At 70.8% G+C, this 56,798-nt stretch carries 51 protein-coding genes, 5 tRNA genes and 1 pseudogene (1 of these 57 only partly in view); 45 read left to right on the forward strand and 12 right to left on the reverse strand.

Translation table 11 applies throughout. The features are described from left to right. Positions 1-176 precede the first annotated feature (176 nt). Entirely contained in the window at positions 177-599 is a 423-nt protein-coding gene (locus tag ABIA32_RS22800; protein WP_370098486.1) for a roadblock/LC7 domain-containing protein, read from the reverse strand. A gap of 5 nt (positions 600-604) precedes the next feature. After that, complete coding sequence (locus ABIA32_RS22805; protein WP_370098488.1) at positions 605-4,117, reverse strand: nitrate- and nitrite sensing domain-containing protein; 3,513 nt, start codon at positions 4,115-4,117, stop codon at positions 605-607. A 522-nt stretch (positions 4,118-4,639) separates the two neighbouring features. Between ABIA32_RS22805 and ABIA32_RS22810 the strand changes: the two genes are divergently transcribed. The 7 genes from ABIA32_RS22810 (at position 4,640) to ABIA32_RS22840 (ending at position 6,294) form a co-directional block, all read left to right on the forward strand. Next, positions 4,640-4,831 (forward strand): hypothetical protein, encoded by a 192-nt coding sequence (locus ABIA32_RS22810; RefSeq protein WP_370098491.1) that lies wholly within the window; start codon positions 4,640-4,642, stop codon positions 4,829-4,831. 127 nt (positions 4,832-4,958) lie between these two features. Beyond that, positions 4,959-5,726, forward strand: coding sequence for a fumarylacetoacetate hydrolase family protein (locus ABIA32_RS22815; protein WP_370098494.1), 768 nt, complete (start codon positions 4,959-4,961; stop codon positions 5,724-5,726). Positions 5,727-5,870: 144 nt separating this feature from the next. Then, a tRNA-Gln gene (locus tag ABIA32_RS22820) sits at positions 5,871-5,945 on the forward strand. 14 nt (positions 5,946-5,959) lie between these two features. Beyond that, positions 5,960-6,032: transfer RNA gene (locus tag ABIA32_RS22825), tRNA-Glu, on the forward strand. 20 nt (positions 6,033-6,052) lie between these two features. Next, positions 6,053-6,125, forward strand: a tRNA-Glu gene (locus tag ABIA32_RS22830). A gap of 20 nt (positions 6,126-6,145) precedes the next feature. Then, a tRNA-Glu gene (locus ABIA32_RS22835) sits at positions 6,146-6,218 on the forward strand. A 4-nt stretch (positions 6,219-6,222) separates the two neighbouring features. Beyond that, a tRNA-Gln gene (locus ABIA32_RS22840) sits at positions 6,223-6,294 on the forward strand. A gap of 120 nt (positions 6,295-6,414) precedes the next feature. On the opposite strand, the gene ABIA32_RS22845 is transcribed toward ABIA32_RS22840, so the two are convergent. Then, entirely contained in the window at positions 6,415-7,128 is a 714-nt protein-coding gene (locus ABIA32_RS22845; RefSeq protein ID WP_370098497.1) for an IclR family transcriptional regulator, read from the reverse strand. A 122-nt stretch (positions 7,129-7,250) separates the two neighbouring features. Here ABIA32_RS22845 and leuC point away from each other — a divergent pair, with 122 nt between their 5' ends. The 4 genes from leuC to ABIA32_RS22865 all read left to right on the forward strand — a co-directional run bounded on the left by leuC (position 7,251) and on the right by ABIA32_RS22865 (position 10,541). After that, positions 7,251-8,675 (forward strand): 3-isopropylmalate dehydratase large subunit, encoded by a 1,425-nt coding sequence (leuC, locus tag ABIA32_RS22850; RefSeq protein ID WP_370098499.1) that lies wholly within the window; start codon positions 7,251-7,253, stop codon positions 8,673-8,675. A 6-nt stretch (positions 8,676-8,681) separates the two neighbouring features. Further along, positions 8,682-9,278, forward strand: a complete 597-nt coding sequence (gene leuD, locus ABIA32_RS22855; protein ID WP_370098502.1) for a 3-isopropylmalate dehydratase small subunit — start codon at positions 8,682-8,684, stop codon at positions 9,276-9,278. A gap of 136 nt (positions 9,279-9,414) precedes the next feature. Then, complete coding sequence (locus tag ABIA32_RS22860; protein ID WP_370098505.1) at positions 9,415-9,693, forward strand: hypothetical protein; 279 nt, start codon at positions 9,415-9,417, stop codon at positions 9,691-9,693. A 125-nt stretch (positions 9,694-9,818) separates the two neighbouring features. Then, complete coding sequence (locus tag ABIA32_RS22865; RefSeq protein ID WP_370098508.1) at positions 9,819-10,541, forward strand: HU family DNA-binding protein; 723 nt, start codon at positions 9,819-9,821, stop codon at positions 10,539-10,541. A gap of 414 nt (positions 10,542-10,955) precedes the next feature. Here ABIA32_RS22865 and cofC read toward each other — a convergent pair. After that, positions 10,956-11,591, reverse strand: a pseudogene (cofC, locus tag ABIA32_RS22870) (2-phospho-L-lactate guanylyltransferase); the annotation flags it as partial. A 137-nt stretch (positions 11,592-11,728) separates the two neighbouring features. Here cofC and ABIA32_RS22875 point away from each other — a divergent pair. From ABIA32_RS22875 to ABIA32_RS22885, 3 genes are all read left to right on the forward strand, one after another. Further along, positions 11,729-12,514, forward strand: coding sequence for a lysophospholipid acyltransferase family protein (locus ABIA32_RS22875; protein ID WP_370098511.1), 786 nt, complete (start codon positions 11,729-11,731; stop codon positions 12,512-12,514). Beyond that, a complete protein-coding gene (locus ABIA32_RS22880; protein ID WP_370098513.1) occupies positions 12,511-13,515 on the forward strand; it encodes an NAD(P)H-dependent glycerol-3-phosphate dehydrogenase in 1,005 nt (334 codons plus the stop codon). Before ABIA32_RS22875 ends, ABIA32_RS22880 begins: the two co-directional genes overlap by 4 nt. A gap of 245 nt (positions 13,516-13,760) precedes the next feature. Then, positions 13,761-14,909, forward strand: a complete 1,149-nt coding sequence (locus ABIA32_RS22885) for a D-alanine--D-alanine ligase family protein (RefSeq protein WP_370098515.1) — start codon at positions 13,761-13,763, stop codon at positions 14,907-14,909. Here ABIA32_RS22885 and ABIA32_RS22890 read toward each other — a convergent pair. Both ABIA32_RS22890 and ABIA32_RS22895 read right to left on the reverse strand, forming a co-directional pair. Beyond that, on the reverse strand, positions 14,906-15,430 hold the full coding sequence (locus tag ABIA32_RS22890; protein ID WP_370098518.1) for a DUF3515 family protein: 525 nt from the start codon (positions 15,428-15,430) through the stop codon (positions 14,906-14,908). The two genes, ABIA32_RS22885 and ABIA32_RS22890, sit on opposite strands and share 4 nt — an antisense overlap. A 19-nt stretch (positions 15,431-15,449) precedes the next feature. Continuing rightward, on the reverse strand, positions 15,450-15,683 hold the full coding sequence (locus tag ABIA32_RS22895; RefSeq protein WP_370098520.1) for an Lrp/AsnC family transcriptional regulator: 234 nt from the start codon (positions 15,681-15,683) through the stop codon (positions 15,450-15,452). 219 nt (positions 15,684-15,902) lie between these two features. Here ABIA32_RS22895 and ABIA32_RS22900 point away from each other — a divergent pair, with 219 nt between their 5' ends. The 3 genes from ABIA32_RS22900 (at position 15,903) to thiD (ending at position 18,954) form a co-directional block, all read left to right on the forward strand. Continuing rightward, positions 15,903-16,868: a thiamine-phosphate kinase gene (locus ABIA32_RS22900; protein WP_370098523.1), complete on the forward strand. Its 966-nt coding sequence runs from the start codon at positions 15,903-15,905 to the stop codon at positions 16,866-16,868. A gap of 64 nt (positions 16,869-16,932) precedes the next feature. Then, positions 16,933-17,958 (forward strand): ATP-dependent 6-phosphofructokinase, encoded by a 1,026-nt coding sequence (locus ABIA32_RS22905; protein WP_370098526.1) that lies wholly within the window; start codon positions 16,933-16,935, stop codon positions 17,956-17,958. 195 nt (positions 17,959-18,153) lie between these two features. After that, positions 18,154-18,954 (forward strand): bifunctional hydroxymethylpyrimidine kinase/phosphomethylpyrimidine kinase, encoded by an 801-nt coding sequence (gene thiD, locus ABIA32_RS22910; RefSeq protein WP_370098529.1) that lies wholly within the window; start codon positions 18,154-18,156, stop codon positions 18,952-18,954. A 79-nt stretch (positions 18,955-19,033) separates the two neighbouring features. Here the strand turns inward: thiD and rpmB are convergent, their stop codons facing one another. After that, complete coding sequence (rpmB, locus tag ABIA32_RS22915) at positions 19,034-19,219, reverse strand: 50S ribosomal protein L28 (RefSeq protein ID WP_014138233.1); 186 nt, start codon at positions 19,217-19,219, stop codon at positions 19,034-19,036. A 263-nt stretch (positions 19,220-19,482) separates the two neighbouring features. On the opposite strand from rpmB, the gene ABIA32_RS22920 reads away from it, so the two are divergent. From ABIA32_RS22920 to ABIA32_RS22975, 12 genes are all read left to right on the forward strand, one after another. Beyond that, positions 19,483-21,120, forward strand: coding sequence for a DAK2 domain-containing protein (locus ABIA32_RS22920; RefSeq protein ID WP_370098532.1), 1,638 nt, complete (start codon positions 19,483-19,485; stop codon positions 21,118-21,120). Positions 21,121-21,157: 37 nt separating this feature from the next. Next, positions 21,158-23,365, forward strand: coding sequence for an ATP-dependent DNA helicase RecG (recG, locus tag ABIA32_RS22925; RefSeq protein WP_370098535.1), 2,208 nt, complete (start codon positions 21,158-21,160; stop codon positions 23,363-23,365). A 340-nt stretch (positions 23,366-23,705) separates the two neighbouring features. Then, positions 23,706-24,287: a 16S rRNA (guanine(966)-N(2))-methyltransferase RsmD gene (rsmD, locus tag ABIA32_RS22930; protein WP_370098537.1), complete on the forward strand. Its 582-nt coding sequence runs from the start codon at positions 23,706-23,708 to the stop codon at positions 24,285-24,287. A 14-nt stretch (positions 24,288-24,301) separates the two neighbouring features. Beyond that, on the forward strand, positions 24,302-24,802 hold the full coding sequence (gene coaD, locus ABIA32_RS22935; protein ID WP_370098715.1) for a pantetheine-phosphate adenylyltransferase: 501 nt from the start codon (positions 24,302-24,304) through the stop codon (positions 24,800-24,802). A gap of 14 nt (positions 24,803-24,816) precedes the next feature. Then, on the forward strand, positions 24,817-25,905 hold the full coding sequence (locus tag ABIA32_RS22940; protein WP_370098540.1) for a cell division initiation protein: 1,089 nt from the start codon (positions 24,817-24,819) through the stop codon (positions 25,903-25,905). Between the two features lie 164 nt (positions 25,906-26,069). Then, positions 26,070-26,666: a DUF177 domain-containing protein gene (locus ABIA32_RS22945; RefSeq protein ID WP_370098543.1), complete on the forward strand. Its 597-nt coding sequence runs from the start codon at positions 26,070-26,072 to the stop codon at positions 26,664-26,666. A gap of 2 nt (positions 26,667-26,668) precedes the next feature. Continuing rightward, positions 26,669-26,842 (forward strand): 50S ribosomal protein L32, encoded by a 174-nt coding sequence (gene rpmF, locus ABIA32_RS22950; RefSeq protein WP_037607617.1) that lies wholly within the window; start codon positions 26,669-26,671, stop codon positions 26,840-26,842. A gap of 18 nt (positions 26,843-26,860) precedes the next feature. Further along, positions 26,861-27,589, forward strand: coding sequence for a ribonuclease III (gene rnc, locus ABIA32_RS22955; protein WP_370098546.1), 729 nt, complete (start codon positions 26,861-26,863; stop codon positions 27,587-27,589). Between the two features lie 60 nt (positions 27,590-27,649). Continuing rightward, positions 27,650-28,516 carry a bifunctional DNA-formamidopyrimidine glycosylase/DNA-(apurinic or apyrimidinic site) lyase gene (mutM, locus tag ABIA32_RS22960; RefSeq protein WP_370098549.1) on the forward strand — a complete coding sequence of 289 codons (867 nt, stop codon included), beginning with the start codon at positions 27,650-27,652 and terminating at the stop codon, positions 28,514-28,516. Positions 28,517-28,544: 28 nt separating this feature from the next. Further along, entirely contained in the window at positions 28,545-28,853 is a 309-nt protein-coding gene (locus ABIA32_RS22965) for a WXG100 family type VII secretion target (RefSeq protein ID WP_370098552.1), read from the forward strand. A gap of 4 nt (positions 28,854-28,857) precedes the next feature. Continuing rightward, on the forward strand, positions 28,858-29,991 hold the full coding sequence (locus tag ABIA32_RS22970; protein ID WP_370098555.1) for a WXG100 family type VII secretion target: 1,134 nt from the start codon (positions 28,858-28,860) through the stop codon (positions 29,989-29,991). Continuing rightward, positions 29,991-30,695 (forward strand): hypothetical protein, encoded by a 705-nt coding sequence (locus ABIA32_RS22975; protein ID WP_370098558.1) that lies wholly within the window; start codon positions 29,991-29,993, stop codon positions 30,693-30,695. Before ABIA32_RS22970 ends, ABIA32_RS22975 begins: the two co-directional genes overlap by 1 nt. Positions 30,696-30,707: 12 nt before the next feature. On the opposite strand, the gene ABIA32_RS22980 is transcribed toward ABIA32_RS22975, so the two are convergent. Beyond that, the gene (locus ABIA32_RS22980) at positions 30,708-32,264 is read right to left on the reverse strand and encodes a glycosyl hydrolase 53 family protein (protein WP_370098561.1); all 1,557 of its coding nucleotides are present in this window, start codon (positions 32,262-32,264) and stop codon (positions 30,708-30,710) included. A gap of 104 nt (positions 32,265-32,368) precedes the next feature. Beyond that, positions 32,369-34,405 (reverse strand): beta-galactosidase, encoded by a 2,037-nt coding sequence (locus ABIA32_RS22985; RefSeq protein WP_370098564.1) that lies wholly within the window; start codon positions 34,403-34,405, stop codon positions 32,369-32,371. Positions 34,406-34,660: 255 nt separating this feature from the next. On the opposite strand from ABIA32_RS22985, the gene ABIA32_RS22990 reads away from it, so the two are divergent. From ABIA32_RS22990 to ABIA32_RS23010, 5 genes are all read left to right on the forward strand, one after another. Beyond that, positions 34,661-35,998, forward strand: a complete 1,338-nt coding sequence (locus ABIA32_RS22990) for an ABC transporter substrate-binding protein (RefSeq protein WP_370098567.1) — start codon at positions 34,661-34,663, stop codon at positions 35,996-35,998. Between the two features lie 89 nt (positions 35,999-36,087). Beyond that, on the forward strand, positions 36,088-36,993 hold the full coding sequence (locus ABIA32_RS22995) for a carbohydrate ABC transporter permease (protein WP_370098570.1): 906 nt from the start codon (positions 36,088-36,090) through the stop codon (positions 36,991-36,993). Positions 36,994-37,076: 83 nt separating this feature from the next. Beyond that, the gene (locus ABIA32_RS23000; protein ID WP_370098718.1) at positions 37,077-37,889 is read left to right on the forward strand and encodes a carbohydrate ABC transporter permease; all 813 of its coding nucleotides are present in this window, start codon (positions 37,077-37,079) and stop codon (positions 37,887-37,889) included. 44 nt (positions 37,890-37,933) lie between these two features. After that, positions 37,934-38,965, forward strand: a complete 1,032-nt coding sequence (locus tag ABIA32_RS23005) for a LacI family DNA-binding transcriptional regulator (RefSeq protein WP_370098573.1) — start codon at positions 37,934-37,936, stop codon at positions 38,963-38,965. Positions 38,966-39,075: 110 nt separating this feature from the next. Next, on the forward strand, positions 39,076-39,663 hold the full coding sequence (locus ABIA32_RS23010) for a Uma2 family endonuclease (RefSeq protein ID WP_370098720.1): 588 nt from the start codon (positions 39,076-39,078) through the stop codon (positions 39,661-39,663). 31 nt (positions 39,664-39,694) lie between these two features. Here the strand turns inward: ABIA32_RS23010 and ABIA32_RS23015 are convergent, their stop codons facing one another. Continuing rightward, the gene (locus tag ABIA32_RS23015; protein WP_370098576.1) at positions 39,695-40,396 is read right to left on the reverse strand and encodes a CAP domain-containing protein; all 702 of its coding nucleotides are present in this window, start codon (positions 40,394-40,396) and stop codon (positions 39,695-39,697) included. 255 nt (positions 40,397-40,651) lie between these two features. Here ABIA32_RS23015 and ABIA32_RS23020 point away from each other — a divergent pair, with 255 nt between their 5' ends. The 4 genes from ABIA32_RS23020 (at position 40,652) to ftsY (ending at position 46,833) form a co-directional block, all read left to right on the forward strand. Continuing rightward, a complete protein-coding gene (locus tag ABIA32_RS23020) occupies positions 40,652-40,930 on the forward strand; it encodes an acylphosphatase (RefSeq protein ID WP_370098578.1) in 279 nt (92 codons plus the stop codon). Between the two features lie 354 nt (positions 40,931-41,284). After that, positions 41,285-41,485, forward strand: a complete 201-nt coding sequence (locus ABIA32_RS23025; RefSeq protein ID WP_370098581.1) for a hypothetical protein — start codon at positions 41,285-41,287, stop codon at positions 41,483-41,485. Between the two features lie 219 nt (positions 41,486-41,704). Next, a complete protein-coding gene (locus ABIA32_RS23030) occupies positions 41,705-45,550 on the forward strand; it encodes an AAA family ATPase (RefSeq protein WP_370098584.1) in 3,846 nt (1,281 codons plus the stop codon). A gap of 77 nt (positions 45,551-45,627) precedes the next feature. Further along, the gene (ftsY, locus tag ABIA32_RS23035) at positions 45,628-46,833 is read left to right on the forward strand and encodes a signal recognition particle-docking protein FtsY (protein WP_370098587.1); all 1,206 of its coding nucleotides are present in this window, start codon (positions 45,628-45,630) and stop codon (positions 46,831-46,833) included. A 102-nt stretch (positions 46,834-46,935) separates the two neighbouring features. Here ftsY and ABIA32_RS23040 read toward each other — a convergent pair whose 3' ends face one another. Continuing rightward, positions 46,936-47,451: a hypothetical protein gene (locus tag ABIA32_RS23040; RefSeq protein ID WP_370098590.1), complete on the reverse strand. Its 516-nt coding sequence runs from the start codon at positions 47,449-47,451 to the stop codon at positions 46,936-46,938. A gap of 415 nt (positions 47,452-47,866) precedes the next feature. Here ABIA32_RS23040 and ABIA32_RS23045 point away from each other — a divergent pair, with 415 nt between their 5' ends. The 4 genes from ABIA32_RS23045 to ABIA32_RS23060 all read left to right on the forward strand — a co-directional run bounded on the left by ABIA32_RS23045 (position 47,867) and on the right by ABIA32_RS23060 (position 53,863). After that, on the forward strand, positions 47,867-49,327 hold the full coding sequence (locus ABIA32_RS23045; RefSeq protein ID WP_370098593.1) for a hypothetical protein: 1,461 nt from the start codon (positions 47,867-47,869) through the stop codon (positions 49,325-49,327). A gap of 310 nt (positions 49,328-49,637) precedes the next feature. Beyond that, on the forward strand, positions 49,638-50,972 hold the full coding sequence (locus ABIA32_RS23050) for an ammonium transporter (RefSeq protein ID WP_370098596.1): 1,335 nt from the start codon (positions 49,638-49,640) through the stop codon (positions 50,970-50,972). 1 nt (position 50,973) lies between these two features. Continuing rightward, positions 50,974-51,312 carry a P-II family nitrogen regulator gene (locus ABIA32_RS23055; protein ID WP_370098599.1) on the forward strand — a complete coding sequence of 113 codons (339 nt, stop codon included), beginning with the start codon at positions 50,974-50,976 and terminating at the stop codon, positions 51,310-51,312. Between the two features lie 103 nt (positions 51,313-51,415). Beyond that, positions 51,416-53,863 carry a [protein-PII] uridylyltransferase gene (locus ABIA32_RS23060; protein ID WP_370098602.1) on the forward strand — a complete coding sequence of 816 codons (2,448 nt, stop codon included), beginning with the start codon at positions 51,416-51,418 and terminating at the stop codon, positions 53,861-53,863. Here the strand turns inward: ABIA32_RS23060 and ABIA32_RS23065 are convergent. Further along, a complete protein-coding gene (locus ABIA32_RS23065; RefSeq protein ID WP_370098605.1) occupies positions 53,800-54,321 on the reverse strand; it encodes a hypothetical protein in 522 nt (173 codons plus the stop codon). The two genes, ABIA32_RS23060 and ABIA32_RS23065, sit on opposite strands and share 64 nt — an antisense overlap. A gap of 162 nt (positions 54,322-54,483) precedes the next feature. On the opposite strand from ABIA32_RS23065, the gene ffh reads away from it, so the two are divergent. The 3 genes from ffh to ftsH form a co-directional block, all read left to right on the forward strand. Further along, on the forward strand, positions 54,484-56,037 hold the full coding sequence (ffh, locus tag ABIA32_RS23070; protein WP_370098607.1) for a signal recognition particle protein: 1,554 nt from the start codon (positions 54,484-54,486) through the stop codon (positions 56,035-56,037). A gap of 174 nt (positions 56,038-56,211) precedes the next feature. Then, complete coding sequence (locus ABIA32_RS23075) at positions 56,212-56,748, forward strand: GNAT family N-acetyltransferase (RefSeq protein ID WP_370098609.1); 537 nt, start codon at positions 56,212-56,214, stop codon at positions 56,746-56,748. Between the two features lie 20 nt (positions 56,749-56,768). After that, positions 56,769-56,798: the start of an ATP-dependent zinc metalloprotease FtsH gene (ftsH, locus tag ABIA32_RS23080; RefSeq protein ID WP_370098611.1), read on the forward strand. It continues 1,893 nt past the right edge of the window; the window shows 30 of its 1,923 coding nt (coding positions 1-30); the start codon lies at positions 56,769-56,771; its stop codon lies beyond the right edge, outside the window.

Consider the following 56,798-nt stretch of genomic DNA (forward strand, 5'->3'; position numbering starts at 1 on the left):
GTCCTCCTAGTGCTGCAGCGGCTGTCGTGCCTTTCCGCGGCGAGGGTGGAATGGTGCGTAGTCCGGAGTGGGCTGTCTCAGTGGCGCGAGTGGCACCGGAGTGTACGGGCCCCTCGGCCCGCGAGTCCCGGCGCCGCCAGGATTCGCGGGCCGAGGTGGCCCACGTCTCACTCGACTCAGTGCAGCAGACTGCCCTGGAGCTCGGCCCGCAGCGCCGGGGTGAGCACGTCGCCGGCACGGTCGACGAGCAGGGCCATCTCGTAGCCGACCAGGCCGATGTCGCTGTCCGGGGACGCGAGCACGGCGAGGGACGAACCGTCGGAGACGGCCATGAGGAAGAGGAAGCCGCGCTCCATCTCCACCACGGTCTGGGTGACCTTGCCGCCCTCGAAAATCCGGGACGCGCCCTGGGTCAGCGAGGTCAGCCCGGAGGCGACCGCCGCCAACTGGTCGGCCCGGTCCCGAGGGAAGCCCTCGGACATGGACAGCAGGAGGCCGTCGGCGGAGACCACCACGGTGTGCGACACCCCAGGGGTGTTGTCCACGAAGTTGGTGATCAACCAGTTCAGGTTGCTTGCTGCCTGGCTCATCTGGCTCATCTGGATCAACGCTCCTGGGGGTTGCTGCCGTACGGGCCGTTGCCCTGGTCAGGACCGGACGCCCCCGCGGCACGGCCCTGCTGGATACCACGACGCAGGTTGGTGAGTCGTCCGCGGACCTCTTCCGGCGAACGGGAGACCTGCGGACCTGCCATCGCCGAGGCCTCGGCGGTGCCAGGGACCAGGTTGGCCTTGGGCACGCGTCGGGGCAGACCGGACGGCATGACGCCGCCGGCACTGGGCTCGCGGACCTGCTCGGCCCGGCGCCACGTCTCGTCGTTGCTGGAGTTGCGCCACGGCGCCTGGCCGTCGCTCATGCCGGACGCGGCCGTCGCACCGGCGGGCATGCCCGGCTGGGCCGGACGGCCCTGCTGCGGCTGCTGCGGTTGCTGCTGACGGTTCGGGTCCTGGTTCGCCTCCTGCGCGGAGACCTGGACGCCGCGCATCCGCTCGGCGCGACCGGCGCGGAACCAGGTGGTCTCCATCTGCTCGAAGATCGGCGAGCTGGTGGAGCCGGGGTCCGCGGCGGGAAGCGCCCGGGTGAGCGGGTCCGAACCGAAGTCCGTCTGTCCGCGCTGCGGCATCGGCTGCGTCGGCTGGGCAGGCATGGGCTGCGTGGGCATGGGCTGCATGGGCATGTGCTGCGGCGGCATCGGCTGCGTGGGAGCGGCCGGATGGACCGGCGGCGCGTCGTCGAAGCGCGGGCGGGCGAACTGCGCTGTGCTGTCGACGCCGCCCAGCGGCTGCCCGGCGGGCGAACCGTGCTGCGGCTGCTCCGCCCAGGGCGAAGCCTCGTGCGGCAGGCCGCGACCGTCGGTCCGGTAGCCCTGCTGGCCCTGACCCTGGCCCTGCCCGTAACCGCCGGGCTGCTGGGGCAGGCCCAGGCCGAAGGTGGCGTCCGCGCCGGGCTGGCCGGCGCCCGGGATCGGCATCCCGCGCCCGTCCGTCCGGCTCGGGTCGAAACCGACCGGCTGCTGAGGCGCGCCGCGCTGCGGCAGGCCGTGCTGCGGCGCCTGGCCGGGCTGGCCCTGCTGGGGTCCGCCGCGCTGCGGCAGGCCCTGCTGGCCGAAGCCGGAGTCCGCCGTCGGGACGGGCGACGGCATGCCGCGACCGTCCGTCGGCTGGCCACCGCGCCGGGGGAGACCCCCCTGCGGCGAGCCGACCGGAGCGCCGGAGCCCTGCGGCAGGCCGAGGTGTGACTGCTGCGGCAGTGAGGGGCGAACGCCCGCCCCGCCGGGGCCGCCGGGGCCACCCTGGGCGAGCGGGGTGCGCTGCGGACCTGCCGGTGCGGCCGGACGCTGCGGGCCTGCGGTCGCGGCCGGAGCCTGACCGCCGGCGCGGCGCTCGGCGACGTTGGTGACGTCGACCGGCAGCATGACCAGCGCGGTGGTGCCGCCGGAGTCGCTCGGGCGCAGCTGGATCCGGATGCCGTGACGGAGCGAGAGTCGACCGACCACGAAGAGGCCCATGCGGCGGGAGACAGAGACGTCCACCACCGGCGGGTTCGCCAGGCGCTCGTTGATCTCGGCCAGGTCGTCGGGGGAGAGGCCGATGCCGGTGTCGTGGATCTCGACCAGCACCCGGCCGTCCGGCAGCGCGTGGCCGGTGACCCGGACGCGCGTCTGCGGGCTGGAGAACGAGGTCGCGTTCTCGAGCAGCTCGGCGAGCAGGTGGACGAGGTCGTTGACGACGCGGCCGGCGACGTCGGCCGTCGGCACCGAGGCCAGCTCGATGCGCTCGTACTGCTCGACCTCGGAGGCGGCGGCGCGGAGCACGTCGACCAGCGGGACCGGACGGGTCCAGCGTCGGCCCGGGTCCTCACCGGCGAGGACGAGAAGGTTCTCACCGTTACGGCGCATACGCGTCGCGAGGTGGTCGAGCTTGAACAGCTGGGCCAGCTGGTCCGGGTCCGCCTCGCGGGACTCCAGCTCGGAGATCATCGACAGCTGACGCTGGATCAGACCCTGCGAGCGGCGCGAGAGGTTGGTGAACATCGCGTTGATGTTGCCTCGGAGCAGGGCCTGCTCGGCGGCCAGTCGGACCGCCTGGCTGTGGACCTTGTCGAAGGCGCGGGCCACGTGGCCGATCTCGTCCGTGGAGTCGATGCCGATCGGCGCGATCGAGACGTCCACGTCCTGCGGGTCAGACTCGGAGAGCTTGCGGACCATCTCCGGCAGCGTGTGCTCGGCGACGTCCTCGGCGGTCTCCTGGAGCTTCGCCAGCGTGCGGACCATCGAGCGGGCGACCACTGCGGCGCCGGCGATGGCGACGACGAGGACCAGGGCGATCAGACCGGCGTTGACGTAGGCGTCGGTCTGGGCCTGCGAACGCAGCTGGGCGGCGGTGTTGTTCAGTTCCTGGACCAGGAAGGACTCGTCCGCCTGCATCAGCTGCATCTGCGTGCCGGATTCACCGGCCCAGTCCGCCGCGGGCTGCAGGGTGGTCTGGCTGGTGAAGCCGTCGTTGCTGTTCAGCACCTGCTTGGCGAAGCGGTTGGCGGTGCCGACGTTGGTGTTGTTCTGCCACGAGCCGATCAGGTTGTCGGCCTTGGCACTTCCGTAGAGCGCCGCGAACTCGTGTTGGGCGTTCTGGGCGTCGTTGAACGCGCTCAGTGCGTACTGCCGGTCGCTCGTCGTAATGCTGGGCTTGCCCGTGGTCGGGTCCACCGAGCCGAGGGCCGCGGTCAGCATCGACCGGACGATGGCGAGGTCCTCGTGCCACTGCGTGAACGCCTGCAGCGAGCGGGTCGCCTGGACCAGCTGCACGTTGGAGGAGGCGAGGGCGAGGTCCTGGGTGATCTGCGTGAGCGGCGCGATCAGGCCGTTGAACTGGGCGATGGTCTTCTGCAGGTCCGCGCCCTGGGTCCGGTCGACCTGGAAGGCGGTCTGCTCGATCGAGGGGATGTTGCCCAGCTTCGTCATCACGTTGGTGATGTCGATGCCGTTGCCCGGCAGCTGCGATATCTGCAGCTGGTTGACCAGGTTGCTGAGCTTCTGCTTCTTGGCCTCGGTCTGCTTCTGGTCGTAGAGGAACAGGCCTCCGCGCGGATCCCCGGTGCTGACACCGAGGGCCATGTCGTCGCGCTCTTTCTGGAGCGCGATGGCCAGGTTCGACGCGGCCTGGGCCACGTCACCGAGCTTGGCGACGCTGTCGAGCTGCTGCTGGGTCTGCAGAGAGCCCTGGATACGGAGGCCACCGAGGACGATGGCCGCGATCACAGGCAGCATGAGCAGCGCGGTCAGCCTGGTCCGGATTCGCCAGTTGCTGAGCCGGTAGCGCCGCACCCCGCCGGCCTTCTGCGGGGGGGTGCGCCCTGTTCGGCTCGATCCGCCCTTCTCGCCCTTTCCGGGCTTGCCGGACTTGGAGCCCGGAGCGTCGGGGCCGGTCTGGCTCTGCGTGGGCCCGGGGCGGGAGCCCTCGGCGGCGTGGGGGGCATTCGGCGACGGCTGCTGCTGGCCAGCTGCTCCGCGGTCCGCCGGGTTGCCCGCGCCGCCACCCCTCTTGATACGTCCCTGCACTAGCGTCGCAACCTCTGGACCAGGCGTCCCCCGCTGCGGGCAGCGGTAGGGACGGTGTCGAGTTCTCGGTGGGCGTGGACCCCGGTCGGGTCCCGTCTGCGCCCGTAAGCCGCCGTCGAGTGCGCCCCGGCGCCGTGCTTGTGGCGCTATGGAGGGGCGGCCTCCGGCGGTCCGTGGCATTCCAGCACAGCCCCCGATCTCCAACAAGGGGCGACTCTGGGTAGCCGAGCCGGTGACGATCGGTGGGAGCGTTGTGACGCAGTGTGCGAGTTATGGCAAGGGAAACCGCATCTTTCGGACACACGCGCACCCGAATCGCATCCGTCAAGGTGACGCCGCGTCATGATTTTGTCCGATATGAGCTTTATGCGGTGTTTATAGGTGAGGGCACAATGTCGTAACTGTCGGGTGTACCCAGCTGAAAAGTGACCAAACTCACAGGAGTTGAGGTAGTGCCGGATGACCTTGATGTGGAATGAGATCCTTGATGTGCCACTGAACGATTCCGAGGTGAGGTTCCCGGTGACCTTCAAGACGACCATGAGCTTCCGCCCGACGGCCAACCCCCGTCGGACGACGCTCGCCGCCCTGCCCGAGGACGGCGGCCCCGCGCTGCGCCTGTCCGCTGTCGAGCGAGCGGAGCTGCCGCAGCAGACCGCGAACCCGCGCCGCACCAACCTGATGGTCGCCCCGGAGCCCCGTCCGGCGCAGTAGTTCCACTCGGCTCCACCCAGCTCCACCCATGAGGGCCCCGCCACGGCGGGGCCCTCATGCTGCGCGCGGATAGGCTGGGTGTTGCTTCGACTCCCCGTCGACGACCCAGCAGAGGAGACGTTCCACCGTGCGCATCGCCAGGTTTTCCTTCGAGGGGGCCGTCACCTTCGGCGCGATCGACGCCGAGGCCGAATCCGTCGCGGTGCTCGCGGGCCACCCGTTCGGTGAGCCGCAGCCCACCGGTCAGGTCCTCCCGCTGGCGGACGTGCGGCTGCTGCCGCCGATGCTGCCCAGCAAGATCGTGGCGGTCGGCCGCAACTACGCCGCGCACGCCGCCGAACTGGGCAACGAGGTGCCCGAGGCGCCGCTCACCTTCTTCAAGCCCTCCACCTCGGTGATCGGCCCGACCGAGAACATCGCCTACCCGCCGTTCTCCTCCGACGTGCACTACGAGGCCGAACTGGCCGTCGTCATCGGCCGGCTGTGCCGGGAGGTCCCGCACTCCAGGGTCAACGACGTCATCCTCGGCTACACCTGCGCCAACGACGTCACCGCCCGTGACATCCAGCAGCGCGAGGGGCAGTGGGCCCGCGCCAAGGGCTTCGACACGGCCTGCCCGCTGGGCCCGTGGATCGAGACCGAGCTGGATCCGGCCGACCTCGCCGTCACCTGCACCGTCAACGGCGAACTCCGCCAGGCGGGCCGCACCTCGCAGATGGTTCGCTCGATCGCGGACCTCGTCGTGCACATCTCCGACGCGATGACCCTGCTCCCCGGCGACGTCATCCTCACCGGCACCCCGGCCGGCGTCGGTCCGTTGGCGATCGGCGACGAGGTCTCCGTCACCGTCGAGGGCATCGGGACGCTGACCAACCGGGTCGTCAAGCGGGGTTGAGCCGGACGAGGTGGCCGCGCGGTGCTCCGGCTTATCGATTTTGGAGCGCCGCCCACCATCCGGTAGTGTTCCTCTTGTTGCGCCGCCCGGGAGGGACGGGGGGAGAGCCCAGAAGCTCTCACCAAGATCCTCTGGACAGTGCGATGGGGTATGGTGTAATTGGCAGCACGACTGATTCTGGTTCAGTTAGTCTAGGTTCGAGTCCTGGTACCCCAGCCATAATTCAAAATCTTGCCCCCGTTGTGTAGCGGCCTAGCACGCTGCCCTCTCACGGCAGTAGCGCCGGTTCGAATCCGGTCGGGGGTACTCGATCCGCAAGGATCAACGCCCCCGTTGTGTAGCGGCCTAGCACGCTGCCCTCTCACGGCAGTAGCGCCGGTTCGAATCCGGTCGGGGGTACTCGACTCGCAAGAGTCAACGCCCCCGTTGTGTAGCGGCCTAGCACGCTGCCCTCTCACGGCAGTAGCGCCGGTTCGAATCCGGTCGGGGGTACTTTTGGGGTATGGTGTAATTGGCAGCACGAGTGATTCTGGTTCATTTAGTCTAGGTTCGAGTCCTGGTACCCCAGCTTATTTTTCTGAAGGCCCCACGGGGCCTTTTTTGTATTTCCGGGAGGAAATACAAGAGCGTCGGGTGAACCGCTCTCGCGGTCCACCCGACGTATTGACAGAGAATCAGGGACGGGGAATCAGGCCCGACGCAGGGCGTCCGTGAGACGGGCCGCCGCCTCGACGATGGCCTGGGCGTGCAGGCGGCCCGGGTGGCGGGTCAGCCGCTCGATCGGGCCGGAGACGGAGACCGCCGCCACGACCCGGTTGGAGGGCCCGCGCACCGGCGCGGAGACGGAGGCCACACCGGGCTCCCGCTCGCCGATCGACTGGGCCCAGCCACGCCGCCGGACGCCGGAGAGCGCCGTCGCGGTGAAGCGCGCGCCCTGCAGGCCGCGGTGCAGTCGCTCGGGCTCCTCCCAGGCGAGCAGCACCTGAGCCGCCGATCCTGCCTTCATCGGGAGCGTGCTGCCGACCGGGACGGTGTCCCGCAGGCCGGAGAGCCGCTCGGCCGCCGCCACGCAGATGCGGAGATCGCCTTGCCGTCGGTACAGCTGCGCACTCTCGCCCGTCACGTCGCGCAGGTGGGTGAGCACCGGGCCGGCCGTGGCCAGCAGGCGGTCCTCGCCCGCCGCGGCGGAGAGCTCGGAGAGGCGGGGCCCCAGGATGAAGCGGCCCTGCATGTCACGGGTGACCAAGCGGTGATGCTCCAACGCGACCGCGAGACGGTGCGCCGTGGGGCGCGCCAAGCCGGTGGCCGAGACGAGTCCGGCCAGGGTCGCGGGGCCTGCCTCTAGCGCGCTCAGCACCAGAGCAGCTTTGTCGAGAACGCCGACGCCACTAGAGTTGTCCATGCCCTGATATTGCAGTCTCGGATCGCGAGACGCAAGTTCAATCTTCTGGGATCTGCGCCACTCTGGAGAAACAAGAGCACCGACCAGCTGGACCGGTGACGTTGCCGGTCGGAGGGATAGCGATGGGACGCACACTCGCGGAGAAGGTCTGGGACGACCATGTCGTTCGGCGCGCCGAGGGCGAGCCCGACCTCCTCTACATCGATCTGCACCTGCTGCACGAGGTGACCAGCCCGCAGGCCTTCGACGGCCTGCGTCTGGCCGGACGCAAGGTCCGCCGGACCGATCTCACGATCGCGACCGAGGACCACAACACGCCCACCCTCGACATCGACAAGCCCATCGCCGACCCGGTTTCCAAGGTCCAGCTGGAGACGCTGCGCCGCAACTGCGCCGAGTTCGGGGTACGCCTGCACTCGCTGGGCGACGTCGAGCAGGGCGTCGTCCACGTCGTGGGACCGCAGCTGGGCCTGACCCAGCCCGGCACCACCGTGGTCTGTGGCGATTCCCACACCTCCACGCACGGCGCCTTCGGCGCGCTGGCCTTCGGCATCGGCACCAGCCAGGTCGAGCACGTACTGGCCACCCAGACGCTGCCGATGGACCGCCCGAAGACCATGGCGATCACCGTGGAGGGCGAGCTGCCCGACGGCGTCACCGCGAAGGACCTGATCCTGGCCGTCATCACCAAGATCGGCACCGGCGGCGGCCAGGGCTACGTCCTGGAGTACCGCGGCTCGGCGATCCGCAGCCTCTCCATGGAGGCCCGGATGACCGTCTGCAACATGTCGATCGAGGCCGGTGCGCGGGCGGGCATGATCGCCCCCGACGAGACCACCTTCGCCTACCTGGAGGGCCGCGACCACGCGCCCAAGGGTGAGGACTGGGAGGCCGCGGTGGCCTACTGGAAGACCCTGGCCACCGACGAGGACGCGGTGTTCGACGCCGAGGTCTTCATCGACGCGGCCGAGCTGAGCCCGTTCGTCACCTGGGGCACCAACCCCGGTCAGGGCGCCCCGCTGGGCGCCAACGTGCCCGACCCGGCCTCCTTCGAGGACCCGCAGGCGCGCATCGCCGCCGAGAACGCCCTGACGTACATGGGCCTCACCGCCGGTACCCCGCTGCGCGAGGTCTCCGTGGACGCGGTGTTCGTCGGCTCCTGCACCAACGGCCGGATCGAGGACCTGCGCGCCGCCGCGGCCATCCTGGACGGCCGCCAGGTCGCCGACGGCGTGCGGATGCTGGTCGTCCCCGGCTCGGTGCGCGTCGCCCTGCAGGCGATCGAGGAGGGCCTGGACAAGGTCTTCACCGCGGCCGGAGCCGAATGGCGGCACGCGGGCTGCTCGATGTGTCTGGGCATGAACCCGGACCAGCTGGCCCCGGGCGAGCGCTGCGCGTCGACCTCCAACCGCAACTTCGAGGGCCGCCAGGGCAAGGGCGGCCGCACCCACCTGGTCAGCCCCCAGGTGGCCGCAGCCACCGCGGTGCTGGGCCACTTGGCCTCGCCCGCCGACCTGACCGACGCCCAGCAGCTCGTGGAGGCCTGAGCAGCCATGGAGAAGTTCACTTCGCACACCGGCCGGGCCGTTCCGCTGCGCCGCAGCAACGTCGACACCGACCAGATCATCCCGGCCCACTGGCTCAAGAAGGTCACCCGCAACGGCTTCGAGGACGGCCTCTTCGAGGCGTGGCGCAAGGACGAGTCCTTCGTCCTCAACCTCCCCGAGCGTCAGGGCGCTACGGTCCTGATCGCCGGCCCCGAGTTCGGCACCGGCTCCTCCCGCGAGCACGCGGTCTGGGCGCTGCAGAACTACGGCTTCAAGACCGTCATCTCCTCGCGCTTCGCGGACATCTTCCGTGGCAACTCGCTCAAGAACGGCCTGCTGACGGTGATCCTGCCGCAGGAGACCGTGGAGCAGCTGTGGGCGCTGGTGGAGGCCGACCCGCAGGCGGAGGTGACCGTCGACCTGGAGGCCCGTGAGGTCCGCGCGGCCGACGTCACCGCCTCGTTCGAGCTGGACGAGAACGTCCGTTGGCGTCTGCTGAACGGCCTGGACGACATCAGCATCACCCTCCAGCAGGAAGCGGACATCGCCTCCTACGAGGCGTCCCGACCCGCCTTCAAGCCGACCACCCTGCCCGTCGGCTGAGGCCTCACCAGGCCTGTCTCCGCGTCAGCCCCCCGGTCCTCGCCGGGGGGCTGATTGCTGTTCTCGCGGTGACTGTGTGTAAGGTCAAGGCCAGGCGCAGCGGGGAACAACTGCCCAAAGATGGCAGAATCTCCGCATGAGTCCGAGTGACCGCCCCCTGGGCGACGACGACGCGGAGCTGTACGAGGAGGCCGCGGACGCCGAGCTCTACGAGCTGGTCGCGCAACGACTCAAGGATGCACACGCCCGTGTGCGTGCTCTGGACGTGTCGGATGCGGAGAGGACCGCGTTGACCCGTTCGTTGCTCATTGTGACGGAGGCGGCGAAGCGCGATCTCCCAGCAGCCGCACGGAGGTTGGCGCGTTTCGTGGATGACTTGGACAGCGGCAGACTGCCCGGTCCGACGCAGGGTTGAAACCCGAATCCATTGCGACACAAGGGTGATGCGCCCGTTTGGTTATTGAAATGGCGTATATACATGCCTAACGTGCGAATTGCCCAGAAAGAATCTTCCGGGCAACCGTTTCCGAAGGGGAAGACGTGAACAAGGCGCAGCTTGTTGAAGCGGTGGCCGAGCAGCTGGGTGGCCGTCGCGCCGCCGCAGAGGCAGTTGATGCTGTGCTCGACACCATCGTGCGTGCGGTGACCGCGGGTGACCGCGTGTCCGTGACCGGTTTCGGCACGTTCGAGAAGGTGGACCGCGCCGCGCGGTTCGCCCGTAACCCGCAGACCGGCGACCGGGTCAAGGTCAAGAAGACCGCGGTTCCGCGGTTCCGTCCGGGCCAGGGTTTCAAGGACCTGGTCAGCGGCTCGAAGAAGCTCCCGAAGACGGGTGTCTCGGTCAAGAAGGCCCCCAAGGGCTCGCTGACCCCGGGCAAGAGTGGGATGGCGGCTCCGGCCGGCTCCCCGGCGGCGAAGAAGGCTGCCGCCAAGAAGGCGACCACGGCGAAGAAGACCACGCCCACGGTCAAGAAGGCGGCCGCGAAGAAGGCCACCACGGCCACCGCGGCGAAGAAGGCCACGACGGCGACGGCGGCCAAGAAGACCACCACCGCCGCCGCGAAGAAGACCACCGCCAAGAAGACCACGGCGGCGGTCAAGGCCCCGGCGAAGAAGACGGTCACCGCGAGCGCGACGCGCCCCGCCGCCAAGAGGGCGACGACGGCGAAGAAGACGGTCGCGGCCAAGAAGACCACCACGGCGGCGAAGAAGGCCACCACCGCCAAGAAGGCCCCGGCCCGCAAGGCCGCAGCCAAGAAGTAGTTGCACTATCCAGGGCGCGGGGACACCTGCGCTCGTGGGCAACAAGGCAACACCTCAGGGGCGCGGGGAACTGCGCGAGCAACCGTCTACCCAGGTAGAGGGCTGAGCGCGCAGTTCCCCGCGCCCCTGGGTGGTTGCAAGCTCAGGAAGTGCAAAGCTGCGGCGACGCAGTTGGTTGGCCGTGCAGTTCCTCGCGCCCCTGATGGTGCAACCGGGCCTCTGCTAGAAGGTCTGCAGGGTGATCAGCGTGATGCGGCGGTCGCCGCCGTCGCCCTCGGTTTCGATGCGGACCCGCTGGCCGGGGCGCAGCAACCGCAGGCCGCCGGCGTCGAACGCGGCGGCGTCGAAGCCCAGGGCCGTGCCGTCGTCGAGCAGCACCTGACCGCTGCGGCTGTCGGGGGAGTACGTGAACGCTGTCGCCTGCATACGCCCAAGCGTAGCCAGCGTGCGCGGCCCCGCGCCCAGCGCCAGCGCCACGCGGAGGTCCGCGCCCGTGTCCACGTCGCGCCGCACGCTCGTCACACCGCCCAGCCGCAGCTCCACCGCGCCCGACGCGGCATGCCGCTCCCGCGAAGGTCCGCCGAAAGCCGGCGCCAGCGGCACCCCCGCCGCAGCGGCCAGGAGGGTCGTGCCGACGCCCTGGGTGTCCGCCAGGAACGCCCGCTCGTGCGCGGCCGCCGCGGTCAGGACTCGGTCCAGCTCCGCGGGAACCAGCGCCGGCAGGTCCGCCGACATCGCTGCCACCGCCCCCGCGCCCAGCGCCTGACGCGCGTACCGCGCGCCGTGCGTCAGCGCCGCGTTGAGGCCCGCGCCGGGGTGGTCGGGTATCACCACCGCGCCGGCCACCGCCAGCTCCGCCCCCGCGCGCTCGTCGTCGCAGACCGCCACCACCGCCGCCACCGTGTCGCACTGTCGGGCCGCCAGCACCGTGTCCAGCGCGAAGGCCAGCGCGAGCTCGGGCCGGAGCGCGCCGACCGAGGGGCCCAGTCGGGACTTGGCCGCGGCCAGCGGCTTGAGGGGGATCACCAGGGTGACCGGCGGCGTCGTCATCGTGTGACATTCTGCCCGGCTCGGCCGCGCACCGGCGGGGGTGCCTCGACAGTCAGTCCAGGCAGGGGCGACACTTGTGCGGTTGACGATGGGAATCCGGTGAATCCGGCGAGGATGAAACGCAAGGAGGAGTGCTCGTGCCCGGCTCCAGCACCAGGGCGGCGCGCCGCAGATACGGCTTCTGGTACCGGCTGGCGGCGGCCATCGCGAAGCCGCCGCTGTTCGCGCTCACCAAGCGTGAGTGGGGCGGATACGAGAACTTTCCTGCTCAGGGCGGATTCCTCACCGCGATCAACCACAACTCGTATTTGGACCCGCTCGTCTACGGCCACTATCAGTACGACTCCGGACGTCCCGCACGATTTCTGGCGAAGGCCGGGGTCTTCAACGTTCCCGGGGTCAAGCAGATTCTGACGGGCGCGGGACAGATCCCCGTCTACCGTGGTTCCGCCGACGCCGCGCACGCATTCCGCGCCGCGATCGACGCGGTCAACGCGGGGGAATGCGTCGCCTTCTACATCGAGGGCACGCTGACCCGCGACCCCGACCTGTGGCCGATGACCGGCAAGACGGGCGCCGCCCGCGTCGCGCTGACGACCGGCGCGCCGGTCGTCCCGGTGGCCCAGTGGGGCGCGCACGAGATCATGCCGCGCTACGCCAAGGGCGGTCGGGGCAACCGCCGCTTCAAGCCCTTCCCGCGACACATCGTCAAGGTCGTGGCGGGCCCGCCGGTGGACCTGGACCGCTGGCGCGGCCAGGAGCTCACCGGAACGGTTCTGCGCGAGGCCACCGAGGCCATCATGGACGCCATCACCGCCCAGCTGGAGGAGCTGCGCGGGGAGAAGGCTCCGGCGGAGCGCTTCGACATGGCCAGGGCGCGGAGCACGGCGGACCGCAAGAGCGAGAAGGAGGCGGCGGAGTGACCACCCGTTGCGCCGTGTTCGGCACCGGTTCGTGGGGCACGGCCTTCGCGATGATCCTGGCGGACGCCGGCTGCGAGGTGAAGCTGTGGGGCCGCCGCCAGGAGGTGGTCGACGCCATCAACGGCACCCGGACCAACCCGGACTACCACCCGGGCATCGAGCTTCCGCCCGGCATCACCGCGACGACCGACGCGGCCAAGGCGGCGGCGGACGCGGAGTTCACCGTCCTGACCGTCCCCTCGCAGACGTTGCGCGCGGGCCTCAGCGCCTGGGTGCCGCTGCTGGCGCCGGAGACGGTGCTGGTCAGCCTGATGAAGGGCGTCGAGCTCGGCACGGCGATGCTGATGAGCGAGGTGATCGAGGAGGTCACGGGCGCGCCCAAGGAGCGCATCGCGGTCGTCTCCGGTCCGAACCTGGCTCCCGAGATCGTCCGCAGGCAGCCCGCGGCGAGCGTCGTCGCCTGCGCGGACGAGGACGTCGCCCGCCGCCTTCAGGCCGCGTGCCTGACCGGCTACTTCCGGCCCTACACGATCACCGACGTGGTCGGCTGCGAGCTGGGCGGCGCGGTGAAGAACGTCATCGGCCTGGCGGTCGGCATCGCCGACGGCATGGGTCTGGGCGACAACACGAAGGCCTCCCTGATCACCCGCGGTCTGGCCGAGACCACCCGCCTGGGCCTGGCGATGGGCGCGGACGCGCACACGTTCGCGGGGCTCGCGGGGATGGGCGACCTGGTGGCCACCTGCTCCTCTCCGCTCTCGCGGAACCACACCTTCGGCACGAACCTGGGCCGCGGGATGTCTCTCGACGAGGCGATCGCGGCGAACCGCCAGACCGCCGAGGGCGTCAAGTCCTGCGTCTCGGTGCTGGACCTGGCAACCCGCCACGGCGTCGACATGCCGATCACCGCGACGGTGGTGGACATCGTCCATGGCGGCAAGTCGCCCCAGACGGCGGTGAAGGAACTCATGGGCCGCTCGGCCAAACCCGAACGACGTTGACCTTTGGGCGCGGGGCCCGTTGCACTGTCCAGGGGCGCGAGGAACTGCGCGACAAGCCACCGCGTGCCGATGGTCCTCGACACTCAGGGCCATCGGCACAGGGTGGTTTCTCGCGCAGTTCCTCGCGCCCCTGGTAGTGCAACCAGGTCGTTTGCCGACGGTTCTCCCCGCGCCCCCGGACAGTGCAACTCAAGCGGGTGCCGAAACAGCGTCCGCTGGACAGGGCAGGTAGTGTCCTACGGGATATGAGCACTCAGCCTTCCTCCCACAGCCCCTCCGGAGGGCGTAAGCCCCGGGTCGCGGTCGTCTTCGGCGGCCGTAGCTCCGAGCACGCCATCTCCGTCGTCACCGCGGGAAGCGTCCTGCGCGCGCTGGACCGTGACGCGTACGAAGTTCTGCCGATCGGCATCACTCACGACGGCCGCTTCGCGCTCACCGCGGACGCGCCCGAGCGGATGGTCATCACCGACGGCAAGCTGCCCGACGTGGACCAGTTGGCCGAGTCCACCGACGGCCAGGTGAGCCTGCCCGCCAGCCCCGTCGCCCGCGAGGTCGTCTACGCCGAGCCCGGCTCTGTGCCGAAGGCGCTCGGCGAGGTCGACGTCGTGCTGCCGCTGCTGCACGGCCCGTGGGGCGAGGATGGGACGCTGCAGGGCCTGCTGGAGCTGTCCGGCGTGCCGTTCGTCGGCTCCGGCGTGCTGTCCAGCGCGGTCGGCATGGACAAGGAGTACACCAAGCGCGTGCTCCAGGCCTTCGACCTGCCGGTCGGCCCGTACACGGTGATCCGCCCCCGCGAGTGGGCGTCCGAGGCCGGGCAGCAGGCCGCGGTGGCTCGGATCAACGAGATGCAGTACCCGGTCTTCGTGAAGCCCGCGCGGGCCGGCTCCAGCATGGGCATCACCAAGGTGGACGACCCCGCCGACCTGGTCCGCGCGATCGAGTTCGCGCGCACGCACGACCCCAAGGTGATCGTCGAGGAGGGCGTGCGCGGTCGCGAACTCGAGTGCGGCGTCCTGGAGTTCGAGGACGGGCCGCGTGCCAGCCTGCCGGCCGAGGTGATCGTGGCCGACGGTTTCTCTTTCTACGACTTCGAGGCCAAGTACATCGACTCCAGTGATGTGCAGATCCCGGCGAACCTCACCGCCGACGAGACCGCGCGGCTGCGCGAGCTCGCCGTCCAGGTCTTCGAGGCGCTGTCCTGCGAGGGACTGGCCCGCGTCGACGTCTTCCTCAAGGAGGACGGCGAGTTCGTGGTGAACGAGATCAACACGATGCCGGGCTTCACGCCGATCTCCGCGTTCCCGAAGATGTGGGAGGCGACCGGTCTGCCCTATCCGCAGCTGGTCGACCATCTGCTCCGGGCCGCGCTGCGTCGCTCGACGGGGCTGCGCTAGGAGCAGGAGAACTTGCGGTCCGGATCGAGCGGGCTCGCCTTGGCCACGGCCGGGGCGAGCAGGCTCACCGGCGACTGCTGGTTCGCGTAGTCGCGGGGAATGCGGAGCTCGACGATCGCCTGCTGGTCCACGGACGAGAAGGTGACGCTCTGGTCGGTCTGGCTGCGCACCACGGCCCAGCAGATGCCGCCGCTGTCCACACCGCTCAGGTTGGCGTTGTCGGACGGGTTGTAGTCCTTCGACTGCGGGTTCAGCGCGTCCGGCAGTCCCGTACCGCAGCGCCAGGTGACGGCCGGGTCGCCCCAGGCGGCGGTGTTCGCGCTGGTCGGGGTGGTGCCGCGCTTGGCCAGGCCCATCAGCGTGGCCGGCAGGGCCTTGCTCAGCGCCGCGCACTGCTGCGTGACGGCCCCTGTCGTCACGGGGACGGCCACGTGCACGCTGCCGCTCCCGCCACCGCCACAGGCGGTCAGCGAGAGGGCGGCTGCAGCTATGAGCGCGGAGGTCGTGGCGATCCTGGTCACCCCGCGATGCTAACGGCACTTACAGATGCACCACCGGGCAGGTCAGGGTGCGGGTGATGCCCTCCACCTGCTGGATCTGTGCGACGACGAGTCGGCCCAGGTCGTCGACCGTTTCCGCCTCGGCGCGGACGATGACGTCGTAGGGCCCGGTGACGTCCTCGGCCTGGACCACGCCGGAGATGGCGGCGATGGTCTCGGCCACATTGGATGCCTTGCCGACTTCTGTCTGAATGAGGATGTACGCCTGTACCACGATGGACCTCCTGGCGGCTCGGTGCGGAGATCTTGCGGACTTGGTGGTTCCCCCGCTGTGACGAAGGAAACGGAAGGAAGCGAGGGAACCGCCACGCTATCGCTCCGCGTCGCCCGCTGGGAGCCCTGCGACACGCCCGCAGGGCGTACGCTGCGCGCGGGAGGCGTGCATCCGACGCCCTCACGTTGACGAGATCCGACGAGATCCGGAAGGAAACCCATGCAGGTCGGCGAGCTCGGTGAGTTCGGACTGATCCGGGAGCTCACGTCCCGGCTGCCGCAGACCTCGGCCGTGGAGCTCGGTCCGGGCGACGACGCCGCCGTCGTCGCCGCGCCCGACGGGCGGGTCGTGGCCACCACCGACGTGCTGCTGGAGGGCCGACACTTCCGGCGCGACTGGTCAACTGCTTACGACGTGGGCCGAAAGGGCGCTGCCCAGAACCTCGCCGACGTGGCCGCCATGGGCGCAGTGCCGACGGCGCTGCTGCTGGGTCTGGTGGTCCCGGCGGAGCTGCCGGTCACCTGGGTGCTGGAGCTGATGGACGGCCTGCGCGACGAGTGCCAGGTGGCCGGTGCCGCCGTCGTCGGCGGGGACGTGGTGCGCGGGGACACGATCACGATCTCCATCACCGCGTTGGGGGACCTGCAGGGACGCAAGGCAGTCACCCGATCGGGAGCGCGCCCGGGTGACAAGGTCGCCGTCACGGGGTGGCTGGGCTGGTCGGCGGCGGGCTTCACCGTCCTTTCTCGCGGCTTCCGCTCGCCCCGCGCCTTCGTCGAGGCGCACCGGCGGCCCGAGCCGCCGTACCACGCGGGCCCGGCGGCGTCCCAGCTCGGGGCGACCTCGATGATCGACGTCAGCGACGGCCTGGTGGCCGACCTGGGCCACGTCGCGGAGGCCAGCAACGTGCACATCGACCTGCACGCGGCGGACTTCGACATCCCGGCCCAGATGGCCGACATCGGCCAGGCGGTCGGCGTCGACCCGCTGCTCTGGGTGCTCTCCGGCGGCGAGGATCACGCGCTCGTCGCGACGTTCCCCGCGGAGACACAGCTGCCCTCGCGCTGGCGGGTGGTCGGCGAGGTGGTGCGCCCGGCCGGGCTCTCCAAGAAGGGCACGGTCACCGTGGACGGCGCGCCCTGGGACCGCACCGGCGGCTGGGACCACTTCAGCGGACAGGCCTAAGGGCTTGGGATTCGGGCCTTTGGGCAGTGGGGCGAAGCACCGCGTTTATGCATAGTCTTCCCTTATGCGAATCGGCGTGCTGACCAGCGGCGGCGACTGCCCCGGCTTGAACGCGGTGATCCGCTCGGTGGTGCACCGGGCGGTCGCCGAACACGGCGACTCGGTCGTCGGCATCGAGGACGGCTTCCTCGGCCTGATCGAGGGCCGTGGCCATCCGCTCGGCCTGGAGGACGTCACCGGCATCCTCACGCGCGGCGGCACGATCCTCGGCTCGGCCCGCGTGGAGCGCGAGCGCATGCGCGAGGGCGTGGAGCGGGCCCAGGAGCTCGGCACGAACCTCGGCATCGACGCGCTGATCGCGATCGGCGGCGAAGGCACGCTGACGGCGGCCCGCATGTTCAGCGAGGCCGGCCTGCCGGTCGTGGCGGTCCCGAAGACGATCGACAACGACATCGACGCGACGGACGTGACCTTCGGCCACGACACGGCGGTCTGGGTCGCCACGGAGGCGATCGACCGGCTGAAGACGACGGCGGAGTCGCACCAGCGGGTGATGGTCGTCGAGCTGATGGGACGCCACACGGGGTGGATCACCCTGCACGCGGGCATGGCCGGCGGCGCGCACGGGATCCTGATCCCGGAGCGGCCGTTCGACGTGGAGGCGGTCTGCTGCATGGTCGAGGAGCGGTTCTCGCGCGGCAAGAAGTTCGCGATCGTCGCGGTCGCGGAGGGCGCGCAGCCGGCGCCCGGCACGATGCGCTTCCACCACGGCGGGACGGACGCGTACGGGCATCAGACGTTCGGGGGGATCGGGACGAGGCTGGCGGGCGAGATCGCCCAGTGGATCAACAAGGAGTCGAAGCCGGTCATCCTGGGCCACGTCCAGCGCGGTGGCACGCCGACAGCGCAGGACCGCGTCTTGGCGACGCGGTTCGGCTGGCACGCGGTGGAGGCGGTGCACAAGGGAGCCTTCGGCCACATGACCGCTCTGCGGGGGACGGATATCGAGTTCGTCCCGATCGCCGAGGCAGTTGCGCGGCTCAAGACGGTCCCCGAGGCCAGGTGGACCGAAGCCGAGGCTGTCCTCTAAGGCCCTACGCGCTGCCGCATGCAGTTGCACCTCCAGGGGCGCGGGGCTCTGCTTGATCAACTGCGCGCGCGACAAGCCACCCACGCAGGTAGAGCCCCGAACGCGCAGGGCCCATCCGCACGCCGGTGGTTGCTCGCGCGCGCAGTTGATCAAGCAGAGCCCCGCGCCCCCAGGTGGTGCAACTAAGGTTGGATCATGTCTGACAGCTTTGCGCCGCCCCGTGTTCTGACCATCGCCGGATCCGATTCCGGCGGTGGCGCCGGGATTCAGGCGGATCTCAAGACCATGCTGGCGCTTGGCGTGCACGGGATGAGCGTCGTCGCCGCGGTGACCGCGCAGAACTCCGTCGGGGTGCAGGGGTACTGGGAGCTGCCCGTCGAGGCCGTCGTCGCCCAGTACCGGAGCGTCGTCGACGACATCGGCGTGCAGGCCGTGAAGACGGGCATGCTGGCCAGCGCCGAGCTCGTGGAGACCGTCGCAGGCCTGCTGGCAGACTGTCCCGCCCCCGTCGTGGTCGATCCCGTCGGGGTCTCCAAGCACGGCGACACGCTGCTCGCCCGCTCCGCGGTGAGCGTTCTGCGGGACCGCTTGCTGCCGCAGGCGACGGTCGCCACGCCGAATCTGCACGAAGTGGCGCAGCTCACAGGCATCGAAGTCACCGACGAGAGCCGGCTCTCCGACGCGGCGAAGGCCGTGCAGGACCTCGGGGCGAGCTGGGCGCTGATCAAGGGCGGGCACCTCGAAGGCGACGCAGTCGACCTGCTGCGCGGGCCGGACGGCACCGAGTACAGCTTCCGGGCGCCGCGTTACGACAACAACCACACCCACGGCACCGGCTGCACCCTCGCCAGCGCGATCGCCTCACACCTCGCGCTCGGCCTGGATGTGCCGGACGCCGTCGCCGCGTCGAAGGAGTACATCACCGGCGCGATCAAGGGCGGCTTCGCCCTCGGGGCCGGGATCGGGCCGGTCGACCACGGCTGGCGCTGGCGTTAGCTGGCGTTAGGCACAAAAGCAGAGGGCCGGTCCACCGTGAGGTGGACCGGCCCTCTGCGAAGCCGGAGGCGTGGCCGCGTCAGCGGGAAACCTTGCCGGCCTTGATGCACGAGGTGCAGACGTTGAGCCGCTTCGGCGTACGCCCGATCACAGCGCGGACCGTCTGGATGTTGGGGTTCCAACGACGAGGGGTCCGGCGGTGCGAGTGGGAGATACTGTTGCCGAAGCCCGGCCCCTTGCCGCAGACGTCGCAGTTGGCAGCCACGGGAGTCACTCCAAAGACTTCAGATGCATTATCGATTCCAACCCCACTGGCGCAAGCGCTGCGACAGCGGTCTCGCTCTGCTGTCCTGGGGGCGGCCTGGAGGGAGTCCAGGCAACCGGAGCAGCATACATCCGCCGACTCCGTACAACGAAATTACCATGCCCCGCGACGCAACCCCGCATCGCCCACCAGCGGCGACCGGTCCGACGGTGCCGACCGACCGGTAGCCTGCGGGGGACGTCCCAGCCTGCGAGGAGAGACCGGTGCCGCACACCCTCGACGCTCAGGCCGTGCGCGACTGGTGCCGGCTCTCCCTGGCCGCACTCGGCCAGGCGCGCGAGGAGATCGACGCGATGAACGTCTATCCCGTGCCCGACGGGGACACCGGGACCAACCTCTACCTGACCGTCGAATCCGCCACCCAGCAGGTCGAGACGCTATTCGGTGAGCATGGTCGGCCGACCGTGGAGACCGCCCTGCGCGCGATGGCCCACGGCGCGCTGCTCGGCGCCCGCGGGAACTCCGGCGTGATCCTCTCCCAGCTGCTGCGCGGCATCGCCGCCTCCATCGGGGACGGGCCCGCCGACGCCGCCGCGCTGCGCCGCGCGCTGCGGCGTGCGGCGGACGCGGGCTACGAGGCGGTGGCCAAGCCGGTCGAGGGCACCGTCCTCACCGTGGCCGCCGCGGCCGCCGACGCCGTCGCCGCGTTGCCGGAGGCCGCCGCGCTCGCGGAGGTCGCGGAAGGCGCGTACGAGGCGGCCGGGGTCGCGCTCGCGCTGACGCCGACGCAGCTGGAGGTCCTCGACCGGGCGGGAGTGGTGGACGCGGGCGGACGCGGGCTGGTCGCCGTGCTCGGCGCGCTGGCGGACGCGGTCAGCGGCCAGTCGCCGATGGGACCGCTCGCGATGGGCGCCCGCCGGGTCGTCGAGCACCACGCCCCGGCCGAGCTGCCGCGTGCGGCCAACGGCGAGGACGGGCCGGAGTACGAGGTGATCTACCTGCTGGACGCCCGCGACGAGGCGCTGCCCGTGCTGCGCGAGCGGCTGGCCGGGCTCGGGGACTCGCTGGTCGTGGTCGGTGGGGACGGGCTCTGGAACGTTCACGTCCATGTCGACGACCCGGGCGCCGCCGTCGAGGCCGGGATCGCGGCCGGTCGGCCGCACCGGATCCGGATCACCCACTTCGCCACGGCGGGGGCCGGCCTCCCGGCTCAGCACGTCGGCGAGCTGAGCGAGGCCCGGGCGGTCGTCAGCGTCGTCCAGGGCGAGGGCCTGGCGGGTCTGTGCCGCGAGAGCGGCGCGACCGTCCTGCACGCGGACCCGGACCGGGCCCCCAGCAGCGCCGAGCTGGCGGCGGCGATTCGCCGAGCCCACGCCCGCGAGGTCGTACTGCTGCTCAACGACGCCGAGCTGCGCGCCGCCGCGGGCGTCGCCGCGGACCAGCTGCGCGGCGAGGGTGTCCGCGTCGCGGTCATCCCGACCCGCTCGCCCGTCCAGGGGCTGGCGGCCCTGGCCGTGCACGAGCCCGGGCGGCGCTTCGACGAGGACGTCGTCGCGATGACCTCGGCCGCCGGCGCGACCCGCTACGCGGAGCTGGCGGTGGCCGAGGGCGAGTCGTGGACCATGGCCGGCGTCTGCCAGGCCGGGGACGTGCTCGGCCTGATCGACGGCGACGTCGCGGTCATCGGCGCGCCGGGGGAGACGGGCCCCACGGCCGCCGTCGTCCTCGACCGCATGCTCGCGGCGGGCGGCGAGCTGGTGACCCTGATCCTCGGCGACGGTACCGACGCCGCGCTGGCGGACCAGCTGGTCGCCCACGTGCGCCGGACCAACCCGGTCGTGGACACGGTCGTCTACGAGGGCGGACAGGGCGCGTCGCCGCTCGTCATCGGGGTGGAATAGGCGGGCACTGTCGGAGGGATGGTGCATCGTTGACCTTGTGTCTGATGTGTCCTCGCCGTCCCAGCCGTCGCCGCTCGACGAACCGCTCAAGAAACTCCTCGGCGCGCCCGCCAAGCAGCTCGCCGAGGGGCTCGACCTGCACACCGTCGGAGACCTGCTCCACCACTTCCCGCGCCGCTACAGCGAACGCGGCGAGCTGACGAGCCTCGACTCCCTCGAGGTCGACGAGCACGTCACCGTGATCGCCAGGATCGAGAAGTCCACGCTGATCCCGTTCCGGGGCCGCAAGGGCGACCGTCTCGAGGTCGTCGTCACGGACGGGCGCGGGCGGCTCTCGCTGACCTTCTTCAACCAGCGCTGGCGCGAGAAGGACCTGCGTCCGGGCCGCAGCGGCATGTTCGCGGGCAAGGTCGGGGTCTTCAACCGCACCCGGCAGCTGACCAACCCGGACTACGAGCTCTTCGGCGATACAGATGACCCGGATGCCATCGGCCGTTTCGCCGGGCGGCTGATCCCCGTCTATCCGGCCTCGGCCAAGGCGCCCTCCTGGCGGCTCGCGCTCGCCGTCGAGACGATCCTGGACCAGATGGACTGGGACCGCGTCCCCGACCCGGTCCCCGCCGCGCTGCTCGCCGAACGCGGGCTGGTCCCGCTGCGCGAGGCGCTGGAGCGGATCCACCGCCCGCGCACCCACGCCGAGCGGCTGGCCGCGCAGGCGCGGCTGAAGTGGGACGAGGCCTTCGTGCTCCAGGTCGCCCTCGCCCGCCGCCGCGCGGACGAGTCGGCGAAGCCCGCTGTCGCGCGCAAGCCTCGGCCTGGCGGGCTGCTGGACGCCTTCGACGCGAAACTGCCGTTCACGCTGACCGAGGGTCAGGAGAACGTCTCGGCGGAGATCTTCGCGGATCTGGCGGTGGAGCACCCCATGCACCGGCTGCTCCAGGGCGAGGTGGGCTCGGGCAAGACCATGGTCGCGCTGCGCGCCATGCTCGGCGTCGTGGACGCGGGCGGCCAGGCGGCGATGCTCGCTCCGACGGAGGTGCTCGCCCAGCAGCACCACCGCTCGATCGTGGAGATGATGGGCGAGCTCGCCGAGGGCGGGATGCTGGGCGGCGCGGAGCACGGCACGAAGGTCGCCCTGCTGACCGGCTCGATGGGCGTCCCGGCGCGACGGCAGGCGCTGCTGGACCTGATCAGCGGCGACGCAGGGATCGTCATCGGCACGCACGCGCTGATCGAGGACAAGGTGCAGTTCCTCGACCTGGGCCTGGTCGTGGTCGACGAACAGCACCGCTTCGGCGTCGAGCAGCGGGACGCGCTCCGCGCGAAGTCGGAACGGCCGCCGCACCTGTTGGTGATGACGGCCACCCCGATCCCGCGCACGGTCGCGATGACGGTCTTCGGCGATCTGGAGACCTCGGTTCTGGACCAGCTCCCGGCCGGCCGCTCGCCGATCTCCTCGCACGTCGTTCCGGCAGTCGAGCGACCCAACTTCCTGACCCGGGCCTGGGAGCGGGTCCGCGAGGAGGTCGGCAAGGGCCATCAGGCGTACGTCGTCTGCCCGCGCATCGGCGACGAGGAGGACGAGAAGGCGGCGAAGAAGTCCGCGAAGGCGGCGGAGGGGGACGACCGACGCCCGCCGCTGGCCGTGCTCGACGTCGCGGAGGAGCTGCGGGGCGGCCCGCTCGCTGGCCTGCGGGTGGAGATCCTGCACGGGCGCATGGCTCCGGACGCCAAGGACGACGTGATGCGACGCTTCGCCGCGGGCGCGGTGGACGTGCTGGTGGCCACGACGGTGATCGAGGTCGGCGTCAACGTGCCGAACTCCACAGTGATGGTGATCATGGACGCGGACCGCTTCGGCGTCTCCCAACTCCATCAGCTGCGCGGCCGGGTGGGCCGCGGCTCGGCACCGGGCCTCTGCCTGCTGGTCACCGACATGCCCGGAGCGTCGGCCGCGCGGGAACGGCTGGACGCGGTGGCGGGAACGCTGGACGGCTTCGAACTCTCCCGAATCGACCTGGAGCAGCGCCGCGAGGGCGATGTCCTGGGCCAGGCCCAGTCGGGCGTGCGGTCCTCCCTGCGGGTGCTGTCCGTCCTGGAGGACGAGGACATCATTGCGGCGGCCCGCGCGGAGGCGGTGACGCTGATCGCAGCGGACCCCGAACTGACGGACCATCCTGCTCTGCGCAGCGCGCTGGATTCTCTTTTGGGAGCAGAACGGGCTGAATACCTCGAAAAGGGTTAGTTGCACCATCAGGGGCGCGAGACTCTGCTCGATGAACTGCGTGCGCGACAAGCCACCCACGCAGCTGGCAGGCCGAACGCGCAGGGCCATCCGCACGCCGGTGGTTTCTCGCGCAGTTCCCCGCGCCCCTGAAGGTGCAACCACAGGCGGGAGGGCACCTTGCCGTGGCGACCTCTCGCGCCCACGCAGGGGGCACCTCCCGGCCGAAGGCTGGGGGAGGAGCCGCAGATCAGCAGAGCCCCGCGCCCCTGGGTGGTGCAACTTCCCGGCCGCGCGCAGGTGAAGCCCTGTGCACTAGCGTGGAAGAGCTCGCGTCCCCCCACCAGCAAGGACACCCCGCATGACCCGCGTGATCGCCGGAGCCGCTCGGGGCCGTCGCCTCGCCGTGCCGCCGGGTGTCAGTACTCGTCCTACCTCGGACCGCGCGCGGGAAGCGCTCTTCTCCAGCTGGGAGGCGCTGCGCGGGAGCCTCGCCGGGGCACGCGTGCTGGATCTGTACGCAGGGTCCGGCGCCGTCGGGCTGGAGGCGCTGTCCCGTGGCGCCGCGCACGCGCTCCTCGTGGAGGAGGATCCCTCCGCCGTGAAGACCATCCTCGCCAATGTCCGCACGCTCTCCCTGCCCGGCGCGGAGGTCCGCGCCGGAAAGGCTGAGCGGGTCATCGCGGGGGCCCCGCCCAGCAGCCCGTACGACCTGCTCTTTCTCGACCCGCCCTACGTCGTCGACGACGACGAACTGCGCGAGATCCTGATCACACTCGCCTCGGGGGGCTGGCTCGCCGACGAGGTGATCGTCACCGTGGAGCGCAGCACCAGAGGCGGAGCCTTCGTCTGGCCGGACGGCTTCGACGCGCTCAGGGAGCGCAAGTACGGCGAAGCCACCCTCTGGTACGGTCGCGCCGCCGCCAACGGAGCCGGGTACTGAGCGAGGAGATGACGATGTTTCGCCGCGCCGTCTGTCCGGGGTCCTTCGACCCCATCACCAACGGGCATCTCGACATCATCGAGCGTGCCTCGCGGCTGTACGACGTGGTCCACGTCGCCGTGCTGGTGAACAAGTCCAAGAAGGGCATGTTCACCGTCGAGGAGCGCATCGCGATGATCGAGGAGATCACCGCGCAGTACGGCAACGTCAAGGTGGAGTCGCACGCGGGCCTGCTCGTCGACTACTGCAAGGACCGCGAGATCCCGGCCATCGTCAAGGGCCTCCGCGCCGTCAGCGACTTCGACTACGAGCTGCAGATGGCGCAGATGAACCACGGCCTCACCGGGGTCGAGACGCTCTTCGTGCCGACCAGCCCCACGTACAGCTTCCTCTCCTCCTCCCTGGTCAAGGAGGTCGCCACCCTCGGTGGCGATGTGTCCCACCTTGTCCCGGAGTTGGTGTTCCGTCGCCTCACCGAGCGCATCGCCGAACGCTCCGCCGGACAGACGGACTGAGTACAGTTCCTCCCGTGGACGTGCAGCAGAAGCTCGACGAGATCACTCAGCTGGTGGACGGCGCCCGGTCGATGCCCATGTCGGCGTCGATCGTCGTCAACAAGGCGGACCTGACGGCCCTGCTCGCGGAGCTGCGCGAGTCGCTCCCCAGCGAGCTCGCGCAGGCGCAGCAGACGGTCGAACTCGGCGACCAGGTCGTCGAGGAGGCCAGGCGCGAGGCCGAACGCGTGGTCCAGGCCGCGCACCAGGAGCGGCAGCAGCTGATCAGCGGCACCGACCTGTACGCGCGCGCGCAGGCCGAGGCCGACAAGGTGCTGGGCGACGCCCGCACGGAGGCGGAGGAGCAGCGCCGCGAGGCGGACGACTACGTCGACAGCAAGCTCGCCAACTTCGAGGTCGTGCTGACCAAGACCCTCGGCGCCATCGGCCGCGGGCGCGCCAAGCTGCGCGTCGCCGGCGGCCCGGTCGACGGCGAGGACGGCGAGGAGTTCACGCAGGACGAGTTCCGCTCGCCGAGCCCCGAGGTCGACGAGTACGTCGATGTGAAGCTCGCCGCACTGGAGACCGCGCTCAGCAAGACGCTGGAGGCCGTCGGCCGGGGCCGCGACAAGCTGCTCGGCAAGCGTCCGATCGACGAGCTGGGCGCGTACCTGGCCGCCGCCGACCATGCCCAGGGCATCGAGCAGGGCGACGCCCGCCAGGCGGCCGTCGCCGCCGAGCTCGCCTCCCAGGGCCTGATGCCGGGGCAGGGCCAGCACGATCCGAACCAGCACCAGCAGCAGCCGCAGGTCGAGTACTGGCCGCCGCAGGATCCCTACGGCCAGCCGCAGCAGCCGGTCTACGACCCTTACAACGGCGGGTACCCGCAGCAGCAGCCGGTCTACGATCCCTACACCGGCGGCTACGTCGAGCCACAACCGGCGTACGACGCCTACGGCCAGCCGATGCAGCCGCAGCAGGCGCAGATCCCGCAGCAGCAGCACTACGAGCAGCACCCCCAGCAGCATTACGAGCAGCCGCAGGAAGTGACCAGCTTCTTCGACACGGGCTTCATCGACGTGTCCAAGCTCCGCGAGTACGGGCAGGGCCACGGAGGCCACTGAGGGTGACCGCTCGGACCGGAGTTGGGTGGGGGTCCGGCGTCGGGTATTCTGACCTCTCCGGCTTGTTGTGCTGGGAGCTGCCTGCTGCCCTGAAACGCAGTACGCAGGGCTGACGACCAGAGAAGGACAGACCCCTGAACCGCCTAGATCACCGCAACCCGCTCGTGTTCGACACACATGAGCTGGGACGTCGGCCTGGGGCGATGCGCAAGGTCTCCCGCTCGGTCCCGGCGCCCGCCAACTTCGGCAACGAGGTGATCAGCGTCCCCGAGGGCGCTGTCATCGAGCTGGAGCTCCGACTGGAGTCGGTCATCGAAGGAGTGCTCGTCACGGGCACCGTCGAGACCGGCCTGAAGGGTGAGTGCGTACGCTGCCTGGAGCCGATCGAGCGCGAGCTCGACTCGGACTTCCAGGAGCTGTTCTACTACCCCGACGCGGCTGACCGCTTCGGGGGAGCGTCCGAGTCCGACGAGGACGAGGACAACGAGGCTTTCCGTCTCGAGGGCGACCTGTTCGACCTCGAAACGGTGCTGCGTGACGCGGTGGTGCTCGCACTGCCGCTGCAGCCGGTGTGCCAGGAAGACTGCCTGGGTCTGTGTCCCGAATGCGGGGCACGGCTCAGCGACGACCCGGACCACCACCATGACGCCGTCGACCCCCGGTGGGCGGCTTTGCAGGGACTCTCGGCCGCATCCAGCGCGACCGGAAGCGAAGAGGACAGCGTCACCCGGGAGGGTGCCGCCGAGAACCAGGAGAATTAGCTGTGGCTGTTCCCAAGCGGAAGATGTCGCGCAGCAACACGCGCCACCGCCGTTCGCAGTGGAAGGCCACTGCCCCCGCGCTCGTGGCGTGCGACCGCTGCCACCAGCCGAAGCTGGGTCACACCGCGTGCCCGAGCTGCGGCACCTACAACCGCCGCCAGGTCCTGTCGGTCTGACGGCTGGAGATATACACGATGTCAGCGTCAGCGTCTGCGTCGCACGCCGACACCGGGTACAGCGTCCTGGAGGGACGGCTCGGGTACACCCTTGAGCCGTCCCTTCTGACGCGTGCACTGACCCACCGCTCGTACGCGTACGAGAACGGCGGGCTGCCCACCAACGAGCGCTTGGAGTTCCTGGGCGACTCGGTGCTGGGCCTGGTGGTGACGGACACCCTTTACCGCATCCACCCCGACCTCCCAGAGGGCCAGCTCGCGAAGCTGCGCGCCGCGGTGGTCAACTCGCGTGCCCTCGCACAGGTGGCGCGCGGCCTCGAACTGGGCAGCTTCATCAGCCTGGGGCGCGGCGAAGAGGGCACCGGGGGGCGGGACAAGTCGTCCATCCTCGCGGACACCCTCGAAGCCGTGATCGGCGCCGTCTACCTGGACCAGGGCCTCGACTCCGCCTCGGAGCTCGTGCACCGGCTCTTCGATCCGCTGATCGAGACGTCCTCGAACCTCGGCGCGGGCCTGGACTGGAAGACCAGTCTTCAGGAGCTCACCGCGACCGTCGGCATCGGCGTCCCCGAGTACGTGGTCACCGAGTCCGGTCCGGACCACGAGAAGACCTTCATCGCCGCCGCCCGCGTGGCCGGTGAGGACTACGGCTCCGGCTCGGGTCGCTCGAAGAAGGAGGCCGAACAGAAGGCCGCCGAGAGCGCCTGGCATGCGATCCGTGAGAAGCACGGCGTCAGCGGCGCCTGACGTCCGGCAGCGCCATGCATCGGGCAGCGCCTGGCACCCGGCAGGAGCTAGGCTTCCCGGATGCCTGAGCTTCCCGAAGTAGAGGTCGTCCGGCGCGGACTCGAGCGATGGGTCAGCGGCCGGACGGTCGCCTCTGTCGAGGTCCTGCACCCGCGTGCGGTCCGCCGCCACGCGGCAGGGCCGGAGGACTTCGCCGCGCAGCTGCGCGGCCGTGAACTCGGTGCGGCCCAGCGCCGCGGCAAGTACCTCTGGCTCGCCCTTCCCGGCACCGGTTCGTCCCTGCTCGGCCATCTCGGCATGAGCGGCCAGCTGCTGGTCCAGCCCGAGGGCGCGGCCGACGAGAAGCACCTGCGCGTACGGCTCCGCTTCGCCGACACGGCCGGCACCGAGCTGCGCTTCGTCGACCAGCGCACCTTCGGCGGTCTTGCCGTCGAGGACGCCGACCCGAGCGACCCTGACGCGGCGCCGATGTCCCTCGCGCACATCGCCCGCGACCCGCTCGACCCGCGCTTCGACGACGCCGCCTTCCTCGCCGCGCTGCGGCGACGCAGCAGCGGCGTCAAGCGCGCGCTGCTGGACCAGTCACTCATCAGCGGGGTCGGCAACATCTACGCCGACGAGGCGCTGTGGCGCAGCAAGCTGCACTACGAGCGTCCGGCCGACACCCTCACTCGCCCCGCCGCCGAGCTGCTGCTCGGCTCCGCGCGCGCGGTGATGAGCGAGGCGCTGGCCCAGGGCGGCACCAGCTTCGACAGCCTCTACGTCAACGTCAACGGCGAGTCCGGCTACTTCTCCCGCTCGCTGGACGCGTACGGCCGCGAGGGCGAGCCCTGCAACCGTTGCGGGACGCCGATGCGTCGCGCGGCGTGGATGAACCGCTCCAGCTACTTCTGCCCCAAGTGTCAGCGGCTGCCCCGGCACCGGTGAGCCCGCGCGCCTGTGGCAGGCTGCTGCGATGAACGAGTTCTTCATCGACCCGGCGGCAGTGAGGGCACTGGCCAGGGAGTTCCAGGCGGCCTCCGACCGCTTCGGCGGGCTGACGCCCGCGTTCCAGGCGAACGTCTTCGAGGTCGGCGAGGCCTTCGGCGTGCTCGGCGAGTGCACGGGCGCGGCCGATCAGTACCAGACCTTGGTCAACCACACGGTGGAAGGTCTGGGCCGGATGGAGCAGGCGCTCAGCGCGGACGCGGCGGGGCTGGAGCACACCGCGGAACAGTACACGGCCGTCGACCAGCACAACTCGCGGCTGCTCGGGGGGAACTGAGGCCATGAACATCAACGGCGCGATCGCGGGCAAGGTGGCCCAGGTCCTCTCGCTGCTCGATCTCCCCTGGCCCGGCGGCGACCCGGCCGCGCTGCGCCGCTTCGCGGGCGAGTGGCGCACGATGGCGGGCGAACTGACCGGCACGGCGGACCACCTGGACGCCTCCGTGCGCTCGGTCGTCGGCCCGTCGTGGCGCGGCTCGGCGGCTGACGCGTTCTCGGCGCACTGGCAGCAGCAGCATCATGCGATGCAGCAGAGCGCGCAGAACTTCCAGCTGGTGGCGAAGGAGCTGGACGCCTACGCCGACCAGGCCGAGCAGATCATCGAGGCGATCGTGGAGATCGCGTTGGAGATCGCCGAGTTCGAGCTGGCGGGGGCGTTTCTCACCTTCGTGACGGCCGGGATCTCGGATCTGGTGGCGGCCGCGGCGTCCGGTGAGCGGGCGTTGAAGATCGTTCAGCTCATCGACAAGTTCATCACCTTGGCGAAGCGGGCCGAGAAGGTCGTCACCGAGCTGATCGAGAAGGTCAGGAAGCTCGGACTGATCCCCCGGATCATGGTCGACACCCTCAAGAACACCGCAATGAACCTCACGGGCACCCAGCTGACGAACGTGCTGAGCGGCAAGGGCCTGGTCAACGGCTCCGACGTGCAGACGGCAGCGCTCGCGGGCGTCGGGGCGGCGGGGCTGAGCGGCGGCGCGTCCAAGCTCGGCGACGCCCTCTTCAGCTCCCGCGGCACGGACGCGGCAGCGAGCAAGATCAATGCTCTGCTGCAGGGCGACGGCACGGCGCAGAACATCGCCATGGGAGGCCTGACCAGCGCCGGTGGCAGCGCCTTCGCGGACGTGGCTCAGGGCAAGGACGGTCGGACGACCATCGCCGACTCCCTGACCGGAGGGGTGACCGGCGCCGCCGGAGCGGGACTGGCCGGCACCCTGAAGGTCGATCCGCTGCAGAGCAGTGGCCGCCACGCCAAGACGTCCGAGCTGGACCCCTATGTTCCGGTCGGTCAGGAGGTCGGCGCCAACGGCGTCGTCTACGGTGCGGGCGGTGCCCTGGAGAACGTGGTGAACCAGAACCCGAGCGTGCCCGGTCAGAACCAGGGCGCGGACGGTGCGATGGAAGGGGTGCGGTAGTGCACGGGACGGGGTTCCGGGTGCTGGTCGGCGTGGGCTGCTTCGTCGCCCTGTTCGCCCTGCTGGGCCTGTGGGGTTGGCGCCAGGACCGGGCGACGGCGCGGCGAGTGGTCGAACTGCTGGCATCGAGGCCGGGGTGGTCCTGGAAGCAGAAGGCGCCCGAGGTGCGCTTCCGCTATCAGCGCGCCGTCCTCGGCCACTTCAGTCAGCCGAAGTTCACCTGGTGGATGTCCGGCCCGTTGTCGGGCGGGCGCACAGCGGAGACCGTGCGGGTTTCCAGCGAGCGTTCACGCGGCAAGGGCACCGAGCACCGGACGAGCACCATTGCCGTGGTCGTCTTCCCCTTCTCGCTCCCCAGCATGTCACTCGGTCCGGACCAGTCCCGACCGGTTGTCTGGCAGACTCCGGTCGCGCCCGGACAGCCCGACTGGGCCGGTGTGCACGGTGACTCGGAGGACCCGGAGGCGGCTGCGGCGTTGTTCACGCCGGGCGCGCTCGACCGGGTGCGCAGCGGGCACGTCCAGTGGCGGATGGAGGGCTGCGCCGTGGTGCTGATCCAGTCCCGGGGGCTGACCCCGCAGGGCATGCTGAGCCTGGTCGACGAGGCGGCCGGCCTGGTCGAACGGCTGCCCGCCGCTGTACTGGCGCGGGCCGTCACGCAACCGAACCCCTGGCCCGGGCCGACCGTCGGTCAGCCCGGGTAGGGGAGCGTCTCGCTACCGCGCCGCGTACTCGTTCACGACGGGCAGCGCCTTGTCCGAGAAGTCGAACATCGCCTGGTTCTCCCAGCCGTCACCGGAGGAGGCGTTCGTCGGGTCCCAGCCGTTGCCGGCCACGACCGTCCAGGTCGGCTCCCAGTAGAACGCGCCCCAGCCGCGCCCGTTCGGCACCGCCTGGACGATCGACTGCACGTCGCGGAAGTTCGCCGCCTGGCCGGCGGCGCTCGCGGCGTAGCCGGCGTCGAGGGTGGTGTTGGACGAGTTCACCGAGTTGGTCTCGGCGTCGCCGTTGGCCATGGTCCACGGGTAGGCCGTCTCGGCCACCACGACCGGCTTGCTGAAGGTCGCCGCCAGGTCGTCCAGCGTGGTCTGGAGCTGGTCGAGCGGGCCGTGCCAGTAGTCGTAGTAGGAGAGCCCGATCACGTCGAACGGGACGCCGTAGTTCACGGCGTTCTGGTACCAGGCCTTGGCTGTCGCGTCCGCCGCGCCGTTGGCGATGTGCAGCATGATCTTGGCGTTCGGCGCGGCCGCCTTCACCCCGCTGATCCCGGCCTTGAGCAGCCCGGCCAGGTTGCTCCAGTTGGACGTGGAGCCAAGCGACCAGAGCATGCCGCCGTTGATCTCGTTGCCCACCTGGACCATGTCGGGCGTGGTGCCCTGGGCGACCAGGTCGGAGACGACCTGCTTGGAGTACGCGGTGACCTGGGTCTCCAACTGGGCGAGGGTGTCATTCGTCCACGCCGCCGGTATCGCCTGCTTGCCGGGGTCGGCCCAGGTGTCGGAGTAGTGGAAGTCCAGCAGCAGGCCCATGCCCTTGGCCTTGACCTGCTTGGCCATGGCCAGCAGCTCGGTCTCGTTGTTGAAGCCGTCCGCCGGGTTGACCCAGACCCGCAGCCGGGCGTAGTTCATGCCCGCGTTGCCGAGCACGGTCAGCGCGGTCTGCTTCGTGCCACTGCTGTTGTAGTAGACGCCGCCGAGCTCCTGCCCGCGCTCCAGGCTGGAGACGTCGCCGCCGCGGATCGGCAGCGAGGCGTAGCCGGACGAGAAGGAGATGTCGTCGTAGTTGGTCCAGTTGCCCGCGTTGGCGTCCGAGTAGAGGCCGATCGTGCACTGGTTGTTGCTGACCGTCGTCGAGACGACGATCCTGACCCACTTGCCGTCGGCCATCGGCGGAACGGCGGTTGTCTTGTCCGCGCCGCCACAGCCGATCAGGCCGATCGTGTCGGTGTTCTGACCGCCGCCGGAGCGGACCCAGGCGGTGAGCGTGTAGCTGCCGTTGGTGAGCCCGGTCAGGGTCTGATAGGTGGTCACCTTGTAGGCGCTGGACGCCCAGTGCGTCAGCCGGTAGCTGCCGCTGTGGCCGCCGGACTCGGTGTAGGAGGCGGAGCTCGTGCCGCTGGTGGACCAGCCGGTGGGTGTCGCGGTGGCGCCGTTGGCCTCGAATCCGCCGTTGGTGACGGTCGAGGCCGCGTGCGCGGTCAGTGCGGGGCCGCCCAGTAGCGCGGCGGCGGCGAGCAGGGAGACGCAAGCGGCTCTTGCAGTCAGGTGGCGCATCGTCAACGTCCTCTCTGACGTTGGGATGGGGTGGGGTGGGGCCCGGGACGCGACCCTCAACGCGTCCCGGACCTAGGCCGTCCGGCAAGGACGGCCTAGGTGCGTCAGGAACGGGGGTCCAGACGCACCACGCGCACGCCGCCCGCCGGGACGCACAGGCGTCCGGCCACGCGCTCGTCGGTGAGCAGCTCGGTGCCGGGTTGCGAAAGCGGCACCTTCACGTCGACGGGGTTGTGGTTCACGGCGAACAGGTACGCGGCATCGGGGCCCTCCCGCAGCACCACCTCGACGTCGCGCGGCAGCTCCGCGCGGTCGGGCAGGCGGGCATCGGCGCAGGCCAGGGTGAGGACCTCGGCGAGCTGCGCGGGGGAGAGGCGGGTGGAGAGGTACCAGGCGGCGCCCGCGCCGCGCAGGTTCCTGGTGATCGCGGGGGCGCCGGCGGCCGGACCGTCGGCGTAGTGCCAGATCGTCTCGGCGCCCTGCGGGACGACGGCCTCGGCCCAGACCTCGCCGCTGAGCTGCGCGCCGCCGGTCCGCCCGGCGTCGCCGCCGAGGGTGACCCGCTCGCCCGCGCGCAGCGGCAGGAACTCCTCGACGGTCAGGCCCAGCACGTCCCGCAGCACGCCGGGGTGGGCTCCAGGGTGGACGGCGTCGTGCTCGTCGACGATGCCGGAGAAGTAGGAGACGACGAGCGTGCCGCCGCCCTCGACGTAGCGGGTGAGGTTGCGGCCGGCCGCCTCGGTGGCGAGGTAGAGCGCGGGGACGACGACCAGCGGGTAGCCGGAGAGGTCCGCTTCCGGGTGGGCGAAGTCGACGGTCAGGTGTCGGTCGTAGAGCGCCTCGTAGAAGGCGTCGGCGCGTTCGTCCGCCCGGTGGTCCTCACTGGGACGCCATTCCAGCGACTGCGCCCACCAGGACTGCCAGTCCCACACCACCGCCGCGTCGGCCTGGACCCGACTGCCCGCCAGCTCGCCGAGCCGGCCCAGGTCCGCGCCGAGCTGCTTGACCTCGCGCCAGATCCGGCTCTCCGTCCCGGCGTGCGGCAGCATCGTCGAGTGGAACTTCTCCGCGCCGTAGCGGGAGGCGCGCCACTGGAAGAACATCGCGCCGTCCGAGCCGCGCGCGACGTGGGCCAGGCTGTTGCGGGCCAGCTCGCCGGGGCGCTTGGCGATGTTGCGCGGCTGCCAGTTGACCGCGCCGGTGGAGTGCTCCAGTAGCAGCCACGGCTCACCGCCCGCGACCGAGCGGGTCAGGTCGGCGGCCATGGCCAGGTTGACGTGGGTGCGCTCGGCCTCGGCGACCAGGTAGTGGTCGTTGGTGACCAGGTCGACCTCGCGGCCCCACTTCCAGTAGTCGACGCTGCCGCACTGGCTCAGCGCCGTCATGAAGTTGGTGGTGACCGGCGTGCCGGGGGAGAGGCGGTGCAGGATGTCGCGCTCGGCGGTGAAGTTGGCGAGCATCGCGTCCGAGCTGAAGCGGGTGTAGTCGAGCTGGTGGGCCGGGTTGCCTGCGGTGGGGGTGCGGCGCGGCGCGCCGATCTGCGCCCAGTCGTTGTAGCGCTGGCCCCAGAAGGTCGTGCCCCAGGCCTCGTTCAGCCGGTCCAGGCCGTCCAGTCCCTCGCCGTAGCGGGCCCGCAGCCAGCGGCGGAAGTCGACGGCGGAGATATCGCAGTAGCACGCGGAGACGGGCGCGCCGTACTCGTTGAAGACGTGCCACATGGTCAGCGCCGGGTGGTCCGCGTAGCGCTCGGCCAGCGCGGTGGTGATCCCGGTGATCGCGGCCCGGTAGGCGGGGGAGCTGTGGCAGATCGCGCCGCGTCCGCCGAAGGCGAGGCGCTGGCCGTCCTTGGTGACCGGCAGCGCCTCGGGGTGGCGCTGGTAGAACCAGGCGGGCGGCACGACCGTGGGCGTGCCGAGGTCGGCCTGGATGCCGTTCTCGTGAAGCAGCGTCAGCAGCCGGTCCAGCCAGGCGAAGTCGAAGACGCCGGGCGCCGGCTCCAGCAGCGCCCAGGAGAAGATCCCGACGCTGACCATGGTGACCCCGGCCTCGCGCATCAGCGCCATGTCCTCGGCCCAGACATGCTCGGGCCACTGCTCGGGGTTGTAGTCACCACCGAAGGCGAGGCGGCGTGTTGTCGGCATGGCGTCTCCTGTCTGTGAACGTGCACACCGTAGCGGACGCCTTCCGTGTTCTGGCAAGTGGGAAGTTGTTGGAATCTGCGCGCCGATTTGCCCGACTTGACCTGGGAATTCCTATCTGTCGCGCTGTGAAGGTCGATAGATAACCGGATGGCAACAAGTCTTGACAGATGACGAGTGCGTTTCCGTACTGTGAACGTTCACAGCGCATGAGAGACAGTCCGCACCGTGCGGACGTCCTCGTCAGTGGGAGGATCCATGCTTTCCGCCTCTTCGTCGGGCAGACGTGTGCGCGTCGCCCTGGGCGTCGTGTCCGCGGCCGTCGCCGCTACTTTCGTTGCCGGCTGCAGCAGCAGCGGATCCACAGGCGGGAGCTCGGCGACGCAGCAGTCCTCGGGCCCGGTCAAGCTCACCTACTGGGCCTGGGCGCCCGGCATGGACCAGGTCGCCGCGATCTGGAACAAGTCGCACCCGAACATCCAGGTCACCGTCGAGAAGCAGGCCCAGGGCGACGACCTGCTCACCAAGGTGATCACCGCGTCCAAGGCGGGCGGCGCGCCGGACCTGGTCCAGGCCGAGTACCAGGCCCTGCCGACGCTGGTCAGCAACAACGTCCTCGCCGACATCTCCAAGCAGGACGGCTCGGCCTCCGGCAAGTTCGCCGCGGGCATCTGGAAGCAGGTCACCCTCGGCAGCAACGCCGTCTACGCGATCCCGCAGGACAGCGGGCCGCTGATGTTCTACTACCGCACCGACCTCTTCAAGAAGTACGGGCTGACCGTCCCCACCACCTGGGACCAGTTCAAGACCGACGCAGAGAAGCTGCGCAGCCAGGACAGCAGCAAGTACCTCACCACCTTCTCCGCCAACGACGCCGGCCTCTTCGCCGGTCTCTCCCAGCAGGCCGGCGCGCAGTGGTGGACGTCCTCCGGCGGCTCCTGGAAGGTCGGCATCAACGACGCCGCCACCCAGAAGGTCGCGAGCTACTGGGGCGGCCTGGTCAAGGAGGGCGCCGTCGACAACCAGCCGATGTACACCCCCGCCTGGGCCAAGGCCCTGGACGACGGCACCCAGATCGCCTGGGTCAGCGCGGTCTGGGCCCCGGGCGTGCTGAGCAGCAGCGCCCCGTCCGGCAAGGGCAAGTGGGCGATGGCCCCGCTGCCGCAGTGGAACGCGGGCGAGAACATCACCGGCAGCTGGGGCGGCTCGTCCACGGCGGTCACCAACAACTCCAAGCACCAGGACGCCGCCGCGCAGTTCGCGCTCTGGCTGAACACCGACCCGCAGGCGGTCGCCGCGCTGGTCAAGGACTCCTACGTCTACCCTGCCGCCACCGACGCCCAGACCGGCGGCGCGCTGGCGACCGCGCCGGACTACTTCAGCAACCAGGCCGACTTCTACACCCAGGCCGCGAAGATCGCCGCGACCACCGCGCCCGCCGCGTGGGGGCCGAACGTCAACACCGCGTACAGCGCCTTCAAGGACGCCTTCGGCAAGGCCGCGCAGAGCAAGGGCGACTTCCTCGCCGCGCTGGGCGGCATGCAGCAGACGACGCTCGACGACATGAAGAAGCAGGGCTTCACCGTCACCGGCTGACGCTCCGCCGCAGTACCGCGGCCCAGGGCGTTCCTGCGTCACGCCCTGGGCCGCCACCCCACACCCCACGGAACACCCACGGAGTCCGCATGGCCGCTCGCCGCCACCGCAGCGTGCCCTACCTGTTCATCGCGCCGGCCGTCATCGCCTTCACGCTGCTGCTGGCGGTCCCCATCGGCTACGCCGTCTACCTCAGCTTCCGCGAGGTGCACATCAGCGGCCTGGGCCTCGGTCCGGGGGCGCGCAGCGAGCGCTGGGCGGGCCTGTCCAACTACGTCTCCGCGCTGAGCGATCCCGAGCTGCTCGCCGGCACGGGACGCGTGCTGCTCTACGGCGCGCTGCTGGTCCCGGTCATGCTCGGCCTCGCGCTGCTCTTCGCTCTGCTGCTCGACGCCGACAAGACCCGACTGCGCGCCTTCTCCCGGATCGCGATCTTCCTTCCCTACGCGATCCCCGGTGTCGTGGCCACGCTGCTGTGGGGCTTCCTCTACCTGCCCACCACCAGCCCGGGCTACTTCCTGCTGCACCAGCTGGGCATGAGCGGACCGCAACTGCTCCAGGGCAACGGCATGTACGTCGCGCTGGCCAACATCGCGGTCTGGGGCGGCACCGGCTTCAACATGATCGTCATCTACACCTCGCTGCGCTCGATCTCCCCCGAGCTCTACGAGGCCGCCCGGCTCGACGGCGCGAGCGAGCTGCAGGTCGCGCTCCGCATCAAGATCCCCATGGTGCTGCCGTCGCTGGTGCTGACCTTCTTCTTCTCGATGATCGCGACGCTGCAGGTCTTCAGCGAGCCGATGAACCTCAAGCCGCTGACCAACGGCATCTCCTCCACCTGGAGCCCCCTGATGAAGGTCTACCGCGACGCTTTCATTCGCGGCGACATCTACTCGGCGTCGGCGACCTCCGTCGTCATCGCCGCCGTCACTCTGGCCGTCTCCTTCGGATTCCTGAAGCTGGCCGGCCGCCGCGCCTACGGGGAGGACCAGTGAGCAGCACCGCCACCACCACGACCGTTACCCCGACGTCCAAGACAGCCTCCGTCGCGCGGCCGGTCAAGCGCAAGGGCGGCTGGCTGCCGACCATCGGCCTGCTGGCCGGGGCCGCGTACACGCTGTTCCCGGTGCTGTGGGTGCTGATCGCGGCCACCAAGAGCGGATCCGAGCTCTTCTCCACCTTCACCCTCTTCCCCGGGTCCGGCCTGCTGGGCAACCTGCGCGACCTGTCGAACTACCGGGGCGGCGAGTTCTGGCAGTGGATGCTGAACTCCGCCCTGTACGCGGGGCTGGGCGCGGTGCTGTCGGCGCTGCTGTCCGGGGTGACCGGCTTCGCCCTGGCGAAGTACCGTTTCGCGGGCCGTGGCGCGATCTTCAACATCCTGCTGGCGGGTGTGCTGATGCCGCCGGTCGTGCTGGCGGTGCCGCAGTACCTGCTCTTCGCCAAGACCGGCCTGGCCGACAGCTACTGGGCGGTCCTGCTGCCCAGCATCCTCAGCCCCTACGGCATCTACCTCGCCCGCATCTACGCCGCCGGGGCGATCCCCGACGACGTGCTGGAAGCCGGCCGGATCGACGGGGCCTCCGAGTGGCGGCTGTTCCGCTCGGTCGTGCTGCCGATGATGAGCCCCGGGCTGGTCACTGTTTTCCTGTTCCAGTTCGTGGCGATCTGGAACAACTTCCTGCTGCCCTTCGTGATGCTGGGCGACGACCGCAAGTTCCCGGTGACGGTCGGCCTCTTCACCATGCTGCTGCAGGGCGCCAACGCACCCTCGCTCTACACCCTGGTGATCACCGGTGCGCTGCTCTCGGTGATTCCGTTGATCGCGCTCTTCCTCTCGGTGCAGCGATTCTGGCGGCTCGATCTGCTCTCCGGAGCCGTAAAGTCCTGACGGACAGCCCACCCCCTGACCGACTCCTCGTCAGAAAGCCACCGATGACCGACCCTGACGCCCCCGGCCGCCGCCGTCCGCCGACGATCCACGACGTCGCGAGAGAGGCGGGGATCTCGCGCGGCACGGTGTCGCGGGTGCTGCAGGGCGGTCACAACGTCAGCCCGGAGGCGCTGAAGGCGGTCAACGCGGCGATCAAGAAGACGGGCTACGTCGTCAACCGGCACGCGCGCAGCCTGGTCACGCAGCGCTCGGACTCGGTCGCCTTCCTGCTGACCGAGCCGCAGGACAGGTTCTTCGAGGATCCCAACTTCAACCTGCTGCTGCGCGGTTGCACAGCCGCGTTGGCCGAGCACGACATCCCGCTGCTGCTGATGATCGCGGGGACAGAGGAGGAGCGCCGCAGGATAGGGCGGTACATCACCTCCGGGCACGTGGACGGCGTGCTGCTGGTCTCCTCGCACTCGGGCAACCCGATGGTCGAGCTGTTGCACGAGGCCCACATGCCCGTCGTCGCCTGCGGCAAGCCGCTCGGCCAGGCCACGACGACGCCCTACGTCGCGGCCGACGACCGCGAGGGCGCCCGCCAGCTGGTCCAGCACCTCGTCACGACCGGCCGCCGCCGCATCGCGACGATCACCGGCCCGCTGGACACCCCCGGCGGCGTGGACCGACTCTCCGGGTACCGCGAAGTGCTGACCGAGTCGGGCCTCGGCTACGACCCGGCGCTCGTCATCGAGGGCGACTACAGCCGCGCGAGCGGCGCGGCGGCGATGCACCGCCTCCTCGCCCAGTCCCCGGACCTGGACGCGGTCTTCGTCGCCTCCGACCTGATGGCCGACGGCGCCCTCGCCGCGCTCGACCGCGCCGGCCGCCGCGTCCCCGAGGAGATCGCGGTCGGCGGCTTCGACGACTCCTCCATCGCCCCGACGACCCGCCCACCGCTGACCACGGTCCGCCAGCCCTGGGACCGCATCAGCGCGGAGATGGTCCGCGTCCTGCTGGCCCTGATCGCGGGCGAACCCCCGTCCTCGGTGATCCTCCCGACGGAGCTGGTGACCCGGACGTCGGCCTGATTGGCCGTTCACGGCGGCAGCCGACGCCGACCGCGCCGGGCCGCTCGGCGGTACGCTGGCGCCAGGACCGCTGGGCTGTAGGGCAGCAGAGGAGGTCACCGGTGACGGTTGTGTACGGCCGCGAGTCGGCCGCCGCTGAGCCGCGGCTGCCGGCCGGGGCGTTCGAGGAGATCGCCCGGATCGCCGCGCGTGAGGAAGTCGCCCTCGAGTTCATCGACGGGAAGATGTGGGAGAAGCCCGTGCCCGACGGCGACCACGCGATGATCATCCAGTGGCTCACGCGCATCTGTATCCAGGCCCGGCCCGAGCTCTGGCTCTTCCCCGAACAAGGGCTGCTCGTCCAGGGCTACCGCAACGGACACGCGCGACCTGATGGCGTCCTGGCCCCCAGTGAAGCGCTGGCCGGCCAGTCGGAGTGGGCTTCCGCCGACGGGGTTCTTCTCGTCGCCGAGGTCACCTCCTACGACCGTGACACCGACCGGCGCGACCGTGTCGAGAAGCCTCGCGCCTATGCCGAGACCGGCATCCCCGTCTACCTGCTCATTGATCGCGACACTTGCGAAGTTGTCGTGTTCGCCGACCCTGACGGCACCCGGTATGAGACGGTCCGTCGGCTGCCCTTCGGCAGGCCGGTCGAACTGCCCGCTCCGGTCGGCATCCTTCTCGACACGGAGCCCCTCAAGGACTGGGTGAAGTAGCGCCGGGCCCAGTCTTGACCCTGCAAGGCTCTTAGAAGCCGAAGTCCTGTGTCCACCACGGGCCGCCGGGGCCGAAGTACACGCCGACGCCGAGGGAGTGGTAGTCGCAGTCGAGCATGTTCGCGCGGTGGCCGGGGCTGTGCATCCAGGCGTCCATGACGTCCTGGGCGGTCTGCTGGCCGCGGGCGATGTTCTCGCCGCCGAGGTTGGTGATGCCGAGGGCGCGGGCGCGGTCCCAGGGGGTGCGGTGGTCGGGGTCGGTGTGGCCGAAGAAGCCGCGGGTGGCCATTTCGGTGCTGAAGGACTGGGCCAGGGCGGTCAGCGGCGGCGCGGCCGTCAGAGCGGTGCAACCGTGCTGGGCACGTTGGGTGTTGACGAGGGAGAGGATCGCCGCCTGCGCGGCGGCGACCTGGTCCGGGCTCTGCGGGGTCGCCGGCGTCGTCGCGGAGGGGGATCCGGCCGCCGTCGGCGAGGCGGGCGCGGTGGACGAGGTGGACGTGGCCGTCGCCGAGGTCAGGGATGTGGTGGGGGACGGCAGGGCGCTGCGTGGAGTGGTTCGGGTCGGGGTGGCACGGGTGCCGGAGCTCTGCGCCGGCAGGCTCGGCTGTGCGCCGAGCGCGGGAGTGCTCGCCCGGTCGCCGGCGACGACCACGCCGGCGGGCATGCCGGGCGGCATCGGCAGCACGCCGCTGATCACCGCGCCGAGGCCGGCAGCGGCCGCCGTCGCGGTCACGGCCAGGAGTGCGCGCGGGACCCCGCGCCTGCGGGGCCTGCGACGGTGCCCGCCGCGTTGGTTCGGTTCCTGTGCTGCTGCCCGCCGGGGGCTCCGTGCATGACGCGACATGAGCTGTCGCCCTCCCCGCCCCCCGGCCGTCCCGCCCTTGCTGCAGTCGTCACCTCATCCATGCGAGTGACGCTCAGGACTGTAGGGCATTTGCGGGAGGGATGGGGACAAGTGGGCGCAGGCCCCGATGAGAGACTGATGCGCATGACGACGGACGTTCGGATGACCGCCTGGGTGCGCGGTGCGGTGCAGCAGGTCGGCTTCCGGTGGTGGACGCGGTCGCGGGCGCTGGAGATCGGCCTGCTGGGCTACGCGTCCAACCTGGGCGACGGACGGGTCCAGGTCGTCGCGGAGGGCAGCCGTGAGCAGTGCGAACAGCTGCTGGAGCTGCTGCGGCACGGCGACACCCCCGGCCGCGTGGACGGCGTCACCGAGCTGTGGGGCGATCCCGAGGGCGGGTATCCGGGATTCGCCATCCGTTGAGGCGTCCCGGAGGTGCCCCGGAGGTGCCCCGGGGGCCCAACTGCCCTCGCCAGGACCACAGCCGTGCCCTCAGACCTGTTGCGTATCCGGCCGGAGCGTGGTTAACTCCGCACCAGCGAAGATGCCGAGCCACTCAGTGTGACGTTACCGCTGCGTAGGCCTTCGGTGGCTGTAGCACGCTGTGATCGTGTTGACCGCCTGCGCGTTTGGTGAGACGCTGGAAACCCGCGCATCAGTACGTCCGCTCAAGGCTTATCGGCCCCGTACAGCCTTGCGAGGGCGGCGCACCGGTGCGGCCCACTTCACACGACCCCACAACAGCGGTCGGTCACTCAGCGTGGAGGACCATCCATCATGGCAAAGGCGCTTCTCGGTTACGTCGGCGGACCCGACCCCCGACTGCTCGCCGAGATGCGGCGTCTCCAGCAGCGTGTCCAGGACCTGGAATCCGAGCTTGTGCGGATGCAGGCCGAGAACGACACGCTGCAGGCCGTCGCGGACCACGAGCAGTTGCTCCGCATGGACGCAGCCCAGGCGGTACCGGCTTTCTCCTGACCTTTCCGCGAAGGTCAGGCAGCGGCATCGTCACCTGGATAGTGCAAGGGACGCCTTCGTGGCGTCCCTTCGTCGTTCCCGCTTCGTTCGCGCCCCCACGTCGTTGACTCCTCAACGGTGAGATGCCCTCTACACGCACAGATCAAACCGAGCCGTCACCGGGCTCGGACGGTGCTGACGGCTAGGGTGTCCCCGAAAGGGACGAGGAGGTCGGCGCCGGTGCATCTGAAGAGCCTCACGCTGCGGGGATTCAAGTCGTTCGCCTCCGCGACGACCCTGCGCTTCGAGCCCGGCATCACCTGCGTCGTCGGCCCCAACGGCTCCGGCAAGTCGAACGTCGTGGACGCGCTCAGCTGGGTCATGGGCGAGCAGGGCGCGAAGTCGTTGCGCGGCGGCAAGATGGAGGACGTCATCTTCGCCGGCACGACCGGTCGGCCCCCACTCGGGCGCGCCGAGGTCGCGCTCACCATCGACAACACCGACGGCGCGCTGCCGATCGAGTACTCCGAGGTCACCATCTCGCGGACGATGTTCCGCAACGGCGGCAGCGAGTACGCCATCAACGGCGACACCTGCCGGCTCCTCGACATCCAGGAACTGCTCTCCGACTCCGGCATCGGCCGCGAGATGCACGTCATCGTCGGCCAGGGCCAGCTCGACTCCGTCCTCCACGCCGACCCGATGGGCCGCCGCGCCTTCATCGAGGAGGCGGCCGGCGTCCTGAAGCATCGCAGGCGCAAGGAGAAGGCGCTGCGGAAGCTGGACGCGATGCAGGCGAATCTGACGCGCGTGCAGGATCTGGTCGGCGAGCTGCGCAGGCAGCTGAAACCGCTGGGCCGTCAGGCGCAGATCGCGCGGCGGGCGGCGGTGATCCAGGCCGACCTGCGCGACGCGCGGCTGCGGCTGCTCGCGGACGACCTGGTGACGCTGCGCAAGGCCGTCGAGGAGGAGATCGCCGACGAGATGGCGCTGCGGTTGCGGCGCAGCGGCGTGGAGCAGGAGCTGGCGCAGCTTCAGCAGCGCGAGGCGGTGCTGGAGGCGCAGGTCGCGCAACTCGGCCCGGCGGTGGAGCAGGCGCAGCAGACCTGGTTCGAGCTCTCTTCGCTGGCCGAGCGGGTGCGCGGCACGATCGGTCTGGCCGAGGCGAAGGTGCGCCACGCGCGCTCGCCGCAGGCAGAGGAGCGGCGTGGCCGCGACCCGGAGGAGATGGAGCGCGAGGCAGCGCGGATCCGCGCGGAGGAGGCGGAGCTCGCCGAGGCGCTGGAGCAGGCGCAGCACGCGCTGGCCGAGACGGTCGAACGGCGCGCGGAGCTGGAGCGGTCGTTGGCGGCGGAGGAGCAGGCGCTGCGCGCGGCGGCGCGGGCGCTCGCCGACCGGCGCGAGGGGTTGGCCCGGTTGCAGGGCAGGGTCGCGGCGGCGCGCTCGCGCGCGTCCGGCGCGGGGGAGGAGATCGGCCGCCTGGCGGAGGCACGCGATGCCGCGCTGGAGCGTGCGGCTGCGGCGCAAGCGGAGTACGAGACGCTGCAGGCGGAGTCCGACTCGCTCGACACCGCCGACGACGCGCGCGACGCCGAGCACGACTCGCTGCGCGAGGCCCTGGCCGCCGCGGAGGAGACGCAGTCCGGCGCCCGTGACGCCCTCACCGCCGCGGATCGCGAGCACGCCGCGCTGACCGCCCGCCGCGACGCGCTCTCCCTCGCCCTCCGCCGCAAGGACGGTACCGGCGCGCTCCTCTCCGCCACCGACCGCCTCGCCGGCCTCCTCGGCCCTGCGGCCTCCCACCTCACCCTCACCCCCGGCTCCGAAACCCCCCTCGCTGCCGCGCTCGACCGCGCGGCCGACGCGGTGGCGGTCACCACCCCTGCGACGGCGGCGGAGGCCTTGCGCCTCCTCCGCAAGGACGACGCGGGCAGGGCAGCGCTGCTCATCGCTGGCGCGCCGCGCGGCGGCGACGGCGTTGCTGAATGGGACGCGGCGGCTACGGCCCCACAGAACAGCGCGACCAACCCGGACGCGCGGCTCGGCGGCGTGGCTGGTATCGGCGCTGGCAGCTCGGGCGGAGCCGTTGAGCCGGCAGCTCGGCCTCAGCCTGGCGGCTTCGCCGCTGCCGGCCCGCTGCCCGGAGGGGCGGTCTGGGCGGGGGAGTTGGTGTCCGGGTCGGCTGAACTCGTCAGCAGCGTGCGGACGTTGTTGCGTGGATACGTCGTGGTCGACGGGTTGGACGAGGCCGAGGCCGTCGTCGCCGCGCGGCCGGAGCTCGTCGCTGTGACCGCCGAAGGCGATGTGCTCGGAGCCGCGTATGCGTACGGCGGGTCCGCCGGGGCGCCGAGTCTGTTGGAGACGCAGGCCGCCGTCGACGAGGCGGAGGCCCGGCTCGAGGCGCTGGTCGCGCAGCGGGAGAGCCTGCGGGAGCAGGTCGAGGCGGCGACCGCGCAGCGGAAGACGTTGGCGGCTCGGGTCGAGGAGATCACTGTCGTCCGCCGCGCCGCCGAGAAGGCGAAGGCCGCCGTCGCCCAGCAGGTCGGCGGGCTCGCCGGGCAGGCGCGCGGCGCGGCCGGTGAGGCCGAGCGGCTCGCCGCCGCCGCGGCGAAGGCCGCGGACGCGCAGGAGCAGGCCGCGATGGATCTCGCCGAGCTCGAAGAGCGGCTGCTCGTCGCCGAGGAGCTGCCCGGCGACGAGGAGCCGGACACGGAGCAGCGCGACCGCCTGAACGCCGAGGCGAGCCAGGCCCGTGCGGGTGAGATGGAGGCGAGGCTCTCCGTGCGCACGCACGAGGAGCGGGTGCGCGGACTCGCCGGTCGCGCCGACTCGCTCGACCGGGGCGCGCGCGCCGAACGCGAGGCCCGCGCCCGCGCCGCCGCCCGCGCCGCCCGCGCCCAGCACGAGGCGCAGGTCGCCACCGCCGTGGCCGAGGGCGCCCGCCAGCTGCTCACCTGCATCGAGCACTCGCTCGCCGCCGCTGCCGCCGACAAGGCGACCGCCGAGCAGGAGCGCGCCGCGCGCGACGTCGAGCTGAGCCGCGAGCGCGTCCGCACCCGCGAGCTCAAGTCGGAGCTCGACAAGCTGACCGACTCGGTCCAGCGCGACGAGGTGCTGCGCGTTGAGAAGCGGCTCCGTATCGAGCAGTTGGAGAGCAAGGCGCTCGAGGAGCACGGCATCGAGGCCGAGGCGCTGCTCGGCGAGTACGGCCCTGACCAGCTCGTCCCGCCTTCCCTCCCCGCCGAGGGCGAGGAGCCGGAGGAGGACCCCCTTCCGCGCCCCTACCGTCGCGCCGAGCAGGAGCGCCGCCTCAAGGCCGCCGAGAAGGCCTACGCCCAGCTGGGCAAGGTCAACCCGCTCGCGCTGGAGGAGTTCGCCGCGCTGGAGGAGCGCCACCAGTTCCTCAGCGAGCAACTCGAAGACCTCAAGACCACCCGGCGCGACCTGCTCACCGTCGTCAAGGAGGTCGACGAACGCGTCGAGCAGGTCTTCACCGCCGCGTACCACGACACCGCGCGCGAGTTCGAGGGCGTCTTCTCCCGCCTCTTCCCCGGTGGCGAGGGCCGGCTGATCCTCACCGACCCGGACAACATGCTGACCACCGGCATCGAGGTCGAGGCCCGCCCGCCGGGCAAGAAGGTCAAGCGCCTCTCCCTGCTCTCCGGCGGCGAGCGCTCGCTCACCGCCGTCGCGCTGCTGGTCTCGATCTTCAAGGCACGGCCGAGCCCCTTCTACGTCATGGACGAGGTCGAGGCCGCGCTCGACGAGACCAACCTGCGCCGACTGATCTCGATCATGGAGGAGCTGCGCGACAGCTCCCAGCTGATCGTGATCACCCACCAGAAGCTGACCATGGAGTGCGCGGACGCGCTCTACGGTGTGTCCATGCGCGGGGACGGCATCTCCCAGGTGATCAGCCAGCGCCTGCGCGACGAGCCGCGCAAGCCGCCGCGTCAACTGCGTCGCGAGACGCCGGCCGACGCCGCCGTGGCCTCCGCCGACGCCGCCGTGGCCTCCGCCGACGCCGCTGTGCCCTCGCCCGCCGCCGTGACCTCGGCAGACGTCGCGGAGCCCGTCGAAGGCTGACCCCAATCGGGTGACTTATTGGACAAACGTCACAGTACGGCGGGCCTCCCTGAGCCGTGCCCGATACTGGGAGGGCCATGGAAACCGTCATTCTCGCTGTCATCATCGCTGTGGTCGCCGTCGCGGCGGCCTCCGGTCTCGTCGTCACCGGCCGACGTCGCAAGCAGTTGCCGCCCGCTCCGCCGGCGCAGCCGCAGATCACCACGCCCGCTCCCGCCCCCGTAGAGAAGGCCGAGCCGCAGGTCGGCGAGGACGCCGCGGTCACCGCGCCCGAGCAGCGCCGCACCGTCGAGGAGGTCGAACTCCCGACCGAGGTCGCCGCGCCGGCCGCGCCTGAGCTCGAGGTCCCCGAGCCGACCGAGGGCCGGCTCACCCGGCTGCGTTCGCGCCTCTCCCGTTCGCAGAACTCGCTGGGCAAGGGTCTGCTGACCCTGCTCTCCCGGGACCGCCTCGACGAGGACACCTGGGAGGAGATCGAGGAGCTGCTGCTCACCGCCGACGTCGGCGTCCAGCCGACCCAGGAGCTGGTCGAGCGGCTGCGCACCCGCGTCAAGGTGCTCGGCACGCGCACGCCCGGGGAGCTGCGCGGCCTGCTCCGCGAGGAGCTGATCACGCTGCTCGACCCGAGCTTCGACCGCACCCTGCACACCGCGCGCCACGACGAGGAGACCCCGGCCCGCCCGGCCGTCGTCCTGGTCGTGGGCGTCAACGGCGTCGGCAAGACCACGACCAGCGGCAAGCTCGCCCGCGTCCTGGTCGCCGACGGCCGCACGGTCGTGCTGGGCGCGGCGGACACCTTCCGCGCGGCCGCCGCCGACCAGCTGCAGACCTGGGGCGAGCGCGTCGGTGCCCGCACCGTCCGTGGCCCGGAGGCGGGCGACCCGGCCTCGGTGGCCTTCGACGCGGTCAAGGAGGGCATCGCGGAGGGCGCGGACACCGTCCTCGTCGACACCGCCGGCCGCCTGCACACCAAGACCGGCCTGATGGACGAGCTCGGCAAGGTCAAGCGCGTCGTGGAGAAGCACGGCCCGGTGGACGAGGTGCTGCTGGTCCTGGACGCGACGACCGGCCAGAACGGCCTGGTCCAGGCGAAGGTCTTCGCCGAGGTCGTGGACATCACCGGCATCGTGCTGACCAAGCTCGACGGCACCGCCAAGGGCGGCATCGTCGTCTCCGTCCAGCGTCAGCTGGGCGTCCCGGTCAAGCTCATCGGCCTCGGCGAGGGCGCGGACGACCTCGCCCCCTTCGAGCCCGCCGCCTTCGTCGACGCCCTCCTGGGCTGAGACCCCGTTCCACCCACAAGGCCCGCCCCGTCGTACGACGGGGCGGGCCTGTTGCTGTGCTACCGCTGCGGCACTCTGCTAGGGGATCAGCACGGTGAGCGTTCAGTGACGGCCGATCAGCTCCGGCACGCCGCGGTGGCTGGCGTAGGCGAGGGTGCCGAGCAGGAGCTTCGGGTCCGGGGGGCGGATGGCGGACTCCGCGGTGGGCGGCCGGAGCCAGCGGGCGCCGGGGGAGGGCGGGGCCGGGACGGAGGAGCCGGGGCCGTGGGGGAGGAGGTCGAGGTCGGCGTCGTCCCAGCCCGTGCGGTAGAGGAGCTCGGGCAGGCGGGAGGCCGTGTCCGGGGCCACGAAGAACAGCGCCCTGCCGTGCGCCGCCAGGACCGGACCGGGGCGGACGCCCATCCGTTCGAGGCGGACCAGGGACTCGCAGCCCGCCGGTTCCGGCACGTCGAGAACGTCGAAGCCGTGACCCGTGAGCAGGCGGATCGAGGGGCCGTCGTGTTCGACGGCCCAGCCCCAGCGCGCGGTGTACTCCGCCGCGGCCTCGCACCGGATCGCGCGAGCGCGGCGGCGCTGAACCCGGAGCCAGCTGTCGCCGAACACGGAGTCGGTGCTCATCACGTCCACTCACCTCCAACCGATCGGGGGATGCCTTGGTTACGGATGCCGGCGCTCGGGGGGCGCGCACCAAACCCTGCGCGCCTGAACAATTCGGGCGGCCCCACCGCGCGTTCGAGCGATGTGCTATCCAAGAAAGGTGCTGCTCACCAGTGAAGCGTGAGTGTGTCGAGGGAAGTTCACTCGTAGGGGTGGCGAAAGGTGGCGTTTCTGCCGACAAGCTCCCCCGGACGGCGCAAACCGCGCTACGTTCCTGGTGCAGGGTCGGAGACGCTCCACTGCATGAGCACGTCAGCGGGTATGCCACTGGCAGGATGCCAACATTTCTTGGCAAGGCAGGCCGCGCACACGACAACTGACGGACCGACAGCAGCCGGCACCAGTGGCGGCGCGAGCCCGGGATGGGGGCGTTCCGGTGGGCGACAAGCAACCCAACGACAAACTGACGGCATGGTTCGTCAGGAGCGGCTGGTCCAAGGGCGAGTTGGCCCGCCAGGTCAACCGCCGCGCCCGACAGATGGGCGCCGCGCACATCAGCACCGACACCTCCCGGGTGCGGCGCTGGCTCGACGGCGAGCAGCCGCGTGAGCCCATTCCGAAGATCCTCTCCGAGCTGTTCTCGGACCGATTCGGCTCACTCGTCCCCGTCGAGGACCTCGGCCTCAAGGCGATCGCGCCGCTCACCCCCGGCTCCGGCGTCGATCTGCCCTGGACGGGCGACCAGACCGTCCAGCTGATCTCCGAGTACTCGCGCAGCGACCTGATGCTCAACCGCCGTGGCTTCCTCGGCACCTCTCTCGCGCTCACGGCCGGCTCCGCTCTCATCGAGCCGATGCAGCGCTGGCTCAGTCCGAACGCCCACGGGCTGCCGACCAGCGCGCTCTCCGCCGCCCGCGACGGTGGGCCCGTCACCGGCCGCCTCTCCGGCCCCGAGCTCGACCTGCTCGAATCCACCGTCGTGATGTTCCGCCAGTGGGACGCCCAGAACGGAGGCGGTCTGCGCCGCAAGGCCGTGGTCGGCCAGTTGCACGAGGTCTGCGACCTGCTCCAGGAGAGCTACAGCGCGCAGACGACGAAGCGCCTGTTCCAGACGACAGCCCAACTCGCCCACCTCGCAGGCTGGATGTCCTACGACGTCGGCATGCACCCCAGCGCGCAGAAGTACTACGTGCTGGCCCTGCACGCGGCCAAGGAGGCCGGCGACCGGCCCTTCGGCGCGCTGATCCTCACGGACATGTGCCGTCAGATGATCCACCTCAACCGTCCCGCCGACGCCCTCGAACTGATCCACCTCGCCCAGTACGGCTCGCGCGATACGGCGAGTTCACGCCAACTCGCGCTCATGCACGCGATGGAGGCCCGCGCCTACGCCAATCTCGGCGAGGCGGGCAAGTGCTACCGCGCCGCCCGCCACGCCGAGGACTCCTTCGACGACGCGGGCCAGCGCGACGCCGTGCCGGACTGGCTGACCTTCTTCTCCGAGGCCGAGTTGCACGCCGAGAACGGCCACTCCTACCGCGACCTCTGCTACCAGACGGGCAGCAGCCAGGTGTACGCGCTTCAGGCGGAGCCCGAGATCGGGCAGGCCGTGGAGCTCTTCGCGCAGGATCCCGACCACAAGCGCTCCTACGCGCTGAACCTGATCGGCATGGCCAGTGTGCACCTGCTCCGCAAGGAGCCGGAGGCCGCGGTGGCCTCCGCCGAGCAGGCGATGGAGATAGCGGCACGGATCCGTTCCGAGCGCGTCAATACGCGCCTGCGCAAGACGACCGAGGCGGCCGAACGGGAGTTCAAGGGCGTCGAACGCGTGCGCCAACTGCGCGAGCAGATCGACCACACGCTGCCGGAGAGCGTCGCTTCCCGGAACACGGCCTGAACCGCTCCGAGCAGCTCTGAGCTGCTCTGAGCTGCGGAGATAGGCCAAAGCTCCGGCCGCGGGGCCCGTCCCCCTTCACCCGACTCGGCTCCCCCACGCCAGGTCATCAGGACGGTTCTCGCGGCCGGTTTTCGGTGAGCTTTCGTTCACCGTCGCGTAACACCGGCGTCAGCTTCGTCACTCACGCGAAACATCTGCACTCATTGGCGGAAACCGCGCTGCGTCAATCTCCTCAGCATCAGCCGACGACCCCGGGGGCACGGGACGGATACCCGGGACCGGAGCGGCTCAACATTTCGAGGAGACGCCGATGCCCAGCGGCTTCAGCGGCGGAGACACCGCATTTGTACTCATAAGCGCGGCACTGGTCATGCTGATGACCCCCGGTCTCGCTTTCTTCTACGGCGGCATGGTCCGGGTCAAGAGCACCCTGAACATGCTGATCATGAGCTTTATCGCGCTCGGCATCGTCACAGTGTTGTGGGTGCTCTACGGCTTCACGCTCTCCTTCGGCCCGGATTCGTTCCACGGCCTCATCGGTGATTTCTCGATGCTCGGCATGCGCCACATCGGAATGAACACACTGTCCGGAACCATTCCGGTGTTCGCCTTCTCGGCATTCCAGCTGATGTTCGCGGTGATCACGCCGGCGCTGATCTCCGGCGCCATCGCGGACCGCGCGAAGTTCGCGGCCTGGGGTCTTTTCGTCGCCCTCTGGGTGACCATCGTCTACTTCCCGGTCGCGCACTGGGTCTTCTACACGAACAACGGCAAGGGCGGCTGGCTGGTCGACCACGTCGGCGTCCTCGACTTCGCCGGTGGTACCGCGGTCCACCTGAACGCCGGTATGGCCGGTCTCGCCCTCGCGCTGGTGCTGGGCAAGCGGATCGGTTTCAAGAAGGACCCGATGCGTCCGCACAGCCTTCCGCTGGTGATGCTCGGCTCCGGTCTGCTCTGGTTCGGCTGGTTCGGCTTCAACGCCGGTTCCGCGCTGGCCGCCAACGGCCTGGCCGGTCTCGCGTTCATCAACACCCAGATCGCCACCGCCGCGGCCATGCTCGGCTGGCTGGCTTTCGAGAAGATCAAGCACGGCGCGTTCACCTCGCTGGGCGCCGCGTCCGGCGCGGTCACCGGCCTGGTCGCGATCACTCCCGCCTGTGCCTACATCAGCCCGCTCGGCTCGGTCGCCCTCGGCCTGGCCTGTGGCGCCCTCTGCGCCTGGGCGATCAGCCTCAAGTACAAGCTCGGCTTCGACGACTCGCTCGACGTGGTCGGCGTCCACGCGGTCGGCGGCGCGGCCGGCGCGCTGCTGATCGGTCTGCTGGCCACCGGTGGCGGCGGCAGCCCCGCCAAGGGCCTCTTCTACGGCGGCGGATTCAGCCAGCTGGGCAAGCAGGCGATCGGTGTCGGCGCGGTCGGCGCCTACTCCTTCGTCCTCGCCTGGCTGATCGGCAAGCTCATCGACAAGACCATCGGCTTCCGGGTCTCCGAGGACGTCGAGGTCGCCGGCGTCGACCAGTCCGAGCACGCCGAGTCGGCGTACGACTTCAGCGCGGTGGGCGCGGCTCTGTCGAAGGCGCTGGCGCCGTCGGCGCCGGTCGCCGAGACTGTCGCGAGCCCCGCCGAGACGAAGGTCGATGCCTGAGATGAAGCTCATCACCGCAGTGATCAAGCCCCACCGCCTGGACGACGTGAAGGAGGCCCTGCAGGCCTTCGGCGTCCACGGACTGACCGTCACCGAGGCCAGCGGCTACGGCCGTCAGCGCGGCCACACCGAGGTCTACCGGGGCGCGGAGTACACCGTCGACCTGGTGCCGAAGATCCGCATAGAGGTGCTCGCCGAGGACGACGACGCGGACAGCGTGATCGACGTCATCGTCAAGGCCGCCAGAACCGGCAAGATCGGTGACGGCAAGGTCTGGAGCATCCCGGTCGAGACCACCGTGCGGGTCCGTACCGGCGAGCGCGGGCCGGACGCGCTCTGACGAGCTGGTCGACCTGGTAGAACGTGAAGGGTGAAGCGGGCTCGCAGCCGACGAAGGCTGCGGGTCCGCTCCGCCGTATCCGCACCACGGACGGAGAACGAACGTGACGGACCAGCAGGCCGAAGGCACCGGCTACGCCGCCAGGCGGCTCGCGCTGTTGCGCGAGGGCGGCAAGGGCGGCGCGCCGCGCCGAGCGGCGCTCGCGGAGCTGACGGACCGCTGGCTCTCCGGACTGCTCACCGACGCGCTGTCAGGTGGCACGCCGGAGGGCGTCGCGCTCGTCGCCGTCGGCGGCTACGGACGCGGCGAGCTCTCCCCGCGCAGCGACCTCGACGTGCTGCTGCTGCACGAGGGCGGCGCGCGCGGCACCGGCGTGGCCGCGCTGGCCGAGCGGATCTGGTACCCCGTCTGGGACAACGGCATCGCGCTCGACCACTCCGTGCGCGACCTCGGCCAGGCCCGCAAGGTCGCGGCGGAGGACCTCAAGGCCCAACTCGGCCTGCTCGACGCCCGCCACATCGCCGGCGACCCGGCGCTCACCGCCTCCCTCCGCTCCGCGGTCCTCGCCGACTGGCGTGCGGCCGCCCCCAAGCGGCTCCCCGAGCTGCTCGACCTGTGCCGCGAACGCGCGGAGCGCCAGGGTGAGTTGGCCTTCCTGCTGGAGCCCGACCTGAAGGAGGCCAGGGGCGGCCTGCGCGACGTGACAGCGCTCGACGCCGTCGCCGCCTCCTGGATCGCCGACGCCCCGCGCGCCGGACTGAACGAGGCGGCCGCCAGGCTGCGTGACGTCCGCGACTCGCTGCACCTGGTCACCGGCCGCGCGACCGACCGGCTCAACCTGCAGGAGCAGGACGCCGTCGCCGCCGACCTCGGGCTGCTCGACGCCGACATCCTGTTGCGCCAGGTCTACGAGGCGGCCAGGGTCATCGCCTACGCCTCCGACATCACCTGGCGCGAAGTCGAACGCGTGCTGCGGGCCCGCAGCGGCCGGGGCCGCAGAGTCTTCGGTTTCGGAAGCGGAGGCTTCGGCGGTGGCAGCAGCACCGTGCGCGGACCGGTACCGCGCCGACCGCTGGCCGAGGGCGTCGTCGAGATGGAGGGCGAGGCGGTACTCGCCGCGCCGGCCAGGCCCGGCCACGACCCGGTGCTGCCGCTCCGCGCGGCCGCTGCCGCCGCGCAGGCGGACCTGCCGCTCTCGCCCAGCACGGTGCGCCGCCTGGCCGCCGAGACCCGGCCGCTGCCGGTGCCCTGGCCGGACGAGGCGCGGGAGCAGCTGATCACGCTGCTCGGCGCGGGGGAGAGCGCGATCCCGGTCTGGGAGGCGCTGGAGGCCGAGGGCCTGGTCGCCCGGCTGCTGCCGGACTGGGAGCGGGTCCGCTGCCGCCCGCAGCGCAACGCCGTGCACCGCTGGACCGTGGACCGCCACCTGGTAGAGACGGCCGTCCGCGCCGCCGCGATGACGCGTCGCGTCGCCCGCCCGGACCTGCTGCTGGTCGCCGCCTTCCTGCACGACATCGGCAAGGGCTGGCCCGGCGACCACTCCGAGGCCGGTGAGGTGATCACCCGCGATGTCGCGACCCGGCTCGGCTTCCCGAAGGCCGACGTCGAGACCCTCGCGCTGCTGGTCCGGCACCACCTGCTGCTGGTCGAGACCGCGATGCGGCGCGACCCCGACGACCCGGCCACCGTCGCCGCGATCACCTCGGTGGTCGGCAGCGTCGGCACGCTCGAGCTGCTGCACGCGCTGACCGAGGCCGACGCGTTGGCCACCGGACCGGCGGCGTGGAGCAACTGGCGGGCGACTCTGGTCGGCGAACTGGTCCAGCGCGCCTCGGCGGCGCTCGCGGGGGAGTCGCCCGCGCCGGACACCGGACTCACCGCGATGGACCCGACCGCCGAGGAGGAACGCCTGGCGGTCGAGGCCGCCCGGACCAACGGCCCGGTCCTCTCGGTGCGCGCCGAGGCGGAAGGCCACGGCGACGAGCACGAGCCGATGGGCGTCGAGCTGACCCTCGCGCTGCCGGACCGTCCGTCCGTGCTGCCCGTCGTCGCGGGTGTGCTGGCGCTGCACCGGCTCACCGTGCGGGCGGCGGCGATCCGCGAGCTGGACCCGATCGGTGCCGGGCCGGTGCTGGTGCTGACCTGGAAGGTCGCGACCGAGTTCGGCGAGGTCCCCGAGGCGGCCCGGCTGCGCGCCGACATCCGTCGCGCGCTGGAGGGCGGCCTGGACGTCACCCGTCGCCTCGCCGAGCGCGACGCCTCGGCTCCCCGGCGGCGGGGCAGCGTCGCCCCGCCGCCGCGGGTCACCGTGGCGCGGGGGAGCAGCGCCTCGGCGACCGTGCTGGAGGTCCGCGCCCACGACGCGCCGGGTCTGCTGCACCGGATCGGCCGTGCGCTTGAGGGCACCGGCATCCGGGTCCACCGCGCGCGGATCTCCACGCTCGGCGCGGACGCGGTCGACGCCTTCTACCTCACCGACCCCGAGGGTCAGCCGCTCTCGGACGCGGCGGCGACGGAGCTGGCCCGCTCGGTGGAGCGCGCGCTGTCCTGAGCCTGCCCGACCAACTCGTCCAGCGGCTGCCGGAAGCCGACGCGGCGGGCCGGCACCCCGGCCCAGATCTCGTTCGGGCCGGTCGACCGCGTCAGTACGGCGTTCGCGCCGACGATCGTGCCGCGGCCGACCGTCAGCACCCCCGTCTTGCAGACGACGCGCGCGCCCGAGCAGAGCACGGCGCCGTCCTCGACGACGACCCGCTCCATCCGGCTGAGCTCCTGCGGCACCCACGGGTCCGCGCGGCCGATGGTGACGTTGTTGTAGAGGACGACGTCCGCGCCGAGCGTCGTGTACGGGTGCAGCACCAGGCCGAAGCCCCGGTGGAACACGACCAGCCCGGGGCCGATCTCGGCGGCGGCGGGCACTTCGACTCCGTAGAGCGCGAGCAACTCCTGCACCGCGCGACCCAGCAGCGGGTGGCGACGGGCGTAGATCAGCTTGGCGACCAGCGACATACGCCCATGCTGGTGACGTGACGCGGCGGAGGGGTGGAGGCGCGAGCGCGGTGCCCCCGTACGGGTGCCTCCCGGGTGCGTTCCCGGCACGCACGGCGGGCCAGATACCCTGGTGGGCAATAGCTGTCACCCGCCCTCGAGCAACAAGGACCCGCGACCGACGTGTTCGACACACTTTCCGACCGCCTCGCAGCGACGTTCAAGAACCTCCGGGGCAAGGGCCGCCTGTCCGAGGCGGACATCGACGCCACCGCCCGCGAGATCCGGATCGCCCTGCTGGAGGCGGACGTCGCGCTCCCTGCGGTCCGCGCCTTCATCGCGCGGATCAAGGAGCGGGCCGCCGGCGCGGAGGTCTCCGCCGCGCTGAACCCGGCCCAGCAGGTCATCAAGATCGTCAACGAGGAGCTCATCGGCATCCTCGGTGGCGAGACCCGCCGGCTCCGCTACGCCAAGACCGGCCCGACGGTCATCATGCTGGCCGGTCTCCAGGGCGCCGGTAAGACCACCCTGGCCGGAAAGCTGGCCAAGTGGCTCAAGGACCAGAAGCACACGCCGCTGCTGGTCGCCTGTGACCTCCAGCGCCCGAACGCGGTGACCCAGCTCGGCGTGATGGCCGAGCGCGCGGGCGTCGCGATCTTCGCCCCCGAGCCGGGCAACGGCGTCGGCGACCCGGTCAAGGTCGCCCGCGACTCGATCGACTACGCGAAGACCAAGCAGTACGACGTGGTCATCGTCGACACCGCCGGCCGCCTCGGCATCGACGCCGAGATGATGCAGCAGGCCGCGGACATCCGCGCCGCGGTCAACCCGGACGAGGTCCTCTTCGTCGTCGACGCGATGATCGGCCAGGACGCGGTCACGACCGCGCAGGCCTTCCTCGAGGGCGTCGACTTCACCGGCGTCGTGCTGTCCAAGCTGGACGGCGACGCGCGTGGTGGCGCGGCGCTGTCGGTGGCGCACGTCACCGGCCGTCAGATCATGTTCGCCTCGAACGGCGAGAAGCTCGACGACTTCGACGCCTTCCACCCGGACCGGATGGCCTCGCGCATCCTGGGCATGGGCGACGTGCTCAGCCTGATCGAGCACGCCGAGAAGACCTTCTCCCAGGAGGAGGCCGCCAAGGTCCACTCCAAGCTGGCGAGCAAGGGCGGCAAGGAGTTCGGCCTCGGTGACTTCCTGGCCCAGCTGGAGCAGGTCTCCAAGATGGGCTCGATCACCAAGCTACTCGGCATGCTGCCGGGCATGGCGCAGATGCGCGACCAGATCAACTCGATCGACGACAAGGACGTCGCCCGGGTGGGCGCGATCATCAAGTCGATGACCCCGGCGGAGCGGGACGAACCGAAGCTGATCAACGGCTCGCGCCGGGCGCGTATCGCCAAGGGTTCGGGCGTGCACGTCTCCGAGGTCAGCAGCCTGGTCGAGCGCTTCTTCGAGGCACGCAAGATGATGTCGGCGATGGCGGGCGGCAAGGGCGTGCCCGGCATGCCGATGATGCCCGGCATGGGCGGCGGCGGGGCGCGCAAGGGCAAGCAGCAGAAGGCGGCCAAGGGCCGCCGCCAGAGCGGCAACCCGCTGAAGCGCCAGCAGGACGCGCAGGCGGCGGAGCAGAAGAAGGTCGACGGCGCGGCCCAGCCGGGCGGTGCGTTCGGCCTGGGCGCCGGGCAGAGCCCGACGGACTTCGAGCTCCCCAAGGAGTTCAAGGACCTGCTCTAGAAGGCAAACGGCCAGGTTGCCCTTACCTAGGGGCGCGGGGAACTGCGCGAACAACCACTGACATGCGGATGGCCCTGCTCGTTCGGGGACCCACCACCTCAGTGGTTTGTCGCGCAGTTCCTCGCGCCCCTGGATAGTGCAACTTGCCCTCGCTGCACGCGCTAGCGTTCATGCATGCGTGTAGAGATCCGTCACCCTCAAATCTCCGACGCCGTCGCGTACGCCGCGGCGGTGAACCGTTCCGCCGAGCACATCGGGCGATGGAACCCCGTCGAGCCCGACGCCCTGCCGGAGATGGTGCGCCGTCAGGGCGACGTGCTGCGGACCTTCCTCATCGTGAGCACCGAGGACGGCGGCCTCGTCGGGACATGCAACGTCTCCAACATCGTGCGCGGACGCTTCCGCAACGCCTCGCTCGGCTACAACTCCTACCTCCCCTACAACGGCACCGGTCGGATGACCGAGGGCATGCGCCTCGTCGTGGACGCCTGCTTCACGCCGGAGACCGAGGGAGGTCTCGGCCTGCACCGCCTGGAGATCAACGTCCAGCCCGAGAACGCGCCCTCCGTGGCGATGGCCAAGCGGCTCGGCTTCCGGCTCGAAGGCTTCTCGCCGCGCATGCTGTTCCTCCAGGACGCCTGGCGTGACCACGAGCGATACGCGCTGACCGCGGAGGAGTGGCCCGGCGCGGGTGCTGGCACGGTGTCCTGATTGTCCGTATTGTCACAAGGGTGACCAGCCCTGTGCCGCCTCGCGAGAAC

The organism is Streptacidiphilus sp. MAP12-20 (genome assembly GCF_041262525.1).
Taxonomy (GTDB): Bacteria; Actinomycetota; Actinomycetes; order Streptomycetales; family Streptomycetaceae; genus Streptacidiphilus.

Bases quoted from the DNA above. Each gene is read 5' to 3' on its own strand.
- ABIA32_RS22800 (WP_370098486.1), bottom strand. From the start codon at position 599: ATGAGCCAGATGAGCCAGGCAGCAAGCAACCTGAACTGGTTGATCACC.
- ABIA32_RS22845 (WP_370098497.1), bottom strand. From the start codon at position 7,128: ATGGACAACTCTAGTGGCGTCGGCGTTCTCGACAAAGCTGCTCTGGTG.
- leuC (WP_370098499.1), top strand. From the start codon at position 7,251: ATGGGACGCACACTCGCGGAGAAGGTCTGGGACGACCATGTCGTTCGG.
- leuD (WP_370098502.1), top strand. From the start codon at position 8,682: ATGGAGAAGTTCACTTCGCACACCGGCCGGGCCGTTCCGCTGCGCCGC.
- ABIA32_RS22860 (WP_370098505.1), top strand. From the start codon at position 9,415: ATGAGTCCGAGTGACCGCCCCCTGGGCGACGACGACGCGGAGCTGTAC.
- ABIA32_RS22885 (WP_370098515.1), top strand. From the start codon at position 13,761: ATGAGCACTCAGCCTTCCTCCCACAGCCCCTCCGGAGGGCGTAAGCCC.
- ABIA32_RS22900 (WP_370098523.1), top strand. From the start codon at position 15,903: ATGCAGGTCGGCGAGCTCGGTGAGTTCGGACTGATCCGGGAGCTCACG.
- ABIA32_RS22905 (WP_370098526.1), top strand. From the start codon at position 16,933: ATGCGAATCGGCGTGCTGACCAGCGGCGGCGACTGCCCCGGCTTGAAC.
- thiD (WP_370098529.1), top strand. From the start codon at position 18,154: ATGTCTGACAGCTTTGCGCCGCCCCGTGTTCTGACCATCGCCGGATCC.
- rsmD (WP_370098537.1), top strand. From the start codon at position 23,706: ATGACCCGCGTGATCGCCGGAGCCGCTCGGGGCCGTCGCCTCGCCGTG.
- coaD (WP_370098715.1), top strand. From the start codon at position 24,302: ATGTTTCGCCGCGCCGTCTGTCCGGGGTCCTTCGACCCCATCACCAAC.
- rnc (WP_370098546.1), top strand. From the start codon at position 26,861: ATGTCAGCGTCAGCGTCTGCGTCGCACGCCGACACCGGGTACAGCGTC.
- mutM (WP_370098549.1), top strand. From the start codon at position 27,650: ATGCCTGAGCTTCCCGAAGTAGAGGTCGTCCGGCGCGGACTCGAGCGA.
- ABIA32_RS22965 (WP_370098552.1), top strand. From the start codon at position 28,545: ATGAACGAGTTCTTCATCGACCCGGCGGCAGTGAGGGCACTGGCCAGG.
- ABIA32_RS22970 (WP_370098555.1), top strand. From the start codon at position 28,858: ATGAACATCAACGGCGCGATCGCGGGCAAGGTGGCCCAGGTCCTCTCG.
- ABIA32_RS22980 (WP_370098561.1), bottom strand. From the start codon at position 32,264: ATGCGCCACCTGACTGCAAGAGCCGCTTGCGTCTCCCTGCTCGCCGCC.
- ABIA32_RS22985 (WP_370098564.1), bottom strand. From the start codon at position 34,405: ATGCCGACAACACGCCGCCTCGCCTTCGGTGGTGACTACAACCCCGAG.
- ABIA32_RS22990 (WP_370098567.1), top strand. From the start codon at position 34,661: ATGCTTTCCGCCTCTTCGTCGGGCAGACGTGTGCGCGTCGCCCTGGGC.
- ABIA32_RS22995 (WP_370098570.1), top strand. From the start codon at position 36,088: ATGGCCGCTCGCCGCCACCGCAGCGTGCCCTACCTGTTCATCGCGCCG.
- ABIA32_RS23005 (WP_370098573.1), top strand. From the start codon at position 37,934: ATGACCGACCCTGACGCCCCCGGCCGCCGCCGTCCGCCGACGATCCAC.
- ABIA32_RS23020 (WP_370098578.1), top strand. From the start codon at position 40,652: ATGACGACGGACGTTCGGATGACCGCCTGGGTGCGCGGTGCGGTGCAG.
- ABIA32_RS23025 (WP_370098581.1), top strand. From the start codon at position 41,285: ATGGCAAAGGCGCTTCTCGGTTACGTCGGCGGACCCGACCCCCGACTG.
- ftsY (WP_370098587.1), top strand. From the start codon at position 45,628: ATGGAAACCGTCATTCTCGCTGTCATCATCGCTGTGGTCGCCGTCGCG.
- ABIA32_RS23040 (WP_370098590.1), bottom strand. From the start codon at position 47,451: ATGAGCACCGACTCCGTGTTCGGCGACAGCTGGCTCCGGGTTCAGCGC.
- ABIA32_RS23050 (WP_370098596.1), top strand. From the start codon at position 49,638: ATGCCCAGCGGCTTCAGCGGCGGAGACACCGCATTTGTACTCATAAGC.
- ABIA32_RS23055 (WP_370098599.1), top strand. From the start codon at position 50,974: ATGAAGCTCATCACCGCAGTGATCAAGCCCCACCGCCTGGACGACGTG.
- ABIA32_RS23065 (WP_370098605.1), bottom strand. From the start codon at position 54,321: ATGTCGCTGGTCGCCAAGCTGATCTACGCCCGTCGCCACCCGCTGCTG.
- ABIA32_RS23075 (WP_370098609.1), top strand. From the start codon at position 56,212: ATGCGTGTAGAGATCCGTCACCCTCAAATCTCCGACGCCGTCGCGTAC.